At 41.2% G+C, this 57,671-nt stretch carries 49 protein-coding genes and 3 tRNA genes (1 of these 52 running past the window's edge); 38 read left to right on the plus strand and 14 right to left on the minus strand.

The features are described from left to right. Positions 1 to 166 precede the first annotated feature (166 nt). The 3 genes from ACSX1H_RS16275 to ACSX1H_RS16285 are packed head-to-tail and all read left to right on the plus strand — an operon-like array spanning position 167 to position 1,850. Positions 167 to 898, plus strand: a complete 732-nt coding sequence (locus ACSX1H_RS16275) for a hemerythrin domain-containing protein (RefSeq protein WP_439185294.1) — start codon at positions 167 to 169, stop codon at positions 896 to 898. Continuing rightward, positions 898 to 1,473: a response regulator transcription factor gene (locus ACSX1H_RS16280; protein WP_439185295.1), complete on the plus strand. Its 576-nt coding sequence runs from the start codon at positions 898 to 900 to the stop codon at positions 1,471 to 1,473. Before ACSX1H_RS16275 ends, ACSX1H_RS16280 begins: the two co-directional genes overlap by 1 nt. A 2-nt stretch (positions 1,474 to 1,475) precedes the next feature. Further along, the gene (locus ACSX1H_RS16285; protein WP_439185296.1) at positions 1,476 to 1,850 is read left to right on the plus strand and encodes an RDD family protein; all 375 of its coding nucleotides are present in this window, start codon (positions 1,476 to 1,478) and stop codon (positions 1,848 to 1,850) included. Here the strand turns inward: ACSX1H_RS16285 and ACSX1H_RS16290 are convergent. Together ACSX1H_RS16290 and rlmH are read right to left on the minus strand one after the other, a co-directional pair. Further along, entirely contained in the window at positions 1,847 to 5,533 is a 3,687-nt protein-coding gene (locus ACSX1H_RS16290) for a sensor histidine kinase (RefSeq protein WP_439185297.1), read from the minus strand. The two genes, ACSX1H_RS16285 and ACSX1H_RS16290, sit on opposite strands and share 4 nt — an antisense overlap. Before the next feature lie 45 nt (positions 5,534 to 5,578). Then, complete coding sequence (rlmH, locus tag ACSX1H_RS16295; RefSeq protein WP_439185298.1) at positions 5,579 to 6,052, minus strand: 23S rRNA (pseudouridine(1915)-N(3))-methyltransferase RlmH; 474 nt, start codon at positions 6,050 to 6,052, stop codon at positions 5,579 to 5,581. A gap of 211 nt (positions 6,053 to 6,263) precedes the next feature. On the opposite strand from rlmH, the gene ACSX1H_RS16300 reads away from it, so the two are divergent. Both ACSX1H_RS16300 and nadC read left to right on the plus strand, forming a co-directional pair. Then, positions 6,264 to 6,665 (plus strand): DUF4783 domain-containing protein, encoded by a 402-nt coding sequence (locus ACSX1H_RS16300; RefSeq protein WP_439185299.1) that lies wholly within the window; start codon positions 6,264 to 6,266, stop codon positions 6,663 to 6,665. Then, positions 6,662 to 7,510, plus strand: a complete 849-nt coding sequence (gene nadC / locus ACSX1H_RS16305) for a carboxylating nicotinate-nucleotide diphosphorylase (RefSeq protein WP_439185300.1) — start codon at positions 6,662 to 6,664, stop codon at positions 7,508 to 7,510. The genes ACSX1H_RS16300 and nadC overlap by 4 nt, the downstream gene beginning before the upstream one ends. A 74-nt stretch (positions 7,511 to 7,584) precedes the next feature. On the opposite strand, the gene ACSX1H_RS16310 is transcribed toward nadC, so the two are convergent. Both ACSX1H_RS16310 and ACSX1H_RS16315 read right to left on the minus strand, forming a co-directional pair. Continuing rightward, positions 7,585 to 8,775: a transglutaminase-like domain-containing protein gene (locus ACSX1H_RS16310; RefSeq protein WP_439185301.1), complete on the minus strand. Its 1,191-nt coding sequence runs from the start codon at positions 8,773 to 8,775 to the stop codon at positions 7,585 to 7,587. A 563-nt stretch (positions 8,776 to 9,338) separates the two neighbouring features. Then, a complete protein-coding gene (locus ACSX1H_RS16315; protein ID WP_439185302.1) occupies positions 9,339 to 11,966 on the minus strand; it encodes a valine--tRNA ligase in 2,628 nt (875 codons plus the stop codon). 456 nt (positions 11,967 to 12,422) lie between these two features. Between ACSX1H_RS16315 and ACSX1H_RS16320 the strand changes: the two genes are divergently transcribed. Beyond that, complete coding sequence (locus ACSX1H_RS16320; RefSeq protein ID WP_439185303.1) at positions 12,423 to 12,848, plus strand: Fur family transcriptional regulator; 426 nt, start codon at positions 12,423 to 12,425, stop codon at positions 12,846 to 12,848. A 124-nt stretch (positions 12,849 to 12,972) separates the two neighbouring features. Here ACSX1H_RS16320 and xerD read toward each other — a convergent pair whose 3' ends face one another. Continuing rightward, positions 12,973 to 13,872: a site-specific tyrosine recombinase XerD gene (gene xerD / locus ACSX1H_RS16325; RefSeq protein ID WP_439185304.1), complete on the minus strand. Its 900-nt coding sequence runs from the start codon at positions 13,870 to 13,872 to the stop codon at positions 12,973 to 12,975. Between the two features lie 186 nt (positions 13,873 to 14,058). On the opposite strand from xerD, the gene aroQ reads away from it, so the two are divergent. The 5 genes from aroQ to ACSX1H_RS16350 all read left to right on the plus strand — a co-directional run bounded on the left by aroQ (position 14,059) and on the right by ACSX1H_RS16350 (position 16,697). Then, a complete protein-coding gene (gene aroQ / locus ACSX1H_RS16330; RefSeq protein WP_439185305.1) occupies positions 14,059 to 14,481 on the plus strand; it encodes a type II 3-dehydroquinate dehydratase in 423 nt (140 codons plus the stop codon). A 102-nt stretch (positions 14,482 to 14,583) separates the two neighbouring features. Then, positions 14,584 to 16,011 carry a pyruvate kinase gene (gene pyk / locus ACSX1H_RS16335; protein WP_439185306.1) on the plus strand — a complete coding sequence of 476 codons (1,428 nt, stop codon included), beginning with the start codon at positions 14,584 to 14,586 and terminating at the stop codon, positions 16,009 to 16,011. 403 nt (positions 16,012 to 16,414) lie between these two features. Further along, a tRNA-Asp gene (locus ACSX1H_RS16340) sits at positions 16,415 to 16,488 on the plus strand. Positions 16,489 to 16,526: 38 nt separating this feature from the next. Next, positions 16,527 to 16,600 (plus strand) — tRNA-Asp (locus ACSX1H_RS16345). 23 nt (positions 16,601 to 16,623) lie between these two features. Beyond that, positions 16,624 to 16,697, plus strand: a tRNA-Asp gene (locus ACSX1H_RS16350). A 135-nt stretch (positions 16,698 to 16,832) separates the two neighbouring features. Here ACSX1H_RS16350 and ACSX1H_RS16355 read toward each other — a convergent pair. Further along, on the minus strand, positions 16,833 to 17,924 hold the full coding sequence (locus ACSX1H_RS16355) for a gamma-glutamyl-gamma-aminobutyrate hydrolase family protein (RefSeq protein WP_439185307.1): 1,092 nt from the start codon (positions 17,922 to 17,924) through the stop codon (positions 16,833 to 16,835). Positions 17,925 to 18,027: 103 nt separating this feature from the next. After that, positions 18,028 to 20,061, minus strand: a complete 2,034-nt coding sequence (locus ACSX1H_RS16360) for a methyl-accepting chemotaxis protein (RefSeq protein ID WP_439185308.1) — start codon at positions 20,059 to 20,061, stop codon at positions 18,028 to 18,030. 400 nt (positions 20,062 to 20,461) lie between these two features. Between ACSX1H_RS16360 and sucD the strand changes: the two genes are divergently transcribed. Further along, a complete protein-coding gene (gene sucD / locus ACSX1H_RS16365; protein WP_439185309.1) occupies positions 20,462 to 21,346 on the plus strand; it encodes a succinate--CoA ligase subunit alpha in 885 nt (294 codons plus the stop codon). 42 nt (positions 21,347 to 21,388) lie between these two features. Here sucD and ACSX1H_RS16370 read toward each other — a convergent pair whose 3' ends face one another. Further along, positions 21,389 to 23,269: a methyl-accepting chemotaxis protein gene (locus tag ACSX1H_RS16370; RefSeq protein ID WP_439185310.1), complete on the minus strand. Its 1,881-nt coding sequence runs from the start codon at positions 23,267 to 23,269 to the stop codon at positions 21,389 to 21,391. Between the two features lie 436 nt (positions 23,270 to 23,705). On the opposite strand from ACSX1H_RS16370, the gene ACSX1H_RS16375 reads away from it, so the two are divergent. The 7 genes from ACSX1H_RS16375 (at position 23,706) to ACSX1H_RS16405 (ending at position 28,786) form a co-directional block, all read left to right on the plus strand. Further along, positions 23,706 to 23,864 carry a winged helix-turn-helix domain-containing protein gene (locus ACSX1H_RS16375; protein ID WP_439185311.1) on the plus strand — a complete coding sequence of 53 codons (159 nt, stop codon included), beginning with the start codon at positions 23,706 to 23,708 and terminating at the stop codon, positions 23,862 to 23,864. A 73-nt stretch (positions 23,865 to 23,937) separates the two neighbouring features. Next, complete coding sequence (locus ACSX1H_RS16380) at positions 23,938 to 25,083, plus strand: hypothetical protein (RefSeq protein ID WP_439185312.1); 1,146 nt, start codon at positions 23,938 to 23,940, stop codon at positions 25,081 to 25,083. Positions 25,084 to 25,203: 120 nt separating this feature from the next. Next, a complete protein-coding gene (locus tag ACSX1H_RS16385; protein ID WP_439185313.1) occupies positions 25,204 to 25,467 on the plus strand; it encodes a hypothetical protein in 264 nt (87 codons plus the stop codon). Next, entirely contained in the window at positions 25,460 to 26,461 is a 1,002-nt protein-coding gene (locus ACSX1H_RS16390; RefSeq protein ID WP_439185314.1) for a hypothetical protein, read from the plus strand. The genes ACSX1H_RS16385 and ACSX1H_RS16390 overlap by 8 nt, the downstream gene beginning before the upstream one ends. Before the next feature lie 304 nt (positions 26,462 to 26,765). Continuing rightward, the gene (locus ACSX1H_RS16395; protein WP_439185315.1) at positions 26,766 to 26,924 is read left to right on the plus strand and encodes a hypothetical protein; all 159 of its coding nucleotides are present in this window, start codon (positions 26,766 to 26,768) and stop codon (positions 26,922 to 26,924) included. 98 nt (positions 26,925 to 27,022) lie between these two features. After that, positions 27,023 to 28,183 (plus strand): retropepsin-like aspartic protease, encoded by a 1,161-nt coding sequence (locus tag ACSX1H_RS16400; protein ID WP_439185316.1) that lies wholly within the window; start codon positions 27,023 to 27,025, stop codon positions 28,181 to 28,183. 183 nt (positions 28,184 to 28,366) lie between these two features. Then, positions 28,367 to 28,786, plus strand: a complete 420-nt coding sequence (locus ACSX1H_RS16405; protein ID WP_439185317.1) for a hypothetical protein — start codon at positions 28,367 to 28,369, stop codon at positions 28,784 to 28,786. 354 nt (positions 28,787 to 29,140) lie between these two features. Here the strand turns inward: ACSX1H_RS16405 and ACSX1H_RS16410 are convergent, their stop codons facing one another. Then, positions 29,141 to 29,308: a hypothetical protein gene (locus ACSX1H_RS16410; protein WP_439185318.1), complete on the minus strand. Its 168-nt coding sequence runs from the start codon at positions 29,306 to 29,308 to the stop codon at positions 29,141 to 29,143. Between the two features lie 313 nt (positions 29,309 to 29,621). Between ACSX1H_RS16410 and ACSX1H_RS16415 the strand changes: the two genes are divergently transcribed. The 9 genes from ACSX1H_RS16415 (at position 29,622) to ACSX1H_RS16455 (ending at position 40,205) form a co-directional block, all read left to right on the plus strand. Further along, positions 29,622 to 30,197, plus strand: coding sequence for a TetR/AcrR family transcriptional regulator (locus ACSX1H_RS16415; RefSeq protein WP_439185319.1), 576 nt, complete (start codon positions 29,622 to 29,624; stop codon positions 30,195 to 30,197). Positions 30,198 to 30,309: 112 nt separating this feature from the next. After that, positions 30,310 to 31,737, plus strand: coding sequence for a TolC family protein (locus ACSX1H_RS16420; RefSeq protein ID WP_439185320.1), 1,428 nt, complete (start codon positions 30,310 to 30,312; stop codon positions 31,735 to 31,737). Between the two features lie 217 nt (positions 31,738 to 31,954). After that, on the plus strand, positions 31,955 to 32,908 hold the full coding sequence (locus tag ACSX1H_RS16425) for an HlyD family secretion protein (RefSeq protein WP_439185321.1): 954 nt from the start codon (positions 31,955 to 31,957) through the stop codon (positions 32,906 to 32,908). 125 nt (positions 32,909 to 33,033) lie between these two features. Continuing rightward, positions 33,034 to 34,200 (plus strand): ABC transporter permease, encoded by a 1,167-nt coding sequence (locus ACSX1H_RS16430; protein ID WP_439185322.1) that lies wholly within the window; start codon positions 33,034 to 33,036, stop codon positions 34,198 to 34,200. Positions 34,201 to 34,555: 355 nt separating this feature from the next. Beyond that, positions 34,556 to 35,302, plus strand: coding sequence for a 3-oxoacyl-[acyl-carrier-protein] reductase (gene fabG, locus ACSX1H_RS16435; protein WP_439185323.1), 747 nt, complete (start codon positions 34,556 to 34,558; stop codon positions 35,300 to 35,302). 110 nt (positions 35,303 to 35,412) lie between these two features. Further along, a complete protein-coding gene (locus tag ACSX1H_RS16440) occupies positions 35,413 to 36,576 on the plus strand; it encodes an iron-containing alcohol dehydrogenase (protein WP_439185324.1) in 1,164 nt (387 codons plus the stop codon). Positions 36,577 to 36,585: 9 nt separating this feature from the next. After that, positions 36,586 to 37,626, plus strand: coding sequence for a DUF6340 family protein (locus ACSX1H_RS16445; RefSeq protein WP_439185325.1), 1,041 nt, complete (start codon positions 36,586 to 36,588; stop codon positions 37,624 to 37,626). Further along, positions 37,623 to 39,029: a D-alanyl-D-alanine carboxypeptidase/D-alanyl-D-alanine endopeptidase gene (dacB, locus tag ACSX1H_RS16450; protein ID WP_439185326.1), complete on the plus strand. Its 1,407-nt coding sequence runs from the start codon at positions 37,623 to 37,625 to the stop codon at positions 39,027 to 39,029. Before ACSX1H_RS16445 ends, dacB begins: the two co-directional genes overlap by 4 nt. A 33-nt stretch (positions 39,030 to 39,062) precedes the next feature. Then, a complete protein-coding gene (locus ACSX1H_RS16455; RefSeq protein WP_439185327.1) occupies positions 39,063 to 40,205 on the plus strand; it encodes a DUF819 family protein in 1,143 nt (380 codons plus the stop codon). Position 40,206: 1 nt separating this feature from the next. On the opposite strand, the gene omp85 is transcribed toward ACSX1H_RS16455, so the two are convergent. Both omp85 and ACSX1H_RS16465 read right to left on the minus strand, forming a co-directional pair. Beyond that, on the minus strand, positions 40,207 to 41,544 hold the full coding sequence (gene omp85, locus ACSX1H_RS16460; protein WP_439185328.1) for an Omp85 family outer membrane protein: 1,338 nt from the start codon (positions 41,542 to 41,544) through the stop codon (positions 40,207 to 40,209). A gap of 128 nt (positions 41,545 to 41,672) precedes the next feature. Further along, the gene (locus tag ACSX1H_RS16465; protein WP_439185329.1) at positions 41,673 to 42,584 is read right to left on the minus strand and encodes a YitT family protein; all 912 of its coding nucleotides are present in this window, start codon (positions 42,582 to 42,584) and stop codon (positions 41,673 to 41,675) included. 173 nt (positions 42,585 to 42,757) lie between these two features. On the opposite strand from ACSX1H_RS16465, the gene ACSX1H_RS16470 reads away from it, so the two are divergent. The 10 genes from ACSX1H_RS16470 (at position 42,758) to ACSX1H_RS16515 (ending at position 54,304) form a co-directional block, all read left to right on the plus strand. Then, a complete protein-coding gene (locus tag ACSX1H_RS16470; RefSeq protein WP_439185330.1) occupies positions 42,758 to 43,528 on the plus strand; it encodes an amidohydrolase in 771 nt (256 codons plus the stop codon). 103 nt (positions 43,529 to 43,631) lie between these two features. Then, positions 43,632 to 43,877 (plus strand): hypothetical protein, encoded by a 246-nt coding sequence (locus tag ACSX1H_RS16475; RefSeq protein WP_439185331.1) that lies wholly within the window; start codon positions 43,632 to 43,634, stop codon positions 43,875 to 43,877. A 111-nt stretch (positions 43,878 to 43,988) separates the two neighbouring features. Then, positions 43,989 to 44,618, plus strand: coding sequence for an energy transducer TonB (locus tag ACSX1H_RS16480; RefSeq protein WP_439185332.1), 630 nt, complete (start codon positions 43,989 to 43,991; stop codon positions 44,616 to 44,618). A gap of 653 nt (positions 44,619 to 45,271) precedes the next feature. After that, entirely contained in the window at positions 45,272 to 46,276 is a 1,005-nt protein-coding gene (gene pta, locus ACSX1H_RS16485) for a phosphate acetyltransferase (RefSeq protein WP_439185333.1), read from the plus strand. An 87-nt stretch (positions 46,277 to 46,363) separates the two neighbouring features. Then, positions 46,364 to 47,347: a 3-hydroxyacyl-CoA dehydrogenase family protein gene (locus ACSX1H_RS16490; RefSeq protein ID WP_439185334.1), complete on the plus strand. Its 984-nt coding sequence runs from the start codon at positions 46,364 to 46,366 to the stop codon at positions 47,345 to 47,347. Positions 47,348 to 47,411: 64 nt separating this feature from the next. Then, positions 47,412 to 48,629 carry an acetate/propionate family kinase gene (locus ACSX1H_RS16495; protein WP_439185335.1) on the plus strand — a complete coding sequence of 406 codons (1,218 nt, stop codon included), beginning with the start codon at positions 47,412 to 47,414 and terminating at the stop codon, positions 48,627 to 48,629. A 33-nt stretch (positions 48,630 to 48,662) separates the two neighbouring features. Then, positions 48,663 to 49,559, plus strand: a complete 897-nt coding sequence (locus tag ACSX1H_RS16500) for a bifunctional enoyl-CoA hydratase/phosphate acetyltransferase (protein WP_439185336.1) — start codon at positions 48,663 to 48,665, stop codon at positions 49,557 to 49,559. Positions 49,560 to 49,649: 90 nt separating this feature from the next. Further along, positions 49,650 to 50,726, plus strand: a complete 1,077-nt coding sequence (buk, locus tag ACSX1H_RS16505) for a butyrate kinase (RefSeq protein WP_439185337.1) — start codon at positions 49,650 to 49,652, stop codon at positions 50,724 to 50,726. Positions 50,727 to 50,807: 81 nt separating this feature from the next. After that, positions 50,808 to 52,097, plus strand: a complete 1,290-nt coding sequence (locus ACSX1H_RS16510; RefSeq protein ID WP_439185338.1) for a cation:proton antiporter domain-containing protein — start codon at positions 50,808 to 50,810, stop codon at positions 52,095 to 52,097. 47 nt (positions 52,098 to 52,144) lie between these two features. After that, entirely contained in the window at positions 52,145 to 54,304 is a 2,160-nt protein-coding gene (locus ACSX1H_RS16515; RefSeq protein ID WP_439185339.1) for a trypsin-like peptidase domain-containing protein, read from the plus strand. Here the strand turns inward: ACSX1H_RS16515 and ACSX1H_RS16520 are convergent, their stop codons facing one another. The 3 genes in view from ACSX1H_RS16520 to ACSX1H_RS16530 are tightly spaced (at most 21 nt apart) and all read right to left on the minus strand, a layout consistent with a single transcriptional unit that may run on beyond the window. Then, positions 54,305 to 55,264 (minus strand): DUF4465 domain-containing protein, encoded by a 960-nt coding sequence (locus tag ACSX1H_RS16520; RefSeq protein ID WP_439185340.1) that lies wholly within the window; start codon positions 55,262 to 55,264, stop codon positions 54,305 to 54,307. It lies immediately after the preceding gene. Position 55,265: 1 nt separating this feature from the next. Then, positions 55,266 to 56,675 carry a redoxin domain-containing protein gene (locus ACSX1H_RS16525; RefSeq protein WP_439185341.1) on the minus strand — a complete coding sequence of 470 codons (1,410 nt, stop codon included), beginning with the start codon at positions 56,673 to 56,675 and terminating at the stop codon, positions 55,266 to 55,268. Positions 56,676 to 56,696: 21 nt separating this feature from the next. After that, on the minus strand, positions 56,697 to 57,671 hold the 3' portion of the coding sequence (locus tag ACSX1H_RS16530; RefSeq protein WP_439185342.1) for a hypothetical protein. The gene runs 129 nt beyond the window's last position; 975 of the gene's 1,104 nt are visible here — the last part of the coding sequence; its start codon lies beyond the right edge, outside the window; it ends in the stop codon at positions 56,697 to 56,699.

Below are 57,671 nucleotides of genomic sequence, written 5' to 3' on the forward strand. Positions count from 1 at the left end.
CCGATGGTACTGCGTAGAAGTGGGAGAGTAGGTCGCCGCCTTTTTTTAGAGAAACCTCTTATTCAGAAATGAGTAAGAGGTTTTTTGCGTTTAAACAGATTATCTGCCATTTCTTATTTTTAATTATTCCAAATAAAAGATACTTTTGTAAGCAAATTGTTTCATTATGCATATAACAGGAGATATGAAAATGGTGGATGTTGTGCAACACGACATTCAATTATTAGCGGTAATTCAGCGTTTTGAAATCCCCCTTGGTTTCAGAGAAAAGACCGTTAAAGAAGTTTGCGTTTTGCACGAGGTAAATGTTGATTTTTTCCTACACATTGCCAACTCCTTCCACGATAAAGAATTTCTAGATTGGCAAAGGTTTAAGAGTTTTCCTATCGAGTGGATTATTCGCTACCTTAAAAATGCTCACCGCTGTTATATCGATTACCGAATTCCTGAAATTGAACGGCAGATTCAGAATTTTGAGAAGCAAGTTGATATCAATGAAAAGAATATTGATTTACTCTTGAATTTCTTTCGCAAGTACATACACGAGTTTAATCTCCACATTGAGCAGGAAGAAAAGAATGTATTTCCTTATATCTTGAAGTTAGATGAACTTTTACATTCAAAAGATAAGAAAGGGTTTGATAACACGGATGAAACATTTATTAGGCAGTATCAGGAGGAACATAATAATATTGAGGAGACACTGTTCGATCTCAAAAGTATTTTATTGAAGTACTTACCTCCGCCCGTCAATAATTGTCTTTATAATAACTTAATATACGATATTTTTAGATTGGAAAGAGATCTACTGGATCATGCAGAATTGGAAGAAAATGTTTTGTATCCTTTGGTGAGAGAAATGGAAGAATTATTAACGTCTAATCCAAATGGTATATAATGGCAAAGGTACTAATTGCTGAACAGTCGCACGTTATTGGATTAGGCCTCCATAGCCTTGTAAAGAACTTTCAAGAGGTTGAGAGTATTAAGATTGTAGCGCACGATAAAGAATGCTGCAGTGTACTTAAGCATTTCGAGCCTGATGTGTTGTTGGTCAACACTGCCTTTCTAGGTGTAGAAGCAATGCGCGAATTGATGGAGCTTAAAAAGCCTGAGTCGATCGTGATTCATGTATTCAATACGGCCTTGCCATATGATGCCCCGATGAACCAGATATCTATTTTGGACTCTAAGACATCTTTACATAGCAAAATAGAGGAAGCCTTATCGAAAGTGAGACTGGTGCAGGAGGATATGGATAACGAGGAACTGAGCCCCCGTGAGCGAGCTATTTTAAAAGAAGTCGCTTTGGGCTTGACCAATAAAGAAATTGCAGAAAAAACGTATATTAGCACGCATACAGTTATTTCTCACCGGAAGAACATTACCCGTAAGTTAGGGATTAAGACTGTTTCGGGCTTAACTGTGTATGCTATTTTGAATAATATCATTCAGATGGAAGATATCTCCTGAATATGACAGAAACACGCTTAAATAGGGCTCAGACCAGCTTGTTTACAGAACGGCTTTTAGCCGCTCTGGTTGATATATCAATATGTCTTGGCCTTTCGCTTTTCCCGCGGATAGGTTGGATATTTGGATTGATCTATTTTTTATTTAAAGACAGTTTACCCTTGTTAAATGGGCAAAGTTTCGGAAGGCGTTTATTCAAAATAAAAGTTATTTCCAAAGCGGATAACAAGAGTCTGTCAGGCGCGCCGGATAAGGCCCTTATCAGGCAAATTATATTTTTTGTGCCCTTGCTAAATTTGCTTGAGTTGTATTATTTTCTGAGAAAAGAAGAACGATTGGGTGATATTTGGACCGACACAAAGGTTGTAAGCTGCTAATTTTTGTCATAGGTCGGAAGTTCGATATAGAATGTTGTTCCTATATTTTCTGTTGTTTCAAACCAGATATTTCCGCCACTGTTTTTTACAATGTTTTTTACAATGGCCAGTCCAAGGCCCATACCGCTTGATTTGGTAGTAAAATTGGGCATAAAAATCTTACTCATCACTTCAGTTCCAATTCCTTTTCCATTATCCGAAACACTGATGATAATTTTTGATTCAGTGGTTTGTGTTGCTATTTTAATAAGCCCTTCCCGGGCAGTTGGGATGGCTTGAACGGCATTCTTAATTACATTATTAAACACACTCACCAGTTGATCGGGATCGGCAAAAACAAATCTTTGGGATTCATTGATGTCGAACTGAAAATGAATGGTTGGCTCTGAGCGCTCGAAAAGAGCGGCCGTATTGGTAAGTTTTTCTATAATGTCAACCTTCGTGCGTTTGGCCTGCGGCATCTTGGCAAAGTCAGAAAATTCATTGGCTATGGCGTGTAATTGGTCAATTTGTTCAATTAAAGTTTTCGATACTCGGGTGAGGTAGTTGTGAAAATCCTCTGGTTGATTTTCCCAGGCTTTTGTCAAATACTGAACGCTCAGTTTCATGGGTGTTAGTGGATTCTTTATTTCGTGAGCGATTTGCTTCGCCATCTCGCGCCAGGCGGTTTCCCGCTCTGATTTGGCTAGTTTTTCGGCACTTTCCGAAATCTCATCAACCATGCGGTTGTATTCTTTTACCAGTCTGCCAATCTCATCATTCCCTCTATAGCCAATTTTCTGATTTAACTTATCGATGCGAATTTGAGCCAGTCGATCTTGTATAAGCGATAGGGGGCGTGTAATTGGTCGAGAAATCAGTATGGCAACACCAATGGCAAAAAGTACAAATAATAAATAGGCATTTACCACGGCTACAATGAGCGAATATATTTCTGATTTAAGCTCGTTGTTACCCACAAAATATGGGAGGTTCAGGTAGGCCAGAACATCCCTCTTATAGTTGTAGATTGGAACATAAGCCGATGTAAAGTGTAAATTGCCGATGGATTCTTCATGGATATATTCTGCTTTTTGCAGGTTCACCAATTGGTAGTAGGCATTGGTATTCATCATTTGACCCGACAGGCCCATTTGATAAACTTCGGGACGGGAAGTAGCCAGTAGTTGACCTTCTGTGCTGTATAGGTTAATGTCAGAATAAAAAACATTGGAAAATTTCTGCAACAAATATTGGAGATAGTCGTGCATGCTCTCATCAAGCGCCGGCTCGTTAACTATTTTTTGTTCCATTTCCTGCAGCACCGATTTTATGCGCTGCGAAAGCATTTGGTTATTTTTCTGCTTAAACTGGTGAATAGAATAAAAGACTGAACTTACCCCTATTACCAATAAGATTATGACCATCAGGCTTACAAAAGCAATTTGTATTTTTTCCTGTATCGAAAAATTAACCGCTGCATTTTTATGGGTTCGTGTGATGAAGAAGATGAAGGCGGTTATGATAAAAAAGAGTAAAGCAAAGGTAGAGAAAGACATTAGCAGGTAGATCAAGCCGACAGTAGGGCGACTCAATATAAGCAGCGTATTTTCATTCACTTGATACATCAAATGAATCATCTCTTCATCTTTGAAGGTCGATTTATGGCCAGGTTCTGGAGCTGTGAGTGTATTGTTGATGGTGTAGCGATAGGGACCGAGTTGTTTTACCAGCTTACCGTGGATGTACTTGGCAAACGAATAGTTCTTGTAAATCGCATTGTTAACCTGTTCAGATTGGTTTTGCAAAAGCTCCGGATAGCCAAGCCCTGAAAAAATGGGCGAGTAATTGATTTCGCAAAATAAGGTTGTTTCTTTGTTCGGGTCGTCCTCCATAAAAGGAATCCTTCCAAAATAGCTTACTTGCCCATTGTCATTATTTAGGTAATAGAAATGATCGCACGATGGTAACTTGCGCCCCTGTGAAGTAATGAGGTCCTCAAAATAGTTGTAGCAATTGGTGGTAATGTTTTCAGATTCTAGATATAATGGAGCACTTTGCCAGCAAACTACCGACTCCACATTGTACCGTTTCCAATAGCCGTAGAAGTAATTTTTCTCCAGATAATCGTTGATGGTATTTTCATTGTTTTCATTCTGCAGTAATAAAGCAATCAGCTTGTCATCGCTGGCCAGTCGTTCTTCTATATCAGCCAGGTACATTTCCGCCACGGGATCAGACTCCCTTGTAAGCTGGAACGAATGATTTTCAATAAGCAGATTGCGTTCATCCTCCTCTTTAGCGAGGTTGTAGCGATACAGGAGGGCGACTAAGTAAAATGAAGTAATAAAAATCACCCATATAAATGAACTGTAAGTAATGCCGTTAGAACTGTTTCGCCTAGCTGATAATAGAATAAGGCCAATGCTTATTAATACTAGTGGATGAACTAGAATGAGCGAGCTTTTTAGCACTAATGCAGCGATTACGAAAAGAATAAAAATTGCTCCGCCTATTATCAAAAAGCCCTTTTTACTGATGTATGGCTTAATTGTAACAACGACTCGTTCAAACGTAATAATGATCGAAATGTACAGCAGGCAAATAATGAACAGCTTATACAGGGCAATAATATTTAAATCGGAAATAAAGAAATAGACCGATGCCTGTGAAGAGTTATTCACGATGATGTGAAGAAGGCTGTCCACTGCTACAAAAAATAAAACGATAAGCATTAATTGCACCACAATAAAGCTGTAGCGATTAACCTTGCCCACCTCATTGTTTTGAAGCAGAAGCGGTGTTTTGTAATACCGGTAAAAGCAGTAGGCAAAAACTAACAGGAATATCCCTAACAGCAGCAGACTGCCCAGCGATGGCAACCATTTTGAAAAGGCAAAAACAATAGGCGAAAAAAGCGGATGGTAATTGAAGTCCTTAGGAATGGCATAGGAAATAAAGAGAAGCCAAAGGATAAAATAATAGACACAAACCAGCAGTAAGATTTGATTACTCCACGTTTTATTTTTCAGTAAATCCAATACTTTTATCCCAATAAACAAGAGTATTGAAAAGCAGAGCAGATATAAGCCAAATGCAGCGACGCTTGTAGGTGAAACAATTTGGTGATGCGTGTAGTTGAGCGACAACAGGTAGTTGTTATTGATGTCATAGATGGCATCTGTACCTGTAGATTCCTCAACCGATATTGATGGGTTATGGCTAATTGTAAAGCCTTTTGCAAAGCGGTTGTTTAAAAATTTGTTTTGATATTCATACTGCTCCTTAATCAAACAGATAGCCAATATGCGGTATTTACCTGCTGTGATGCTATGCTGCAGGTACCAGCCATTCGCCAGCTGAATAATGGAGGGCTTTTGCGTAATGACTTTATTAATTGGCACAATGTGGGTTGACCAGGCAATTAAGCTGGTGTCCTCATACAGGTAAAAGTGCTTGTTTGGCTGCGCCAGCGAGTCCATTGTTGCCCATCGCGAATCGGCTTGCCAAAGGCTGGTGTCCTGCAGTTGTAATAGCGTATGGATTAGGTTACTTTGCTTGTCCTTAATGGTTTGTTGAATAGAATAGGTGTCCGCATCATGGGCATAATCATGATCGAATTGTATTTCAACAGTTTTCCCCAGTGCAAATAATGCTAAGGCAACAATGGCTGATGTGATGATTTTTTGCAGTTGGCGCGACATATATTTGGTTTACCCATTAAAGATATAAAAAAACAGTAACGCAGCTTACTCATGGTGGTAAGGCTCATTTTTTAAGATGGTCATGGCCCTGTAGATTTGTTCGGCAAATATGAGACGAACCATTTGGTGGGAGTAGGTCATCTTCGAGAGGCTTATTTTCCCATTAGCTTTGGCATACACTTCATCCGAAAAACCATAGGGGCCTCCAATCACGAATACCAGGCGTTTTAAACCGGCAATCATTTGTTTTTCCAACATTCCTGCAAAATCAACCGAGCCGTACTCTTTGCCTTTTTCATCAAGCAATAGAATGTGATCACCTGGTTTAAATGCCTGCAGCAGCAGCTGCCCTTCCATTTTTTTTTGCTGATTAGCCGACAGGTTTTTAGTCTTTTTCAGGTCTGGAATCACCTGCATTTCATAAGGTATATAATGTTTTAAACGTTTTTCAAACTTTTCAATGCCCGTAAGAAGATAGGGTTCGTCTGTCTTTCCGATCACAACTAAAACAATTTTCATGCGTATACTCCGGTTTTTAACAATATTAAATATAAAAGCAAAAAGTGTAGTAAAATTAAGCTAAACCTCTATTTTTGTTGTAAAAGTAATGAGTGATTGTTGAAATTAAGAGGAATAGTGAACGGAATAATGTGTTGAGCAGTTATTTATACTTCATTTTGATAAAATAGGCTTGATATTTGTTTATGATTAGGCTGACAAACGATAAGTAATGATTAATTTCAAATACATTTTTACCCTTTTGCTGGTTATGGTAATAACGTTGGCAACAAGTAAGGCCCAGCAAACAGCAGCTTTGCCTGATGGTGTTATTATGGCCGTTAAAAGGAGTGATGCGCAAAAGCTATCTGTGACTTTTAATGAGCAGATTGAAATTATTTTGCCACACAAAACAGCTGTTTACAGTCGTAAGCAAGCCGAAATGGTGCTGAAGGATTTTTTCGATCAAAATCAGGTTACTGAATTTAAACTGATTCATCAGGGTAAAAAAGACAAAGCATCTTATGCCATTGCTAACTACTATACCTCTAATGGGCAATTTCGTTTTACATTTCTGACCAAGCCCAAAAATGGAAAAATTTATATTCATCAGATAAGAATTGAAAGGCAATGATTAATGAGTTAATCGATCAGTTTATTGATCTTACAATACGCGAAGATATTGGAGATGGCGATCATTCTTCACAATCTTGTATTCCGGCCGTGGCGCAGGGTAAAATGTATTTGCTAGTGAAGGAAGATGGAGTTTTGGCAGGTGTTGATATCGCTCAAAAGATATTTGCCAAAATAGATTCAACCATCGAAACCGAAGTCTTAATCGAGGATGGGGCAGCCGTTAAAGTGGGGGATATCGTGATGTATGTAAGCGGTAAAGTCTGGTCCTTGTTGCAAGCAGAACGTTTGGTGTTGAACGTGATGCAGCGCATGAGCGGCATAGCGACGCGTACGGCCGAATATGTGGCTCGCCTTGACGGCACCAATACGCGCGTGCTTGATACTCGTAAAACCACTCCTGGAATGCGTTTGCTCGAGAAAGAAGCTGTTCGCTTGGGGGGCGGTGTGAACCACCGTATGGGTTTGTACGACATGGTGATGCTTAAAGATAATCACATCGACTTTGCCGGGGGAATAGAAAAAGCTGTTCAGCAAGTAAGAAGCTACCTGGATGATAAGGGGAAAGACCTGAAGATAGAAGTGGAAGTGCGCAATTGGAAGGAACTGGAAGAAGTAATGCGTGTGGGGGGGATTCACCGGATTATGCTGGATAATTTCTCGGTTGAAGAAACCAAAAAAGCGGTTGAGTTCATCGGTGGGAAGTTCGAAACAGAATCATCAGGCGGAATCACTATTGATACGTTGAGGGATTATGCCGAGTGTGGCGTCGATTACATTTCGGTGGGCGCACTCACACACCATATTAAAAGTCTTGATTTAAGCCTTAAGGCTATGGAGCAGTAACTGAAAATATAGTTAATAAAACAAAAGGCCCTTGTCAAACAGACAAGGGCCTTTTCATTGTGAAGTTATTTGAACTACTTGTAGTACAGTTTCAATGTTTGAGGTTCATTACCTACCTTAAGCTTCATTGATTTCAACTGACCAGCTTCGCCGATATAATTAAAGCTGTAAACCTTATTCTTTTCCAATACAAATTCCAGCACATCATTCATATCTTGAGTAGGGCCTGCAGTGCGGCCACCACCTACCTGATCGGCACCGCAAAATACATCCACATTAACAGCTACGCGGTCATCGCCCTGAAAAGTACACACATCGTCTTTAAACATCATTACTTCAACACTAACATGTGTTTCTGCAATTTTTTTAGCGGCTTCAGCAGCTTCATACAATTGAATGTAACGTTCTGAGACATTGACGGCCGGTACATATTTGATATCAAAATCCCATACAAGCGGGAAGTGTGTATCAGCAGGTTTCCACGAGCTGGCGTAAATAGCATGTTCCGGGTTATCGGGAATCGCTTTGCCGGCGTCGGCCAGGAACCAGCTTTTGTTTAAGCCACTTGGATAGTACTCCGTAAAATACCACTCGCCATCCATCCACACCTCGTTCCAGTTGTGGTTACCTCTTTTGTCGTGCCAGTTAGGCGTTCCGCCAATGCGCGAAGGGATTCCAACCGCCCTGAATGCATCGGTTAAAAGGATAGACAGGCCGCTGCACGACGCCATGTTTTGCTCCATGGATTCATAAGGGCTTTGGTCGGGCTTTTCGCGTTTGGTATTGTAGTCGACCATTACTTCATCTCTAATGTTTTTATTAATAGAGTCGATGGCCGAACGGATATCTTTACAATCCTTCACGTACTTTGAGAAGCGCTCATAAAAATCTTTGCGCCAATTGTCGCGTCGTTCGTTTAAGCTTGCATATGGCAACACATCGTTGAAGAACACAGAGTCGGGAATTGCCTGCGCCCATGGAAATTGCTCACGTGCCATAAATGCATAATCGGTATTTTCAAGGATGAAATCGGCAGTTAAAGATTTCAGGTCGCGCTCGGGCATGTAGGCGATCAAAAAGGCCACTGCTTCTTTTTGGTGGGCAGGTGCCGCATTCAGTGCTTTTTTTAGCTCCTCAGCGTTGGGCCCGGCAGTTGCCAGAGCGGTGTCGAGCAGCTGATGGTATTGTTTGGGAACATTAGAGTATTTTGTGCAGGCACCTAAACTCAACATTACCAGCAGCGCTATCATCGAATTTTTTAGCATGATAATTTCAATTTGTTTAAAGCAAAACTATAAAAAGATGTCCAGAAGCATGTCAAAGTATGTTCAGAATGGTGAAAATCCAGGCGATTCAACCTCTTGTCGAACCATAGAAGGGCTGTTCTAAACCGGCATATAGAAGTACAAAGCGAAATGATAGATTCGGGCGTTGTAGCTATTTCCGCGTCTGTTGCGTTGTCTTTCGCCTGCGGTCTTGCGTTTTTCGCACATTTGAGGATGCCTTTGCCGATGTGTACAGACTATTGGGCTATGGAACCATTGGCTACGCTGCTAACTGTTGTTATTTAGGAGTTGGGCAGATACTTTTCGTATATGACAGAGGTTCTTCACTGCTGTTTAAAAAACTTTCCCTGTATTTGGTTCTGATTGCAGCGCAATGTGGCTAAAAGTCGCGGTTGGTTGCTGAGAGGAAGTGATATGTTGGCAGTGCTAAGAGAAAGGGTACCGGGGGAATAAAACAACACTGACAGGTGCGGGGAAGGCAACCTGTCAGTGGGTTTTGTATTAAAACTTTATTAAGTCTTATATATTGACTTAATTCTTGCCTATTTTTTTAATCGGGCAATGCTTTCAGTTAATGTTTTAATTTTTGCTTCCGCATCGGCTTGCTTCTGGCGCTCTTTAGCAACAACAGTTTCGGGCGCGCTGCTTACAAAACGCTCGTTACTTAGCTTTTTCATCACACCTTTTAAGAAGCCTTCCTGGTGAGCCAAATCTTTTTCAAGTTTCTCCAATTCCGCTTCAACGTCAATGAGTCCATCCATTGGCACGAAATATTCACTGGTACGAACCATAAAAGAAACAGCTCCTTCTACTTTTTCATTCACCATGTTGAGTTCACTCAAGTTGGCTAGTTTAGTCAATACGGCGTTGAAATCAGCAGAGAAGCCATCGCCCGCTAAAATGCTCAATGAAAGAGCATCTTTCATAGGAATGTTCTTTTCTTTGCGAATGGTACGAACGCCACCAACACCCTCTTTCAGCATCTCGAACTTATCAATAACAGATAAATCCAAACCTTTTACAGTTGGCATATCCGATACCATAATACTTTCGCCTTCTGTGCGCTCTTCCAGTGCCTGCCACAATTCTTCAGACAGGAATGGCATAAATGGATGAAGCAGACGCAACAGCTTGTCGAAAAATTCGCTGGTAGCTTTGTAGGTTGCGGCATCCAAAGGTTTTTGATAAGCTGGCTTAACTGCTTCTAAATACCACGATGAGAACTCTTGCCAGAACACGGTATACACAGTCATCAAGGCATCAGAAATGCGATACTTGTCAAAGTGATCGTTCATAATGGCAATGGTCTGGTCCAATTTGGCATCAAACCATGCAATGGCTTGTTTAGCCGACTCAGGTTGTTCGATGGTCTCATCAATTTCCCAGCCCTTCACCAGGCGGAAAGCGTTCCATATTTTGTTGGCAAAGTTACGGCCTTGTTCCGGTAAGTTCTCGTCAAACAATAAGTCACCACCGGCCGGTGAGCATAATAGCATACCAACCCGCACACCATCAGCACCATACTTTGCAATTAAATCTAATGGGTCAGGTGAGTTACCTAACGATTTAGACATTTTGCGGCGCTGCTTGTCACGCACCATGCCAGTAAAGTACACATTCTTGAATGGGAAAGTGCCTTTGTATTCGTATCCGGCAATAATCATACGGGCTACCCAGAAGAAAATAATATCGTGACCAGTTACCAAGTCATTGGTAGGGTAGTAGTAATCAATTTCAGTGCTGTCCTCACCATAACCATCGAATACCGAGAGTGGCCATAACCATGACGAAGCCCAAGTGTCCAACACATCTTCATCCTGCTTGATGTCAGCCACTGTAAGTGCGTTGTTGCCTGTTTTTTCTTTGGCTAGTTCAAGGGCTTTTTCATCATTTTCAGCCACAACGTATGAACCATCATTCAGGTAGTAAACCGGGATGCGATGTCCCCACCACAGCTGACGTGAGATACACCAGTCCTTCACATTCTCCATCCAATGACGGTAAACATTCTTGAATTTCTTAGGGTGAAATTCTACTTCATCACTCATCACCGCTTCCAAAGCTGGTTTGGCCAGATCTTCCATTTTCAGGAACCACTGAGCCGATAGTTTGGGCTCTATCACCACATCGGTACGCTCCGAGTAGCCTACTTTATTGGTATAGTCTTCTATTTTTGCCAGGCTACCAGCTTCCTTCAAGGCGGGGATGATTTTGTCGCGTACTTCAAAGCGATCCTCGCCAATATATAATTCGGCTGCTTCACTTAATGTACCATTATCATTGAAAATGTTGATGCTTTCCAAATTATGGCGCATACCAATTTCATAGTCATTGATATCGTGAGCAGGGGTGATTTTCAAACAACCGGTACCAAACTCCATGTCCACATATTCATCTTCAATAATTGGAATAGAGCGGTTAATAAGTGGCACCAATACGCGTTTACCTTTCAGATGTGTAAATCGCTCATCATTCGGGTTGATACAAACAGCCGTATCACCTAGAATTGTTTCAGGACGAGTTGTTGCAATGGTCACAAACTCGTTTTCGCTACCTTCTATTTTATAGTTCAAGTAGTACAGCTTCGATTGTACCTCTTTATAAATAACTTCCTCATCGGAAACAGCCGTCAGCGCTTTACAATCCCAGTTCACCATGCGTACACCCCGGTAGATGTAGCCTTTATTAAACAGGTCTACAAATACCTTGATCACTGCTTCGCTTCGGATTTCATCCATGGTGAAGCTTTCGCGATCCCAGTCGCACGATGCACCTAATTTCTTTAGCTGCTGAAGAATAATGCCGCCATGCTCTTTCGTCCAGCTCCAGGCATGGTCTAAAAACTCATCACGAGTCAACTGCTTTTTATCAATTCCCTGATCTTTCAGTCTGTTTACCACTTTTGCTTCGGTGGCAATCGACGCATGGTCTGTACCAGGCACCCAACAAGCATTTTTGCCCATCATACGGGCACGACGAATTAATATATCCTGAATGGTATTGTTAAGCATGTGTCCCATGTGCAGGACGCCGGTGACGTTGGGTGGCGGAATGACGATAGTATATGGCTCACGTTCGTCAGGAACCGACTTGAAAAATTCATTATCCATCCAATACTTATACCACTTGTCCTCTGTAGCAGACGGGTTGTACTTGCTTGCAATTTCCATAATTGTAATTGTCTTTCTTCGTTTCTATTGTTGCCAATGGGCATAGCCATCGGGAAATTTAATAAGGTTGCAAAAATAAGAAAAAAAACAGTGTTAGGGTATTGTTTTAGCGATAAGTAAAGGCATGTTAGGGAGAAATAGAAGCCAATATTTTGATGAACCAACCTTGATTTATGCCCTGCTGTTTGTCAACGCTTCCTTTCCAAAAATATTTGAGGCCCTCCCAGATAGTTGGGAGCTGTTAAATTACACAGGCTTTATCCATGGTTATAATATATAGTAAGCACCTTTTTACGAAGGTGGATTATTTAATACGTGTAGTTGGACGCGACGGCATTAAGTAAAAACGGTTTATTACTGTTAGGAAGGTTGGAAGTCATGAAGCGGACTTCTTTGTTTCTTTTTTGATGGAGAGTTTGTTTTTGGCAGCGTATTAAAAACATTACTTTTGTAAACATGAAAACCGATGAGAGTATCAAAGATTATTTAAGGCAACGTTCGTTAAAGGCAACGCCTATAAGAGTTGAACTGTTAAGACTCTTATCGCAAAATGAAGCGGCCCTTCCATATTCCGGGATACAGAGTCATCTCAAAAAATTCGATCGGGTTACGCTGTATAGAACAATTAATGCCCTGATAGATAACGGCATTGTGCATAAGGCGTCAACATCGGGCGACGAAACTTATTATGCCTTGTGCAACCGGCAATGCTCCCGCCATTGTCACAACCATGAGCACATTCACTTTATTTGCACGCATTGTCAGGAAGTATCATGTATTCACATAGAGCAATCTATAAATATTTCTTTGCCCGAGTTTCAGATAGAAGAAGTGTCGGTGGAAGTTAGCGGCATTTGTAAAAAGTGTTTGCAGGGCGAATGATTTTTTTAGAAACTGCAATGTATTTATTCATTTGTATGAATAAGATTGCGACTAGTCATTTCGTCAGGCAATTAAAAAAGCGCAACCATTACTGATTGCGCTTATTCATTTCAACTATTTTTTATTACGACCTTGGGTGAAATTGAATAAGGGTATTTTTTAAATACTCCTTGTCAAGGTGCGTATAAATTTCTGTTGTAATAATCGACTCGTGGCCTAGCATTTCCTGCACAGCTCTTAAGTTAGCGCCCCCATCAATCAGGTGAGTGGCAAACGAGTGACGGAAGGTATGCGGGCTGATATTTTTCTCAAAACCAAGCTTCTTAGTCAGGTTCTTGATAATAGTAAATATCATTACACGCGACAGCTTACGCCCGCGTCGATTTAAGAATAGAATATCTTCGTCTTCCTTATGTATTTTAAGAGTACGACGATACTCACTCAGGTACAAGTTAATTTCCTTAATGGCTTTTGAGCTAATAGGCACTAAACGCTCTTTATTGCCCTTTCCTTCGATTTTAATAAAACCCGACTCGAAGAAGAGGTTCGAGATTTTTAGATCGATTAGCTCCGATACACGCAGACCACAGCTATACAATGTTTCCAAAATAGCTTTGTTGCGCTGTCCTTCAGACTTTTTAAGGTCCACTGAATTGATAATGGTATCAATTTCTTCGACCGATAAGATATCAGGAAGCTTACGTCCAATTTTTGGCGACTCTAGCAGTGCGGTCGGATCTTTCTCCACTTTTTCTTCAATAAGTAAAAACTTATAGAACGATTTAATACCACTGATCACACGTGCCTGAGTTCTTGGACTGATGCCTCTTTCCCCTATCCATTGCATCATTTCCTTTAAATCTGCCAGAATAACATCCTCAGGTCCCTTTTTTTTCCCTCTTTCGTCTAAGAATGTTACTAATTTTGTCAGATCGGTAATGTACGCATGGATTGAATTTTCAGATAACCCCTTTTCGATATTCAGGTAGTTTCTAAATTCTTTAATTTCTGATTCCCAATTCATAATTAAACATTTTATAGTATTTCCCGATTTATTATCAGTAAAAATAAGAATTGCACTGATAATGAGCAATAGATCAAGGCAAAAATTTAAAATAATTTTTATTTTTCCTACAAAATTTTATTAATATTCATGCTTTTTTATTCCAACAAACTATCGTAATTTTGCGGCTAGAAACTGAAGGACTACATGAACTTGTTAATTATTAATGGACCTAACTTAAACTTGTTAGGGAAACGAGAAACTTCCATTTATGGAACAGAAGCTTTTGAAGATTATCTTAACAAGCTCATTGCGAGGTATCCTACGGATAATATCACCTATTACCAGTCCAACAGTGAAGGAGAAATTATAGATAGGATACACGCTGATGGCTATACGGTGGATGGTATTATTATTAACGCAGGTGCTTATACCCACACATCATTAGCCATTGCCGATGCAGTTTCAGCCATCCAAAGCCCGGTTATCGAAGTTCATATTAGCAATGTGCACAAGCGCGAAGTTGTGCGTCACCGATCATTCCTGTCTCCTGTTTGTAAAGGAGTAATTGGCGGGTTTGGTTTAGACTCCTACCGTTTGGCCATCGAAGCACTTAAAGAATCAATGTAAAAGACATTAAAGATAGAAATTTAAAACGTTGAATAAGAGTTGGGGAAGGACTTTGATTCAGCATAATATTAATTGTTGCATACCATCAAGAAAAATTTAGTTATGAAGAAGTTTACCAAAATTGTTGCTACAATTTCGGATCGTGATTGTGAGGTTGATTTTCTTAAAAAGCTTTACAAGGCGGGAATGAATGTTGTCCGTCTGAACACAGCTCATCAGGATTTTGAAGGCGTATTAAAAGTAATTACCAACACGCGTGCCGTATCGGATAAGATTGCTATTTTGATCGATACTAAAGGCCCAGAAATCAGAACTACCAAGTGCGAAGGTACTCTGGAGATGACTACCGGCGATGTTGTGAAAGTAAAAGGAGATATCGATGGTATCTCAACTAAAGACTTCATCTGTGTGAGCTATGGCGAGTTTGTTAATGACGTACCTGTAGGTAGTCAGATCCTTATCGACGATGGTGAAGTAGCCATGGAGGTAATGTCAAAAGAAGATGATCACCTGGTTTGTAAAGTACAGAATGATGGTTCTGTGGGTAGCCGTAAGAGTGTGAACGTACCAGGTGTGCGTATCAACTTGCCATCGGTAACTGAAAAAGACCGTAACTTCATCAAATTCGCCGCTCAAAACAATATCGATTTTGTTGCTCACTCTTTTGTTCGTAACAAAGAGGACGTGATGGAAGTGCAGCAGATACTTGATGAAATGGAAAGCCCAATGAAAATTGTGGCCAAAATTGAGAATGCTGAAGGTGTAGAAAATCTGGATGAGATTTTGGAGCATGTTCACGGTATTATGGTAGCACGTGGCGACCTGGGTATTGAAGTACCACAAGAGAAGATCCCTGGTATTCAGCGTCAGATGATTCGCAAGTGTGTGGAAGCTAAGAAGCCTGTTATTGTGGCAACACAAATGCTTCACACCATGATTAAGAACCCACGCCCAACGCGTGCAGAGGTAACGGATGTGGCAAATGCTATTTATTATCGTACTGATGCCATCATGTTAAGTGGTGAAACAGCCTACGGTAACTACCCTGTTGAAGCAGTGAAGACCATGTCTAAGATTGCCAAAGAGGTAGAAGCAGCTAAGGATAGCCGTAATGATATTCCTGTAGTGCCAGAATCAGCTGACATTACTGCTTATTTGGCCGATACAGCTGTTAAAGCGAGTCGTTCATTGGAGGTTAAAGCGGTATTGACAGATAGTTTGACTGGTAAAACAGCTCGTTACCTGGCGGCTTTCCGCGGAACATGTCCTGTGTATGCCCTATGTTATAATGCCAATGTAGGACGTCAATTGGCGCTTTCTTATGGTGTATTCCCTCGTTTGATGGAAGATGGTAGCTCGAAGAAGGAGATTCTTAAGAAGACCCTTAAAAAGCTACTGAAGAAAGATCGTCTTGCTGAGGATGATTTGGTGGCCTACCTTGGCGGAAGCTTTGGTATTGGTGGCGGTACTTCTTACCTGGAGATAATTACCGTGAAAGCGTTATTGGAAAAAGTTGAGAAAGGTCAATAGTTGACTTTTTAAAGATATAGAGAAGGTGCTATCCTATGGGTGGCACCTTTTTTGTTTTTAGGCTGGGCTTGGATGCAAACATTGTCTGTAAATGGTCTCACCAAGAAATGTAGGTCAGCATTTGTCACTAGTAATGTCAGGTGATGGCTTGTCAGCCTTAGGGATTAAAAAAAAAATCATCTTTTTTTAGGAGCTTAAATGATTGATTGCAAATGATGAAGCAAAAGGGGATGAATAAAAGTTTTGTTTCAAGGGGAAAAAAGTATTGCATAATAGAAAAGAGTGCTTATCTTTGCATCGCTTTCAGAAACAGGGATACCACTTAAGACGGTATAAACAAAGGAAAGCAGGCGGTTTTAAAAGTAAAATTGCTTAATCAAAAAGACTGAAAAGAATCTAAACTGGTCTGGTAGTTCAGCTGGTTAGAATGCCGGCCTGTCACGCCGGAGGTCGCGGGTTCGAGTCCCGTCCAGACCGCTTGTTTAGTTTTCTTAAAGATATTGAAGTGTAAAACTGGTCTGGTAGTTCAGCTGGTTAGAATGCCGGCCTGTCACGCCGGAGGTCGCGGGTTCGAGTCCCGTCCAGACCGCTTGTTTTAAACTTCATCGTATTGGTCTGGTAGTTCAGCTGGTTAGAATGCCGGCCTGTCACGCCGGAGGTCGCGGGTTCGAGTCCCGTCCAGACCGCACAAAAGCTCATCATTTGATGGGCTTTTGTTGTTTATAGGCGTGTGTGATTCTTAATCCCGAATTTGTCAGCCCACCGGCGTCAATTCAATTTGTCCACAAATTAACGCCATTCTCAGGACTTCTTTAGCGCGTTTATAGAGTTGAAAGAATGGTGTTAAATGCCTGCCAAAATCGTGTGTGAAAAAGCCTGCTTTCTTCATCTAAATGCTCCCAAAGATATTTTGCTGTTGAATGCGGCTGAAATTTATAGGTAAGGGTGTTGAGAAAAAATTGAGAACGTTCGGGGTGGAACTGTACGCCAAATACATTTGGGTAGTGGGCATGGAAGATGGCTTCAGGGATTTTACCGTCCATCGAAGAGGCGCCAATGATAAAGCCTTTCCCGAGCTTTTTAATGGCTTGATGGTGGTAGCTGTTAACCCACGGGCTTATCTCACCATCTAAATTAACCAGGTTAGGGAAAAAGTAATCTTTAAAAGCGATTTGGTGAAAATGTGAGCCAGCCAATTGTTCTTTTGTATGCGCGGGCATATGCACAAAGAAATTACGATGAATGGCATTTGTTTGCAAGTGTGCTAAGCCCTTGCATTCGTCGCTGTTGTATACTTCTGATGGGATATCCTGTATAAGGGTGCCGCCGGTGGCTACATTCATCGATTGCATGCCCAGGCAGATGCCAAAAATGAGGTAGTTGGGGTTATGTTCCAGCAACGGAAGGTAATCGTTATTCTGATAGCCGCCCAAAAGGTGGTAAATGAATGACGTTTCAAAATAGTGCCGGTAAGGATCTGTTATTACTGTTCGGGGATGTATTTCCTCCTGGTAAATGGCGGGTGGAATATCAGGGCCACCAAAGAATATGATGCCGTCACTATCTTCAAAAAGCTGTTTAAAGGTTTGGGAGCAGGCATTCTTACAAAATAGGCTATCAACTAAAAGTGTATCGGTAAGCTCATATAGTTGAATCGGTAATTGAGACAAAGTGTCGAGCATTTGTTGCGTTTGTGAGTAATCATAGGCTTCATCCTTGTGATAGATGCCCAATAGCTCGACCGATGCAAGATTCAGTAACCCTTTTTGCGATAAAGTGGCGATCACCTCAATAGTACTGGTGGTGGGGTGTGCTAAAAGCAGGCGTTTTTCTTGTTGATGGTTTATGGGTGGCGGTAATTGAGCGCTTGAGCTAATTGCAGCCAATAGGAGGATGAATGTTAGGCTTTTCATACTTATACATTTGGTGTACTCAAATGTATAAAAAAAGCGACTGCTTTTCGTTATGAATAACAGTCGCCTAAAAGGATGTTTTTATGTGTAGGAAAAGAAATTATCAAATGGACTCATACTCGTCATTAAGCGATTTGTGGTCATCGATACTAATTTCAATGCCTTTTGTCTGTTTAGGCTGAATGTTTTCGATGGGATGAGAATAGCTTACTGCCTTGCTCTCTGTTTTAGTCGCCTTGCTGTTTTTTATCTTGAAGAAGGAAATTGTTTCTTTCATTTGTGCAGCCTGTGAGGAGAGTTCTTCGGCCGTAGAAGCCAGTTCTTCCGACGAGGCGGCATTTTCCTGTGTTACTTTGGCCAATTCCTGCACGCCGGTATTAATTTGTGTTACTCCGGTACTTTGCTCCTTGCTCGATATGTTGATTTCTTCAACCAGGTTGGCTGTCTTTTGTATCTCAGGAACCAAGGTTTCCAGCATGTTGCCAGATTTTTCGGCGATATTGACACTTTTTGCAGCTAGTTCTGTTATCTCCTGAGCCGCCCGTTGCGTTTGTTCAGCCAGTTTTCTTACTTCGGCAGCCACCACAGCAAAACCCTTACCATTTTCGCCTGCGCGGGCAGCCTCTACAGCTGCATTGATGGCCAGTAAGTCCGTTTTGTGAGAAATGTCGTTGATGATAAATATTTTTTCCGCTATTTGTTTGATGGAGTTATTCGATTCCTCAACCGCTAATTTGCCAGCCTGCATTTCATGAGCGGTTTTATTGGCAATTTGTTCGGTGCGGCGCGCATTATCTGCATTTTGTGCAATGCTGCTGGTCATTTCTTCTATGGAAGAAGATATTTCCTCGCTTGAGGCAGCTTGTTCGGTTGAACCGGCTGATAGCTGCTCGGAAGAGATACTCAGCTGGTTACTCACCGTTGCAAAATTCTCTGAAGCCATGGTGATTTCCTCAATAATCACTTTAATGCGCTTGACCATTTCGGTTAAAGCCTCATCCAGCTCCCCTTCGAAATCCTCTTCTTTCATGGAGTCGAGTACCAAAAGATTACCTTGTGATACTTCTTTAGCCACATTCACGCTCTTGCGCAGCTTGATAATCATCAGTTGAACATCCTTGAGGAGTTGTCCAAGCTCATCGTTGGAGTGGATTTCAATAGTTTGAGAGAAGTCGCCATGAGCTACGGCATTAACAGCCTCCTTAGCCGAAAATAAGCCCTTTTGGATGGTTGAAAGAATAAACAGAAGTAAGGCGATGGTAATCACGATAAAAGCAGCAATAACGATGATAATGCTGCTTATAGTAGCATTGATTGATTCTTCGCTTACTTTTTTGATAGTAGAAACGATGACATTAATTTCGGGCTCTGTTTTGTGTATGGTTGAGCGTAGTTTGCCTTTTATACCATCACTCTCTGTTAACCCAATGCGCTCATCCATGTTAACGATGTCGTTGAAGGCTTGCTGGTAATCCTTGAGGCGCATTGTTAAAATGTCTTTTTTGCTGGTTGAAAGCTGATGACTTTTTTTGATTTGCTGGATAAAGTTCTCAGTTGTTTCATTCAACAAGTTTTGGTATTTAACATCTCTCCTCAGCAGATAATCTTTTTCGTGCTTTCGCAGTAGTAATTGTTGTTCGGCAATAAAAGGGGCATCATTGTAATTTTCTTCCAGAGACTTAACTGCTGAACGCATATCACCAATAAGGCCATGATCCCTAAAGCCTCTCTGGGTTAAAAGTCGTACTAAATTGTCAAAGTGTTTGTCGTACTCATCAAAATCGGTGTTAAGTACGTGCATGTTTTCAATAAGACCATACTCTTTGATGTAACTGCTGTTTGTTAACTCTTCAATAATTTTTTGATTGTAACTTTTTACCTCATGGTAGGCATCAAGGTACTTGCTTTGTTCAGTTTCAAAATAATCATCGCTGGTTAGCTCTCTCAGCAGAAAGTCTTTCTCAGCTTTTCTCAGGCTGAGCATGTTTTCTTCTACCTGCTTTCCTTTTTCATATAATTCATGCAGGGTCTCTATCTTATTAAAAGACAAATACGTCATTGTGCCAATGATTAATAGCACCAAAGTAATCGCAGCAATAAGCCCTATAAGCTTTTGCCTGATAGTTATGTTCTTCATTTTCCAAGTTGTTTACAGGCGGGGAGCCTGATTGTTTTCCCAATGTATCTTTCACCTTTAGACGTATTAATCAATTTGTGGGTTTCATCAATTTTGCATTTGTTAAACATCTATTTATTTACATTTGTGTAGATGAATGATTAATCAATTGATAATAAGTAGTTCGTATTGTTTATTTTGGGATGGTGATTTTTATGTGACGAACAAAATAAAAACTAAGTAGTGTTGATCAATATGATTATCTGGTATAACGCGTACGTAATAATGCAACGAATTTTTTTTGTTGGTGCTTATCTGATTAAAAATCTGGGCAATTGAAAACAAATGGTCGAGCAATCGGTTATTTACAATAAGTTTTAAAAACTCTTAATGCATGTGCTAATTAAAATCTGTATACCCTATGAGCGTATTAGTTAATAAAAATTCAAAAGTTATAGTTCAAGGATTCACCGGCAGTGAGGGAACCTTTCATGCCACACAAATGATAGATTATGGAACGAATGTGGTTGGTGGTGTAACCCCCGGAAAAGGAGGAACTAAACACCTTGATCGGCCTGTTTTTAATACCGTTGCAGATGCTGTTGCTATTGCCAAGGCAGATGTATCGGTCATTTTTGTTCCACCAGCCTTTGCTGCCGATGCCATTATGGAGGCGGCCGATGCAGGCATTAAAGTGGTGATTACCATTACTGAAGGTATTCCAACCAATGATATGGTGAGGGCAAAGGACTATTTGAAGGATAAGCCAACTATTTTGGTTGGCCCTAATTGTCCGGGTGTTATCACAGCAGAGGAGTGTAAGGTAGGGATCATGCCAGGGTTTATCTTCAAGAAGGGCCGAATTGGCGTGGTGTCAAAGTCAGGTACGCTCACTTATGAGGCCGCCGATCAGATTGTCAAAGCCGGTTTGGGCATTTCAACCGCCATTGGCATTGGCGGCGACCCGGTAATTGGCACGACGACCAAAGAGGCTGTTGAATTGTTTATGAATGACCCGGAAACAGATGCTATTATTATGATTGGTGAAATTGGAGGTACAATGGAAGCCGATGCAGCCCGCTGGATAAAAAAGTATGGCACAAAGCCGGTAGTTGGTTTTATTGCCGGGCAAACTGCACCTAAAGGACGACGAATGGGACATGCAGGGGCAATTATTGGAGGTAAAGATGACACCGCTGCTGCGAAGATGGCCATTATGCGCGAGTGTGGTTTGCACGTAGTGGAATCGCCTGCCGACCTGGGAGCCTCGGTACTTGAGGCATTGCAACTGGTTAAATCAATATAGTGAGTGCGGGCCCTGACAAAAAATATCTGTCAGGGCCTTTTTTTAATTATCTGCTACTTTAAAATAAGCTACTTGGCGCTCCAGCTCGTTGGCAAATGCATTTAGCGCATCTGCGTTATGTGTTAATGCGTCCGCCAGACTTGCGTTTTGTTGTGTGTCGGTATTTAACTGCTGTAAGGCGCCAGCGATTTGTTGGATGCCCATGTTTTGCTCCAGGTTAGCTGCAGCTATTTCATCCACCAAAGTGGAGGTTTTTTCAATTTCGGGAACCAACTCTTCCATTTCATTGCCCGCTTTTTCTGAGATCATTAAGGCCCGACGCGATAATTTCTCAATTTCTTTGGCCGCTTGCTGACTGCGCTCTGCCAACTTCTTCACCTCAGAGGCAACGACGGAGAAACCGCGGCCGGCTTCACCAGCTCGGGCAGCTTCAACGGCTGCATTGAGCGATAAAATATTTGTTTGTGCCGCAATGTCCTGAATGACGGAAATCCGCTCGGCCACCGATCCCATTGCTTGTCGCATTTGCTGTGTTGATGCGTTACTGTTTTTCACACTTTTTAATGCGGTATGAGAAAGTGCAGCTGTTTGCTGCGCATTCTTTGTGTTTTGCTCAATATTGGCAGTCATTTCTTCAATGGCTGACGACACTTCTTCGGATGAGGTCGCCATGGAAGCTGTGGCATTTGATAAAGAGTCAGAATCGGTTTCCAGTCTGTTCGACGTATTTTGAATCTGTTGTGAATTCTGGCGTATCATTTTAATCACTACCGATAATTTTTCCTGCATATCGAGCAATGAGTTATTAAGAATATCCAGCTCGTCGTTCTCTTTCTTGTAGGTGAAGTTACTGGTTAAGTCGCCCGAAGATATGGAGGAAGTGATGTGGCTGGATCGGACGATAGGGGCTGTGATTTTTTTTGCTACCAGATACACTGAAAGTGCAATGAGGAGAATGGCCAGGATGCCGATTACTAACAGAATGATTACAATGCGATTGGCCTCAGCTACAAGTTCTTTTTTAGGCGTTTTTATCAAAACAAACCAGGGAGTTTGGCTTTTCCCAGGGTAGATGGCTGCCAGCGTTATGATGTACTGCTCACCATTGGCCGACCACGCCATGGTTTTACCTGCCTCATCGCTTATATGCTTCAATTGACCCGTATCCAGCCCTTCGAAGTAATGGGTTAATGGCTGCCCTAACTTGCTGTTATCCATGCTGGCGATAATGGTGCCCAATCCCGATAGCAGATAGGTCTCTGAGGTTTCAAACGGTTTTATATTGGCGATGTAGGCCGGAAACGCATCCAGGGCCAAATCAATGCCAATAACGCCAATGCCTTTTCCTTGCGCCTGCATGGGAATCACAATGGATGTTTCCAGTATTTTTTGCTCTTGGTCCTCGCCAAAGTAGTACCAGTAAGGTTCAACAATTGTTTCGGTCAGCGTGCCAATTACTTCGTAGTAGGGCGAGGGTTTGATACCATCAACATCGCGCTCTATCTCTTTAAGTTTTAAGGCCCCTTGCTCTCTCGACCAACTGGCGGTGAGGCGTCCTGGTTGATCACCCCAATCCGGGCGGATGGCAGAATACTGAAAGCAATTCCATACAGCCAGATAATCAGGCTCACTCTCGGCAACCCGCTTTAGTGAGGTCTTAAAGTAGGGATCCATTTGTTCCCAGCCAGCCAGATAGCTCACCTCGAAAGCGTGAGCCAGCCCGCGGGCAATACCCATGTGCGATGAGAGCTGTTTGTTAATTGTTTGCGCCGCTTTTTGTGTTTCCTCGTTGAGCAATCGCTGATGGGACTCTAAAAGGGAGCGCTTAATGAAAACCAGACTAACAATTAGAAAGATGCAAAATACACTCCCTACGGTAAGTATTGTAAAGCCCGAAAGCTTCGTTTTAAGGGTAAACTTCATCGGTTAGCAGTAATTTTTTTTATAGATACAGATTCCGCTACAAAAATAGAATTTAACACCATTTATCATTGTCCAATTCTCCATTTATTGATGGGAGGGTGTTTTTTGTTGATGATTAATTTATCAGGAACTTCAAAGGAGTTATCTGTTTAGTGTTAATGATGTTAGAATGATTCTGAATAGGAGTGAATACTTGCCGGTTAAATAATCATAATTATTTTTGTAAACACTACTATCGGGATTAAGTGATAATATAATGTGAGCAGCCACTCTGTGTGCTTAGTAGTATTGTATTAAAAAAGACAAACGAAGTAAAGGTGAGGCTCTCAGCAATCGTGCGATGGCTTTTTAAGAGCGCAGCAATGAACTATCCGTTGCAGCAGCCTTATCACCTCTGCTAGTATAGCGGTCTTTTTTTTAAAAAACTTAAACCTGAATGATGAAATTTCTTACCCAAATGGAGCGCTATGAGCGCATCCTCAAGCTAATTAAGCGCAAAGCGACCGGTACACCGCAGGAGCTGGCTAATCGCTTGGACATATCGGAGAGTACCTTGTATGAATATATCAGAGTGCTGAAACACAGTGGTGCATAGGGTAATCTAGCAGAACAAAGAAGCTTAAATTATGGCAATATGCACGATAGTGTTACACCTTAAATTATTTAAAATGACAAATTACTTAGTTCTGTTTGTTTATTTGTTGTTTTCTATGTCTTGCAATGGCAAAGACTACATAGCATTTTTTCATAAGATAAATCAGGCAGAAGAGTATATTAAAGTTCAGGATCTCGAAAAAGCATTGAGTATTTATGATAATGTTTTGAAGGTATATTCAAATGTATCTTATCAGAATATTCATAACGCTTGTATTTGTGCTATAAAAGTTGGGGATTATTTGGCTGCTTTTGAGTATGCCGAACAACTGTTGTTAAAAGGTTATTCGATGAATGACTTTGACAAAGAAGAGTTTGCTCCTCTAAAGAAGCAGACCAATAGCTGGAAGTATTTTGTGAAGAAATCTGATGGAATTATTAAGGCCTATCAAGCGATGCTTGATAAGGATGAACGCGATTTCTACTACAGCAATTCCTTAATTGACCAAAGCACTCAGTCGTGCAATAGTATTGCCGAACAAGACACCCTATTCTTTAGGCTGGCAGATCAAGTGTCTAATTATATTGAAAGGAATGGTTTTCCGATATTCTTTTTATGCAAGGATACTTTAGCATTCAAGGTTCAAACAATGTTAAGGCACTACTATGGATTGTATAACCGAATAAAGAATGATAAGGATTTACAAGCCGATAGTTCTTATTCAAACCGGGCTGAAAATCGGTTTAAAGAAATTATTTATAAGGCTTTGCACGCAGGTTTAATCACTCCTGAAATTTACGTTAGTATTGTTGAGTACCATGATGGAAATCCTTATGGAGAGCTGGCTGTCAAAGTAGATTATGATAATGAAGTTGTTTATCCAATGTTAAGGGCGCGTCCTGAAGAAATCGATAGCATTAATGCCAGAAGAAACCAAATTGGTTTGCAACCTATTACCATGGATTCAAATTACCTTGAAGGCACATGGTATGCTGAATTTCCTTTTAGGGAAATAAAAAATGCTGTAGAAAACTGCGACACATGTTACACATTTATGGATTATAGCAGTGTAAAAAGGAAGACTGAGAATGAATATAGGAATAAGTATATAGAAAAGCAGGGCAATGCCTTGCAGGGATTTATACTTGATAACCGCAATTTTATGACCCAATACACCCACTATGCTTTTATGAAAAACAAAATGAAGAATAAAGAGTAATTGAATGAGTCGTTACTAACAGAAAGGTAAATTAATGAATTTCACATTTTAACCATTGAATAGTTGGTTTGAAGACAATTATTGTAATTGGTAGTATATACCTCATTATAAACTAGCAATATGCCAAAGTATAAAAACTACTTGCTTTCATTATCTTTTATTTTTTTGAGTTGCCTCCTACCGGCTCAGCAACCAACGGAACGGCTGCATCAAATCATTAGCTGGATTGATAGTAATCAATCAGCACTTATTGATATCTGGCAGCGTGCACTGGGGAAATATATCGTTTATGTCAATCGACAAACGCGAGAAGTATATAGTACATGGCAGGTCGATTCAGCTTACGTGCCTTTAGTTACAGGTTTTTACAAGGGTGTTGGCTGATAGTGTTATTATAGCTAATACAGATATTGTTTTGAATGGAATGCCGGCTGCATTGGTGGCTTTGCCAGTGCCTGATGATTTTGAAAGAGCATTGTTGCTTGTGTTGCATGAATCATTCCATAGCATTCAGGATTCTATTTTCAAAACCAGGGGATGTAATAATAGTCATCTGGACGAACCGGAAGCTTATGCGCTATTAAAAACAGAATGCCATTACCTGGCAAATGCCCTGGCAAGCACAAATAATCAGCGCGATTCGTTGTTAAGTCAGGCTCTGGCTTGTCGCTTACACCTGATGAACCTATATGGTGATTATACCGACGATGAAGCTGCTTTTGAATTAGCAGAAGGACTAGCTGAATATACTGCAGTAAAGGCTGTTTATAATTTAAAATCACATTGTATGGCATATATACATGAAAAGAGTGATGCATTGCTTGATGCAAAATCGATACATCGTCGATTTGGATACGTAACCGGTTTGATTTATGCGTTGTTACTCGATAGCTATGTTCCAGGGTGGAAGCTCTGTTTAAATTCAGATAGCAACATGGCCATCATGCTTAAAGAGGCTGTTTGTGTTGATAACCAATTAACGATTGGCGTCTACAGTGATTCGGTTTTTACTCATTATTATAACCAGGAATTATTAAGGCAGCAACAAATACAACATTTTAACGATTCGGTTAAAACTGTTTTTGCAAATACGCCGTCGTACATTGTACGGCTGTCGTCAAACAGGCAGTTTGGCTTTAGTCCCAATCACATGTTTAATATTCCCGATTTCGGTATATTCTTTCCTTTTATGGAGTTGACTGACCAATGGGGCAAAATAGTTGTTAAGCCAGGAGGAGGTGTTTTACTAATTGAGGGCAATGAAAAAGCTAAAATTCTGATGAGAGATGATTATATTGAGATGAAGATTGATGGTGATTGGGAATGGCAAAAGATATTAGCTGGTATGCAGTTACTTAAGGTGCATAAGTGCAAATAAATGAAGCTGTAACTTTATTAATGGATGTTTTGAAGTGTCCAAACAGGTTCTAACTATGGCAGGCTACTACCTTTTAAGCAGAATATGCAGGGTGTGGCCGAAATAATTACCGATGACCTGACCCTGGCCCAACGAATGATTTATCCGCTAAGAGCGATTTTGGAAGAACATGTGAAATGATTTTTCGCACTCCGGAAAAATCGGAGTGGGCATTTTTATACTTGTGGTACATTAATGTTCTGGCCAGAAGAATGCCCCAATTTTACTCAGGGCTATTGAGTAAATCATTTAAAATTTTGAAAAGATGAAAAAGATTGAAAGCTTATCAATGCAGCAAATGCAGAAAGTTTTAGGAGGAAGAGATGTTGAAAAAATTGACCAAAATGGTGACGGAAAGTGGGATGTTAAAATCGTGCGTAATAAGAACGGCACGATTACTAAAAAGAAGTATAGAAATGTATAGTTCTGGCTTTAGTTCATTGGAGGTCTGGTAGGATGATACTTTTTTTCGAAGAGAGAGCAATAAGCTCTCTCATTTTGTGTATAACAAAGAATATTATAATGGTGAAAAACGTAACGTTAATCTTAATTGTTTTTTGTAGCTCAGTAGCTTTTGGTCAAAAAATAACTACCTATTCTCCAAAAGAATATTATAAAAAGGTAGCATTAAATCCTAATTATAGGTCATTAGTTGTTTCTGGAGTAATAATTAATGGCTCTTCAAAACAATATAATTTCATCTTAGATACCGGAAGCAGTTACTCCGTCATTTCAGAGCAAATTAAGCAAGATCTTAACCTTAAATCCACAGGTGTTGACTCAGTTAGTGACGGCATTGATACAAATTTATTTCCTTTCGTTGAGACAGATATTTCGATTTCAGGGGTTGAATTTTCACATGTTAAATGTATGGTAATGGATTTAACATTTGTGCAAAGCAGAGAGTGTGGAATTGATGGAATACTTGGGATTAATTTAATAAAGAATGGGATTTGGAAATTAAGTAAAGATAGTATTGAAATCGCGTCAGATTTTAAGCACATAAGTAAGAAAGGATACCATAAACCAAAGTTATCGTTTGCAACCGTTCCTTATATTCAGGTTGAACTTGAGCGGAATTTTCAGTTTTATCCATTGTTTGATACAGGTGATAATACGTTCCTAGCAATAAGTTCCAGTGTAGTCCCTATGATGAGAAAACTACAACTCAAAAGGGGGTGGGGGCATTATTACAGCACTGCTTTTGGAAATTCTATTGTTGATACAGTTGCTGTATTTATGCCTGAAACAAACTTTCTTATTGGGGAAACAAGCTTAACAGGTATTGTGTCAGATATCAATTATGAAGATGATCATAGTTTGGGAGTAGACTTTCTGGATTACTATAGTGTTATTTTAGATTTGACGCATAAAAGGTTGTTTATAAAACAAATAGTTCAGGAATTTAGTATCAGAAAAACGTTTGGTTTTGATATGACCTACTCCTGTGGGGAGCTAGCCATTTCCTTTGTATGGGAAGGAACTCCGGCATTTTATGCTGGGCTTGATGTTGGACAAAAGATATTACGCATTAATGGAAATGATTTAAAAGACCTAGAAGACTTAGATGCGTGTGTGGTTAATTCGAGGTTAAAATCCTGTTTGGAACAGGAAGTAATTTCAGTAAAAATAAATGGTATTGATGAGGTAATTAACTTAAAAAAAGAACCCATATTTGATTGATAATCCTTTCTCCATTACACTTCTATCTGCTAATAATTTTTGGTTAAATCTTTCCCACTCCGAAAAAATCGGAGTGACTTTTCCTATACTCGTCTTGCTAATCAATTTTTTTAATCATAAAAACCTAATGCTATGCAAGAAAATAGACTTGAATTTATCTTTACCGAAGAAGAATAAGTCCAAGTGAATGAAGCTATTAAGGTGCTTGAGCAAGTGTTAATGCCAAAGCTGTTTGTATTGGAAAAGAGCGAAAAGGCCGATTTATTGCGTATGGGTGATAAGTCGGTGGCTTTTGTTGATAAAAGTTTGGAAATCGCCAAGCAGGATACGGCTCTGCTCAACGCCTTTGTGGATGTGTCAGCGCTTGAAAAAGATGTGGATGCTATTACACGCCTGAGAGGCTTAAGCTTTAAGCTTGATCGCATTGCGTCAGCTATTGAAGATTCTAAAGCTCTGGCCGGGCATGAAGCCTATAATGCTTCGCTGATGGTGTATAGCTTAATGAAAAATGCTGCTAAAATGGGGCATCCGGGGGCTAAAGAAAAAGTGGCCGAACTGAAACAGCGTTTCCCACGTGCACGCACTAAGAAAACTTCTGAATAGCAATCGTTATTCTCAAGGTCAATAGTTAATCCCGATACTGTTGGCCTTTCTTTTTTACGGTGTTGATGTATTTACCTGCCTTTTTTGCTCAATCGTTGATAAAATTCAGACCTGCGTTTAGCTTTTGGTCAGAATTTTCTCCGAAAATCAGTCTCCTTTCAGTAAAATTTCATGATGAATGTAGAAAAATGTGGGCCGCTTGTGTCAAAATGAGAGCGTGTCCCGGGTAAGAGCCAGAAAAATCTCTTTCAAAGCCAGGCCGTTTTATAAAAAAGGGAGACGACCTTCTTAAAATCACACAAAAGTGAGTAAATAATGTACATGAGCGAGTGCTTGAGCCAGAACAGTTAGCCATCAAACACGAACGGCGATCACCTCTTCCATAGCGGCTTTATAGGTTCGGCTGTTCTCGAGGTATTGTTTTAGCTTATCGAGGTTCGATGACTGAATACTTTCAATATCGAACGTTTTGTGTTTTAATTGTGCCAGGTTTTGTATGCCGGCCTTTGTAAAAAGTTGCATCAGTCTGGGATATTTTTCCTCATCCAGGTTTACAAAAGTGCTCAGTCGTTCAATTTACTAATAGCTGATGTCGCTTATGACCAGCCCGCTTAGCTTCTAAATCTTATCACCTTCGGGGGTGCAGCTGTGAGTATCAAAGAAGTATACTTAATAATTACTTTGATACAAGTATTGTTTATGATTAGCAGTGGTAGTTTACTTCAATATCTGATAATTAACCATTTTTAATAAATGAATGTTCGTTCATTAAATAAAAACCCATAATTTTGCCAAATTAATGAACGCTCATTCATTAAGGTTTAAATAGAAGAACATGCAGGTTAGAGGAAAAGTAAAAGACAAAAGAGCTGCCATACTTGATGCAGCCCTCACGCTGGTAACTCAGTATGGGTTGCATGGCATCAGCATGAAGATGATTGCAGAAAAAGCAAACATTGCTGCCGGAACAATTTACGTGCATTTCAAGAATAAGGAGGAGATGCTGGCTTCGGTTTATGAAATGATTACCAGTGAAATTAATCAGTTGGTGCAGGCCCGCTACACGGAGCAGGAATCGTTTAAGAACAATTTTATCAGAATATGGCGCGAGGTCTTAGTGGCTTATATTGAAGATAAGCGGGTGCCCGACTTTATCAACCAGTATGCTTTTGTGATTGACAACCAAAAGTCCGACGCAGAGCGCCTGTTGGGCCCTGTATATACCCTATTGGAGCAAGCACAAAAAGAAGGCATTGTCAAGGCCATTCCCATTGCGGGCTTAATTGCGCTGATCCATGGCCCATTGACTGCCCTCGTGCGAATGTCGCGCAATACCACACTTTTGTCGGGCGAATTTGACGTGCAGGTGTATGCCGAAGCCTGTTGGGATGCCATACGGGTGAATGGATAAGAGGTGATTATTAAATAAATGTCGTACATTAACAGGTTGCCTGACAGCCAGGTTTATAGGTTGAAGGTTAGTGGCCATGGTTAATAGCGAAAAATTTAAACGAGTTACGGTAATGAAGAAACGGTTGTTCATTTTAATGGTTATATGTTGGGCGCTTACAGTGCAGGCCCAGGAGCATGGAAAAGATGAGGCTTATGAGTTGCCAGATATGATTGAGGCAGCCCTGGAGCATAATAAAGCACTAAAAAATCAGCAGCTCGAACTTAAAAGGATGGGCGTTACTCAGAAGCAGATATACCATACCTATATTCCAACGATCGAGCTGGGAGGCCGCTATGCCTATTCAAAAGGGCAATTGAATATCGATACTGAGCCAATTCCCTTTACAACGCCCGAGCTCACTTTGCCCATTCAAATACCTGGTATGCCGCCGCTAACCATGCCTCCAATGGAGCTGGCTGTGCCAGCTATCAACCAGGAGTTGGATTACAGTGGTAACTTATGGATGGGTGGTCTCACCGCTAAATGGACGCTTTTTACTGGCCTTAAAGTACCTTATTTGGGCAAGGCTGTGAAACATAAAATGCAGGCAGCCGAATATTTATTGGAACAAAGTGAAGCGGATTTAATAGCGGAGGTTTCTGGTTATTTCGATAGAGTGGCGCTGATTATGCAGGCAGAGCGGGTGCTTTCTGAGAGTGAGCGCCGGCTGGACAGGGAAGCTCAGGTAGCTCAAAAAGCACTGTCTGAAGGCCTAATTACTCAGCACGATTACCAGAAGATAGAAATCGCTCGTCTGGATTTATCTTCCCGTCAAATTGAGCTTCGCGGCAAGAAACAGCTCTTGCACCTTAAGCTCCATCAGTTAACCGGCTTGCCTCTGGATAGTCTCATTGGCCTGAAGGTGGAGTTAAGCCCTTTCGAAGGAGCGGTTGGTTCCGGCAGCTATTTAGAGCGTCCCGAAATTAAAGCATTGGATGAGGCGGTGCTGGCGTCTGAGTATAAGCTCAAAAGTGAGTCGAGTGGTTATTTACCCAAAGTGCAGGCTTTTGCAGCCCACCAATATGCAGGCTTTACCAACGGTGAAGTTGGCCCACTGGCTTTTAATGAAATGAGTGCGTATCCACTAAATATGGTGGGAGTGGGTTTTAAATGGGAGCTCTTTGATGGTTTACATACCCGCCACGAACGGCAAAAAGCTAAAATCAGCATTCAGCAGACAGAAAACAAGCGTGCTGAGGCCGCTGAAATGCTGATGCTTAATTATAACAACGCGCTTAATAATTATCAGGTGACAACAGCCCAGGAAGTGCTTAGGGCTAAACAAAAGGAGGTATCCTGGCGCAGTATGGACATATCCTATAGAGAGTATCAGAACGGATTGATAAAAGTCAGTGAGTTTTTGGAGGCGCAGGCCGATTACGAAAAGTCGGTGCTCGACTACTACCAAACGGTATACATGCAGCGGCAGAGTGCCATTCAGCTCTTAAATGCCAGTGGCCAGTTAAACCTGACTACTGTGAGGACTTTAGGTAAGTAATCAAGCTTAAAACTTGCATAACCTACCGAAAACACGAAGCAACACGAGCAGTATTTTGCACATGAGCACCACGCTGCAGAGTAAGTTTCTAAACTGGATGAAAGAAAATGTAAGCATATGAATCGACCATACAAATTTGATTATCCAATTTGACATACAGGCGGATGAGCAAATTTATTTGGGAGTTACAGCTGACTAATGAAATAAATTTAAACAGATGAAAGCACTTTTTAAATGGCAAATTGGATTAATCGCATTAATGGCAATTGCCTGTCAGAATAAAACAATAGACGGGCCACAAGGAAAAGTTAAACGCGATGCACTGATGGTGGTATCCAAATATCCGGGGCGCATCCTTACCATTTATGCTCAGGAGGGGCAAAGGGTAAATAAAGGCGATACGCTAATGCTTTTGGATATGCCCGAAGTGGAAGCTAAACTTAATCAGGCGGAAGGAGCGGTGAGTGCTGCTAAAGCCCAGTATGAAATGGCATTGCGGGGAGCTACCAACGAACAGTTGGAGCAGGTGATGGCTAAACTGGATGCCGTGAGTGAACAGTATCGCTTTGCTGAAAAGTCGTACAACCGGATTCATAACATGTTTAAAGACAGTATGGTATCGGTGCAGCAGTACGATGAGGTTTATATGAAATACCAGGCCGCCAAAGCCCAGTACAATGGCGTAAAGGCCAAATACGAAGAGGTGAAAAAAGGCGTGCGTAATGAAAAGGTGCAAATGGCTTTAGGTGATTATGAACGGGCAAAAGGTGCCCGCCAAGAGGCATTGGTGGCCTTCGCCGAACGCTACATTGTGGCGCCTCAGGCTATGACCATTGAAACCATTGCCTTGCACGAAGGTGAGCTGGTTTTACCGGGTTATGGCATTGCCACGGGTTACCAGCTGGATAAAGCCTTTTTCCGCTTTACCATTGCCGAAGGTCAAATTCATAACTACAAAGTGGGGAAAACTATTGATATTCTTTCACCTTTTGATGGTAAAAACTATCGGGCCACAATAGTAGCGATTAAACAGCTGACGCGTTATGCCGATGTTACCTCTGCGTTTCCCGAGTATCAATTGGGAGAGTCAATTTATGAGCTAAAAGCGGTGCCTGAAAAGGGAGCAGATGTTAGTGAGCTATTGACCAATATTTCTGTAATTATTAAGTGACAGGCTGTGGTAATGAGGCGGTCATTCATCAAGGAGTTTTGGGCAGATAGATTTGTCTGCAGTTGGGTTAAAGGTGGAGATACGATGGGCGTACCATTCATCAGAAAACAATAAATTTTACACAGATGCATAATTTCATTGAGTTGTTAAAAAGGGAGTTCAGGCTATTTGCCAGTAATTCGGTGGTGATGGCTATTTTTATTGGAGCTCCTTTGCTATATGGGCTATTGCTTGGCGCAGTTTACAGCAAGGGCAAGGTCGATAATCTGCCGGTTTTAGTGATAGATATGGATGATTCACCAATGAGTCACCGAGCAATTGATATGCTGGATGAAAGCGATGTGTTAGCCGTTACGGTCAGGTTCGATAATCAGGACATTAACCAGGCTATTATAGATGAGGGCTATGAGGCCGTGGTTACAATTCCTTATCGTTTTGAAGCTGATATCATCCAGAAACGACATCCGGAGATACAAGTGGAGGTCAATACAGCCAATATTCTTCCGGCCAACTATGCGGCCAAAGCTATTCAGGTGGCCCTGGGAACATTCAATGCCGGCATCGAAATACAGAGCTTAACCAAAACTGGCATGCCACTCTCTACCGCTAAAGCCAGTTACGAAGCTTTTAGCGTTAATTATGCCCGCTTTTTCAACAAGGCAGCCAATTACATGACCTTTCTTTGGCCCGGCGTATTAGGGGTAATTATACAGCAGGTGTTTATGTTGGCCATGGCGCTTAGTTTTGCACGCGAACAGGAGGAGAATACTTTTGTCACTGAGTTTTACCCGCGGGTGAAAAATCCGTGGTATGCCATGCTTATAAAATCATTGCCATTTTGGTTGATGGGGATGGGCGTTATTGCAGCTTTGTGGGCCATGTTTCCGTTGTTTAAGGTACCCTTGCAGGTGCATGCCTGGGGCATGATAGCGCTATTGGCTGCCCTGATTCTCTCGGTTACCATGATGGGAATTACAGTAAGCCTGGCCATACCAAGTCAGCTAAAAGCCACGGAGGTGCTTATGGTGATTGCAACACCCAGTTTTATTTTAAGCGGGTTTACCTGGCCCTTGTCGCAAATGCCCGATTGGGTGGTTGTATTGGCCGAAACGATTCCGCTGACGCACTTTTTAGAGGGCTTAAGAAAGCTCATGTTTTATGGAGCCAATCTGGTTGATATCTTACCACAGCTTCATGGTTTACTCTATATTACACTCTTCTTTACGGTGATTAATTTAGTGTTGTTTAAAACCTTACCTCGGCTAAAAAAGGCGAAGCCTGCTTCCAGGTAGTGGGGCTATTTGTGTTGGGAGTGAGAACATAGTTCGTATCAGGAGCCTATCAAGACGACTTACATGTTTTTAATTTAAGTAGAAAGAAAATGAAATTTAGAGGCTTGATTACTAGGGGGTCTGTATTTAATGTGCTCCCAAATCAGGAGTAATCGAGAGCTAATGCCATGGCCCTTAGTTTGTGTATTTCAGCCAAAAAACTAGTGAAAAGCTAAGAATTGTTCTATTTTTGTCGGGTTAAGTTTTAAACAGTTAGCCTTTGTGCTTACTGAGGTATAGATTTAACGCATTAGTTTATTGTAATGATGGACCGGTCATTGAAAATATGTCCATTTGAACTTATAAATAAAACAATATGAAGTTACTAGAAGGAAAAACCGCTATTGTAACCGGTGCTGCTCGTGGCATTGGTAAAGCAATAGCAATCCGTTTTGCACAAGAAGGCTGTAATGTAGCGTTTACTGACTTAGTAATTAACGAAGCTGCTGAAGAAACTCAAAAGGAACTGGAAGCACTGGGAGTAAAAGCTAAAGGTTATGCTTCTGATGCAAGTAATTTTGAAGATACACAGAAGGTAGTTGCTGAAATCGTTAAGGATTTTGGTCAGGTTGACGTTTTGGTGAACAACGCCGGTATCACAAAAGACACCTTATTGATGCGTATGACTGAAGAGCAGTGGGATGCAGTTATAAACGTCAATCTTAAATCTGTTTTCAACTTCACGAAGGCTGTACAGCCAACTATGTTACGTCAGCGCTCAGGCTCTATTGTTAACATGAGCTCAGTAGTGGGTGTAAGCGGTAATGCTGGTCAGGCCAACTATTCAGCTTCAAAAGCAGGAATGATTGGTTTTACCAAGTCTGTTGCTAAAGAGCTGGGTTCACGCGGTATCCGTAGTAACGCTATTGCTCCTGGTTTCATTATTACTGAAATGACAGGCAAATTACCTGAGGATGTAAAGAAAGACTGGGAAGCAAAGATTCCTTTAAAGCGTGGTGGTACCCCAGAAGATGTTGCCAACATCTGTGTGTTCTTAGGTTCAGACCTTTCGGCCTATGTGAGTGGCCAAACGATTCACGTGTGTGGTGGAATGAATATGTAAGTTTTACACTGATATATGATGAAAAGGGTGGTTTTTTAACTGCCCTTTTTTATTTTTATAGGATAGATGCATTGGCATTGTTTTTGTTAACTAAAGTTAAAATCTGAATTATGAAAAATTTTACATACGAAGTGCCAACCAAAATTCTTTTTGGAAAAAACAGAGTGACCGAAATTAGCAGCGAAATTCTTCGCTACGGCAATAAAGTGTTACTGGCTTATGGAGGTGGCTCAATCAAGCAGTCAGGCCTTTATGATACAGTGGTTAAAGTGCTGGAGGATGGCGGTATTCAGTTTGTTGAACTATCAGGTATTCAACCTAATCCGCGTATCGAAAGCGTGAGGGAAGGCATCCGTTTGTGCCGGGAAAACGATGTGCAGTTTATTCTTGGTGTTGGCGGCGGTAGTGTCATTGACTGCATTAAAGCTATTTCTATGGGTGTGGATTATAAGGGAGATGTATGGGATTTCTACATTCGCAAAGCAAAAATTGACAAAGTACTTCCCATAGGTACGGTGCTTACTTTGGCTGCTACCGGTAGTGAAATGAATGGAGGCTCTGTTATTTCCAACGACGAAACGCAAGAAAAAAGAGCTGCCGGAGACGATAGTTTACGACCTCGTTTTTCTGTGCTGGATCCAAGCTATACCTTTACTGTTAACAAGTGGCAAACCGCTGCAGGCGTGGTCGATGTAATGAGCCATATTTTTGAACAGTACTTTACTCAGGATAAAGGAACTTTTGTGCAGGATGCCATTGCCGAAGGGATACTAAAAACCTGTATTCACTATGGGCCAGTTTTATTGGAAGAACCTGATAATTATGAAGCCAGAGCCAATATGATGTGGGCATCTAGTTTGGCGCTGAATGGTTTAACGGGTACTGGTAAACTTTTTGGCGATTGGGCAACCCATATGATGGAGCATGAGGTGAGTGCCATCTACGACCTGACTCATGGTGCCGGTTTGGCTATCCTGTTCCCTGTATGGATGGAGTATGTGCTGGATGAAACTACAGCACCCAAATTAGCACAATACAGCCGCAATGTGTGGGGCATTACCGCAACAGATGATAGGCAGGCGGCACAAGAAGGAATTGCCCAAACCAGGAAGTTTTTTACCTCTTTAAATATGCCGGCTAGTCTTGGAGAGGTTGATATAGATGGTGCACACATTTCTACCATGAGTGAAGGAGCCTGCAAATTTGGTCCTTTAGGAATGTTTAAGAAATTAGGTAAAGAAGATGTTAGTGCCATTTTGACCAAAGCCTTGTAATAAAAGTGTATGAAAAGTCGCCACTCACTATATGTCTTATTAGTACTTCTGTTGTTTTCCTGTAAGTCTTACGAGGAAATGTATTACGATGTATTGCGTCCGGCCGCCTATTCGGTGCCGCCTGCAATCAAATCGGTTGTTATCGTCGATAATGCGTTCCCTTTTAATCCTGATAATGCGCACATAGCGCATGTGTTGGGCGATGAGGTGAGGCTTGATACCGTTCGGGTTGATACATTCGTATCGGTTATTATTTCTCAGTTGAAAAAGGAGTTGGATTATCGGCGGTTTTTTGATACTGTTTATATTGATACATTGCAGTACAACACCGTGTCAGATAGAAAACCTTACCGTTCGCTTACCTGGCAGCAGGTGGCTGCTATTTGTGAGCGGCATAATGCCGATGCCGTATTGTCATTGGATGGCGCCGAGTATGGGACTTCCGTTTCTGTACAAGATATGGAGGTGGAGTATTATGCCACAATGGACGTAAGGGGCTTAGTCTACTGGCGATTATTCGATAAGTTTTCACGAGATATACTCTATGCCTACCCGCAGCGCGACACCTTGTACTGGGATGGGGTGGGCCAGGATGTGACAACATCGGTAGTTAGCTTTCCATCTCTTAAAGAGGCGACTATCGAGTTGGGAAACTACCTTGGAGCGACTTTTGCAGATCAATTGGTGCCCTTTTGGGAGCCAGTCAAGAGGCGCGTTTACTTAACAGGCAATAGCCACTTTGTGAATGCTGCAGAGTGGTTAAGCAAGGATAACCGATATGAGGCCGAGAAGTTATGGGGCTTTATTTATGAGCATGGCAATTCAAGAGAAAAAGGCAAGGCAGCCAATAATATTGCCATCTCCTTGGAGGCGCGGGGTGAAATGAAATTGGCCGTTGAGTGGGCTTACAAAAGTTATGAGGCTTTTGAAATGAAAGGGGTCACCGGAACTGCCGATGAGCGGCAGGTGGCTAAAAAATTATACGTTGACATGGTTCGACGCTATCGTGATATTAAAAAGCTGGAAGAGCAAATAGGAGGTTTACAATGAGGTATTTGTTAATTCTTTCAGTGCTGACACTATGTGCTTGCACGGGCATTTCTCAGCAAAACAAACCTAAAGGAGAAGAGTCTATACCTACTATATCGAAACAAGGTGCTGTATCGGTATTGGCCGTTGAGGTAACAAGTGGCGAGGTAGTGGCTGCTTATCACCCTGACATGCGCATGACGCCGGCTTCGTTAACAAAAATTCTGAGTACTGCAGCTGCCTTGGAAGTGCTGGGACCCGAGTTTAAATTCGAAACAAACTTTTATGTCCAAAAGCAGGGTGGACATTATAACTTGCATGTAGTTGGTGGTGCCGATCCGACCATAGGCTCCAGGAGGTTTGAAGAGAGCCGCACGGAAGTCGTGTTCAAAAATGTGTTGACCACTCTAAAGGCCAGAGGGATTAGTTCGATTGAAAGTCTGGCAGTGGATAATTCCTGTCTTAATGGAATACCTTACCCCTCTAAGCGTCTATGGGAGGATATGGGCAACTATTATGGTGCCGTGCCCAATGGTTTAACTTATAAGGAGAACACATTTGCCCTTACGATGCGTTCGCCCAATGGAGTGGGAAGACCCGTTGATATTGTCCGGACAGATCCAGTTATCGATGTTGGAATTGACTGTGAGGTGAGAACTGCGGCTAACAATAAAGATAGTGCGTATATTTATGGAAATAGATATATGAAAGAGTGGTATGTTAGCGGAAGCATTCCACAGGGCAGGAGTGAGTTTGTTATAAAGGGGGCGCTGCCTCATCCGGAGCTGACATTGGCTCGTGAACTTAAAGCTTTTTTAATACGCAACGGTATTGCTGTAAATGCTATTGAAAGAAAGCATCTTGAGGAATCGACGGAAACTGCTTTGTTATTGTGTCATTCTTCACCCCCTTTAAGAGAAATTATAAAAGTGATTAACAAAACCAGCCACAACCTGTTTGCTGATCACCTCTTGCTGGCTTTGGTCAATGAGCCAAATGAAGTAAGTTGGGATGAAGGCGTGAGAGCTCTCAGTAACTATTGGGCCAACAATCTTTCCGGGTTTTCTGCTTCCCTCTATGATGGCAGCGGTCTGTCACCTTTTAACGCTTTTTGCGCGACTGATATGGTAAGTGTTTTAAGGCAAATGCATCAAAGCGATTTACGAAGCGATTTTCTCCATTCACTGTCTCTGGCCGGAACCGATGGAACCCTGAAACGTATATTGAAAGAACCTGAGTTTAAGGGGAAAGTACAAGGGAAGAGTGGCTCTATGAATGGGGTGCTTGGATACTGTGGATACCTGACCACCAATGGAGGAAAAACGCTTGCATTTTGCATAATGGCCAATCACTTTACCGAGCCTTACAGCGAAATTAGGTCAAATATGGAAGCTCTGATGAAGCAAATAATTGTTCAGAATTAAAAACTGGATATTTTTGTGTAAAATTTTGACTGAATGATTCAGGTACTCGTTGTAATGCTCTACACCGCGCTGCCCGCGTTGGTGCTTTTTTTATGTGATAAATACCAGTTTCTAAATAAAATAGGCTCTGTTATTCTGGCTTATCTGTTCGGTTTGCTTCTGGGCTTATCGGGGCTCATAGATGAGCGTTTCGAAATGGTTCAGGAGGTGCTGATGGCTGTTACTGTGCCTTTGGCCATTCCGCTCTTGCTGTTCTCCTCAAATGTTCGTGCCTGGAAAAAACTGGCCGCCCAACCGTTTTACTCTTTGCTCTTTGCTCTTGTTGCTGTATTCATATCGGTAGGTATTGGCTATGCGTTGTTTCATGGCAATGAAATAGATGATTTTCATAAGGTTGGCGGCTTGCTGGTTGGGATTTATAGTGGTGGTACACCTAATTTGGCTTCTCTCAAAATGATTCTGGATGTGAACGAGGAAATTTACCTGGCTGTTCATTCCTACGACATGGCCATTGGTGCTGTTTATTTGTTCTTTTTAATGAGTGTAGGGCAGCGCCTTTTTAGTCTGTTTCTGCCTCGAAGTAAGGAGAGCAACGCTGCAGCAGAAATAGGCAGTGGTGAGGAACGTTTATGGGATTACCTGAAGCGCAAACACCGTTGCCTGAAACTACTAAGAATGCTGCTTATTACCATACTAATGGTGGCCTTTGCCGGCGGAGTTATGCTTTTGATGCCCGAAAGTTTAAAGATGGTAGTATTTATCTTCCTCATCACAGCAATGGGTATTGGCGGCTCCTCTATCAAGAAAATTAATTCAACACCGGGCACATTTAGCTTGGGGATGTATCTGATCTTAATTTTTAGCATTGTGGTGGCATCCAAAGTGCGATTGGGCAATCTAAGCGATATTAATCCGGTGATATTTGCCTACATAACTTTTGTGGTGTTTGTGAGCCTGGTGTTACATGTGCTCTTAGCCCGAACGCGGAAAATTGATGCCGATACGGTGATTATCACATCGGCAGCGCTTATTTGTAGTCCGCCTTTTGTTCCCGTGGTTGCAGGTTCGTTGCGCAATCATTCGGTGCTGGTACCCGGCCTTACAATTGGTCTTATCGGCTATGCAATTGGTAATTATCTGGGTTTTCTGATGGCGGTTGTGCTAAGTTATTTCTGATTTAAAACAAGTAGTTGAGGGTAATGTAAAGTCCTGAAGTTCCGTCTTGTTCACTGGTGGCCATTCCATAGTCAGCGGAGACTACAAAGTTCTCATTAAGTGCCCCTTTGATGCCTAGGCCGTAGCTGAAATGTGCTTTGTCTCGAACGTTGTTGAAATAGTGGCTGTATTCGCCTTCGGGCACCCTGGATTTATCTATTTTATATTCTTGAGTGATTAATCCCATGTCAATAAAATAGTTCGTCCCCAGGTAAAAATCCTGGCGGAAGAGCTTACTTTTCCATATTTTCCAGCGCAACTCAACATTGGTGAGCACACCGCCATCACCAACAATTCTGTTGCGGTTAATGCCACGTAATGTTTTGGCACCGCCCAGGCCCTGGGAAGTAGCCGAAGTTAATGTACTGGTAGTCATGTGGGGGAGCAGGTAAAAAGGAATGGTTCCATGAAGTTTGTGCTGATAGCCAATGCGGTAGGCAGCTATTAGGTTTTTTTGCCGGGTGAGGCTAAAATATTGGCGGTGAAAAATACTAATGCGGCTATAACTTCCTTTTTGAGTCGATAAAAATGACGGCATGTGGGATATAAATAGTTCTGTCCATGTACCACTGGCCGGGTTCGCAATAATATCTCGAGTATCGTATGAGATGCCAGCTTTAAGGTAGGCATGCTGACCGCCAGTAGCTTCTTCAGGGGCAATGATTCCCCATTGTAAATACTTGTCGTACAAGCCATCAATTTGTGGCAATTGATCTTCCGTATCTTTTTTGCGGTTCAGGCGATCGACATCGACCGGGCCAATATCAAAATTGAAGTATACCACGCCTGCCATCCAGTTCCATTCATCCTTACTGTCAACAATTTTCCCTTTCAGGTTTGTCATTATTCGAAACATGCCTCTGTGATGGCGGTAAAAAACTCTTGATTTGTAATGAATAGAGCCATCATCTTCCCAATCACTGTTGTAGACGGCATCCCGACCATTAAATCCATAAAAATCCAAGGCCAAATCTCTGAACCAGGTTATATCAGCGGTCGTTCTTATGCCGCGAAGTAGTTTAGGTGAGTCGTAGTATAAGCGGGCCAGAGTGGAGCCAGCCGTGTATTTCGAGAATTCGAGATAAAGGGAGTGCTCATAATCCGGATAGTTGGAACCATCGCCATACCAGTAAAAGTTCGACAGGCCACCATACTGAAAGCCTAAATCGGCATCAAAAGAGATGGCGGGCAGTAGTCCGAAAGTAAAGCCCTTCTTAAGGTAGGTGGAGTCATTTGGTGCCGCGCTTGCACAAATTACTGTTATGGATAGCAAGCAAGTAAAAAAAATGGATTTGAGCATCGTCTTAGTTTTAGGATGCTCAAAGGTAATACCATTCGATGGAAAAATTCTGTGATCATTTAAAATACAGAAAGGCCAGGCAAAAATGATAAAGCCTGGCCTGTAGATGAAACATTTTTGTCTGTCACTTACTCGCTTTTGTCTTCCAGTGATTTAAAGCCTTCACCGATAATCTCGGATGTCTCCATTACTGCTATAAAGGCTTTGGGGTCAATGTGTTTGATCATATCCTGGAGGGCCGATACTTCGCGACGTGTAACCACGGTGAATATGGCACGTTTGCTATTGCCGCTAAATAGGCCTTCTCCATTAAAATAGGTGCCTCCTCGTTCTAGAGTGTATAGAATTTTTTCTTTGATCAATTCATGCTTGTCCGAGACAATCACAAGTGCCCGTTCATAGTTTAATCCATCAATCGTGATGTCGATTACTTTGCCGGTAATGAAAATCACAATCCATGAATACAACGGAATTTTCCAGTCTTTGAAAACAAGTAAACCCACCAAAACAATGATCGAATCGACAATTATTAAAAGCTGTCCAACTGATATTCGGCTGTATTTGGCGAGTATCATTGCCACAATGTCTGAACCGCCCGATGTAGCTTTTGCTTTGAAGATGAGTCCCAGACCAAATCCAATTACTATACCTCCAAACACGCACGAAAGTAGAAGGTCATCAGCTAACCCCAAAGGATCGTTTTCGCCAATAAAGTAGGTAAGGCCATCCATAAAAGCAGTTGTTAACACCATGCCGACAATTGTTTTTAAGCCAAATCGAGCCCCTAATATTTTAATACCCAATAGGGTTAAGGGTATGTTCAGTACTAAGCCAAAAGTACCAACAGGAATGGCAGGTACCAGGTGGTGAACTACAATGCCAATTCCATAAACACCTCCGGGCACAATGTTGTAGGGGTTGATGAAAAAGACAAACCCGGCAGCCAAAATAAATGCACCTAGTGATATGAGGGCATAATCCAGTATATTTCTTTTTAAACTCTCTCCGTACAGTTGGGAGGCAATTTTTATTTTTTCCATTTTTTGTAGGTTTTTATGATTAGTTGTGTTTTTTGGAGGTGCAAAAGTAAACATCATCCGCTAAAATGAAAGAAAAAATAACACTAAGCTTAAAAAGTGTTTAAAAATAAACAATTGACCGATTTGAATTATTGCAGTTGAAAGATTATAATTGTCCCTTAAAACAAGTGCGTATGGAATTGAAAGTAGGTGTTTTTCAGTATGATATTGTGTGGGAAGATACAGAAGCAAACCTTTCTTATTTGACCGACAACCTTCGCCATATAGATAAAGATACAGATGTATTGATACTCCCTGAAATGTTTCATTGTGGATTTACCATGTCGCCGGCTCTAAATGCGCAGCACGAAGGAGGGCGGGTGCTGAAGTGGATGCAGCAAGCGGCTGGCGAATACAATCTGGCTGTTATGGGCAGTGTTGTGGTGGAGAGTGCAAACCAGTTTTATAATCGCTTTTACGTGGTGACTAAAGAGGATGTAAAATGGTACGATAAACGCCATCTCTTTACCATGAGTGATGAACATCTTCATTATCAGAGTGGGAATGAGCGGTTAATTGTTGACATTAAAGGGTGGCGTTTCTGTCCGCTAATTTGTTACGATTTAAGGTTTCCTGTATGGAGCAGAAATAAAAGTAAGGCATATGATGTATTAGTATACGTTGCCAATTGGCCGGCCACACGAAATCATGTGTGGGATACTTTACTAAAAGCCAGAGCGATTGAAAACCAATCATATGTGATAGGTGTTAATAGAATAGGAACTGGTCAGAATTTAAACTATATCGGCAATAGTCAGGTAGTGAACGCCAAAGGGCAGGTTGTATTGAATTTGTCAAATAAATGTGGTATATTTTATGTTAGTTTGAAAAGGACGGAATTAGAGGCTTTCAGGGAGAAGTTTCCGGTGTTGGATGATGCTGATGAGTTTGAGTTATTGGATTGATGATAAAGTTAATGCGATTGGTTGGTAAGTAGGGGTTGAAACATTTTATTTTTAGTGTTAACTTTAATTATCTATTAAAAATAATTATTAAACAGATGGTTGTATGAAGACGCTTAATGTACATGTACCGGATGATAAATTGAAATTTGTCCGAGAGCTATTAAATAATTTAGGTTTTGAGTGGAGTTTACGTTCAACCGGTCACGATAAAGTGACTGAAGCGGCTACTGATGATAGCAATAAAGCTTACGAGCTTGATGAAGATGCCCGTAAAAAAGCTGCTAAAATGCGAGAGGAAAGTCTTAAGGATGTCATTAGTAAGATTGAGGAGTTGAGGAAAAAGCGCTGAATAAAATAACACTTAATTGATGTGTTGTGGTATGGTTATTGCTTTATGATCAATGCTGCAATTCTGTAAAGAATTGCTACAAGATTAAACTCTAACCATAAATTTTGAGGCATGAAAAACAGCATTAAAATAATGGCACTGTGCGCCTTTTTTATCCTTGGTCTTGGGGCACATGCACAGCAAACCGTGGCAGACCTGAATATATACGACACAGTTGATAAGATGCCGCGTCTTAAAGGTGCCGGTAATAACATTAGTCGTTACATCCGAAAGCAAATTGATTATAATGACAGCTACAAGCTCAAAGGTGTTGAAGGAGATGTGTGGGTGAGTTTTATCGTAACAGCAGCAGGTGAGGTGGCTAATGTAGAGCTCGAAAAAGGTATAGACAAAGAATTGGATGCTGAAGTACTGCGTGCTGTTAAAGCAACATCAGGTTGGAAGCCCGGGGTTGTAAATAAAGAAAAGGTACATACCCAAATGCGACTCCCCGTGCGCTTTGTGTTGTCTCCTGCTGAGAGAAACCTTTCATTACAGGTTAAGTCGCTGGATGAAATGGGCAAGCGTCCTTTGTTTGTGCTGGACAACAAGGAGGTTGAAGGTATATTGCGAATTGAAGACTACAACGTAGAGTCCATCCGGGTGATAAAAGGAGAAAAAGCCAGGAAACTTTATGGGGAAAAAGGAGCCGACGGTGTGGTTGTTATCACCTCCAAACGCGGCACACCGCCAATCTATTAAAATAATCTGGCAGTGGTATAGCTTCATATTTATGGTTGCTGCCACATCAGCTGAGGCCGATGAAAGTTATCAGGCAGAAAGGAATAAAGGAGCCTGAATCAAGTTTTGCTCAAAATTATTGCGAATAATCTCAAGCCAGATTTTGATGATCTGGCTTTTTGCGTTCTGATTATGTTTTGTAGTTACTTTTTTTCAATTTTAAATTAAAAGCCGTTACTTTGTAAGTACCCTCAAAGAAGCAATACAACTAATTCGTCTGGATTAAAAACCTATCCATTATTGTGTGTTGGGAAAGTCGGGCGCAGTAATGAGAGGAAATGGCAGTTTGTCATTTCAGTATTGCTATCAGTAAATTATGAATGATTTTAAGGTGGATGTTTTTTAAACAATGAAATGAAATGTTGTAAATGAAGACTTGCTTATGAATTGTAAGTGATGATGTATTTTAGTAGTTTATTAGCTGAGTTATTGCCTGATTCTGAGTCGAAAAAAAATGATGAGGTGATAATGTGAAAGTTGGCCTTGTAGAGTGGGCATTAGAGCTGCTATTTTCTGTTTTTAAACATCTTAAATAAATGATAAAAGACATGTAAATAATGCGAATTTCACCGTAGATTTGCATAAAATTGATAATTATAACAATTAACAACGAAATGGAATTTATTGAACAACTTAAGCAGAAGGCAAGCGAGAATAAAAAACGAATTGTTTTGCCTGAAGGTTTAGAAGAGAGAACTCTTCGAGCTGCTGACACTATTTTAACCGAAGGTTTTGCAGATGTTATCCTGATTGGTAATACGGAAAAAGTGAATGAAGCTGCTGCTGGTTTTGGTTTAAAAAATATAAGTAAAGCTACAGTTGTTGACCCCGAAAATCACGAAAAAATTGATGCTTATGCAGATATGATGGTGGAGATTCGCAAGAACAAAGGGTTAACAAAGGAGCAGGCGCTTGAGTTAATTAAAAATCCATTGTACTTGGCTGTTATGATGATTAAGGCTGGTGATGCTGATGGTGAAGTTGCCGGAGCAGATAATGCTACAGGCGATGTACTTCGTCCAGCTTTTCAGTATGTGAAAACAGCTCCTGGTATCAGTGTTGTTTCAGGTGCTTTTATCATGATTCTTAAGGATAAGGAGTTTGGTGAGGATGGCATGATGGTGTTTGCCGACTGTGCCGTACACCCTAACCCAACAGCCGAGGAGCTGGCCGAAATTGCTGTTGCAACAGGTCGCACCACTAAAGCGATTGCTGGTTTTGAGCCCAAAATTGCCATGTTAAGCTTCTCCACCAAAGGATCGGCTAAACACGAAATGGTTGATAAAGTTGCCACAGCCACAGAACTGGCTAAGAAAATGGCGCCAGATTTGAAGATTGAAGGTGAGATTCAGTCCGATGCGGCTATTATCCCAGAGATTGGACAAAAGAAAGCGCCCGGGTCAGAAATTGCGGGTCATGCCAATGTGTTGGTATTCCCAACATTAGAAACTGGTAACATTGCTTACAAGCTGGTGCAGCGTATGGCGCACGCTGAAGCCATAGGACCGGTATTGCAAGGGATGGCCGCGCCAATTAACGATTTATCGCGAGGCTGTTCGGTAAGTGATATTGTCAACCTGGTGGCTATTACAGCAAATCAGGCTGGAGGAAATATGTAAATTGAAGGCCGGTTTTTACCGGCTTTTTGTTTTTAGAATGCAATTACATAAGTATAAAAACCATTAGGAAATAAAAAAAGGGAATAAATGGCTGAAATTCTTGTAGAACCTATTGAACAATATGCTTTAGGTCAGAAGAAAAAAGGGAAAACATTGTTTTCAAAAGTTGGCGTTGTTGGATGTGGAAAAGAAGGGCAGAATATTGCTCGCATCGCCAGCTGGCATGGAATGGAAGTTGTTTTCATTGAGCTGAATGAAGAGAAGATTGCCTCGGCTCTTGATAACATTGGTAAGGAGTTGGATAGTCGAATTGAAAGCTGGGGTTTGACTGAAAGTGAGAAGCGAGCTATCATGAGCCGTATCAAAGGCTCTACCGACTTTAATGATTTGGCCGACTGTGATTTTGTGATAGAAGCCATCAGAGCTGATGAAAAAACTGGTGTACGCAGTATCGATGCCCGTAAAGAGGTATTCAGAAAAGTAGAAGCTGTAGTTGCCCGTGATGCCATTATTGCAACCAATGCCACCACCATTGTTGTTACAGAATTGGCTTCAGAACTGCAATTTCGTGAGCGCTGCGTCAGCCTCCATTTTTTCGTGACTTCGCCCGAAGCCCGAATTATTGAGGTCGTTAAAGGTTTGTATACTTCAGATGAGGTTTATGAGCGTGTTTGCACTTTTGTGAAGTTAATTAATCGTGATGTTATACCAGTTGAAGAGTCGGCAGGCATCGTGAGTGTACGCTTATATGTTACTTTACTTAATGAAGCGTGCGCAGCTTTGATGGAAGGTGTTGCTACGATGCGAGACATTGATAAGACCATGGAAATTGGTTTAGGCATGCGTCTGGGACCTTTTAAATCAGCCGATGTTATTGGTTTGGATAAAGTCGTTCGTTGGATGGAGAACTTGTATGAGGAGTTTGGTAATCAGAAATTTGCGCCATCTCCTTTAGTGCGTCGTTTAGTGCGCGCCAAACGCTTGGGTAGTCATGTTGGTGTTGGTTTTTATCGTTACGATCAGGATGGTAATATTCTGGATGACGAACCAATTTTGGGAAAAAAAGCCTAAGTGAGCAATTAAAGTAACATTAACGAACAAGATGGCTAAAGCCATTAAAAAGACGATAAGCAAGATGAAGATTTTAGTATTGAACTGCGGTAGTTCATCTATAAAATATCAACTGTTCAACATGGCCGATAATGACTGGTTCGTGTTGGCAGCCGGTGGTGTAGAAAAGATTGGTTTAAAAGGTTCTTTTTTAAAGCACCAGAAAGAAGGTAACGAAAAAGTACTGTTGGAAGGTGAGATACTCGATCATCAAACAGGTATCGACTATATATTGGGGGTTTTGGTAAGTGAGCGTCACGGTTGTATCAAATCTCTCGAAGAAATTGATGCTGTTGGTCACCGTGTGGTGCATGGTGGTGAGGAGTTTAACTCAAGTGTGTTTATTACCAACGATGTGGTTCGTAAAATGGAAGAGTGTATTGAACTCGCACCGCTTCACAATCCACCAAACCTGAAAGGAATTGAAGCAATTACACAATTGTTGCCAAGTGTTCCTCAATGCGGGGTGTTTGACACTGCTTTTCATCAAACAATGCCCAAAGAAGCCTATATGTATGCCATTCCGCAGTCCCTCTACAAAAAGTATGGTATCCGTCGATATGGATTCCACGGTACCAGTCACCGCTATGTTTCAAAGCGTGCCTGCGATATCTTGGGAGTAGATTATTCGACGCAGAAAATTATTTCTTGTCACTTGGGTAACGGAGCATCTATCTGTGCCATCAAAGATGGAAAGTCGGTTGATACATCAATGGGCTTCACACCATTAGAAGGTCTGGTAATGGGTACGCGCGCAGGAGATCTTGACTTGGGCGCCGTAACTTACATCATGGACAAAGAATTGATTGGTACGCGCTCTGCCAGTGTGCTGTTTAATAAGCACAGTGGATTGCTCGGTTTGACCGGTATTTCTTCCGACATGAGAGAGGTGTATGGTGCTTCCAATGATGGAAATGATGCTGCTCAGCTGGGGCTTAAAATCTATGATTACCGCATTAGAAAGTACATTGGTTCGTATGCTGCCGCTATGGGTGGTGTCGACATTGTTGTTTTCACTGGTGGTATTGGCGAAAATGCTTTCTATGTAAGAGAAGGTGTTTGTGAAGAACTTAAGTTTTTAGGTATTGAAATCGATAGCGCTAAAAACAATGAGACGTTTGGTAAAGAGCAGGTAATCAGCTCCGACGAAAGCAAAGTAAAAGTAATGGTAGTGCCAACTAATGAAGAATTAGTGATTGCTCAGGATACTAAAGAAATTGTTGAGGAATTGGCTAACCGCTAATAGAACAGACTAAATCCAAAGATCCAATATAAAATGTTTAAATCCTTATCTGATCTTCAAGAACTTATTAAAAAAAATAAGGTTAAGAAGAGGCTAGCTCTTGCTGTTTCGCAAGATACACACTCCTTAGAGGCAGTGCATACTGCCTTTAAGGCAGGTATTATAGAACCCATTTTAATTGGTTCCCGTCCGGATACAGAACGTATCATTGAGGAGAAAGGGTTCGATTTTGATGGGGCAACTTTTATTCATGAACCCAATGATGTAAAGTCGGTGGAACTGGCTGTGCGCATGGTGCACGACAATAAAGCAGACATATTGATGAAAGGTAAAGTAGCAACACCCGTGTTATTAAAGGGTGTGCTTAACAAAGAGTGGGGATTGCGCACAGGTAGTTTGTTGTCGCACTTTGCATTGTTTGAGGTAGATACCTATCATAAATTAATTGCTGTGACCGATGTGGCAATGAATATTGCTCCCAACTTACAAGACAAGATTGCCATTGTGAATAATTCGGTAGGTTACATGAATAAGATGGGTATTGCCAAACCCAAAGTTGCCGTGTTGGGCGCCATTGAAATGGTCAATGAAAGCATGCAGGCAACACTTGATGCAGCGCTGTTGTCCAAAATGAATCAACGCGATCAAATAAAAAACTGCATCATTGATGGGCCCTTAGCTTTTGATAATGCTGTAAGTTTTGAAAGTGCCAAACACAAAGGCATCAAAAGTGAAGTTGCGGGTGATACCGACCTTTTGTTAATGCCTGATATAGAGGTGGGGAATGTTCTTTACAAAACCTTGGTTTTCTTTGCTAAAGCAAAGGTAGCTTCGGTTATTTTAGGTGCTTCGGCCCCCATTGTTCTCACCTCTCGAAGCGATTCAGAAGAGTCAAAATACAATAGTATTTTATTAGCCACAATGGGTTAATGTTATATCCCCCAATTTGTTCGTCAGGTTGGGGGACTTTTCTATTAATCAGATAATTTTCGTGAAAAATCCCTTAAATTAGATCAAACTATGGACAAGAAGAAAATCCTTGTTATCAATCCAGGTTCAACATCTACAAAAATTGCAGTGTACTGCGGAGATAAATCCGTTTTTTTAAAAACTCTGCGTCATTCTACAGAAGAGATTAGCCAGTTTCCGAACATCGCCTCTCAATTTGAATTCAGAAAAGAAACCATCATAAAGGAGCTTTTAGAAGCCGATATTGAAATAGATGATTTTGATGCAATTGTTGGGCGTGGCGGAATGGTTAAGCCAATTGCCTCTGGCGTATATGAGGTAAACGAAGCCTTGAAAGCAGACCTGAGAAAGGGTGTACTTGGTGAGCATGCCAGTAACCTGGGAGGCCTCATTGCTGATGATATGGCTAAAAATATCGAAGGAGCGCGTGCTTTTATAGCTGATCCGGTGGTTGTGGATGAGTTGCAGGATGTGGCACGTATCACGGGGCATCCGGAAATGCCACGCCGTTCAATCTTTCATGCCTTAAACCAAAAAGCGGTGGCCAAACGATTTGCCCACGAGATTGAAAAGAAATACGAAGAGATTAATGTGATTGTAGCTCACTTAGGCGGAGGAATTTCTGTGGGAGCTCACCTCAAAGGTAAAGTGGTAGACGTAAATAATGCGCTGGATGGCTACGGCCCCTTCTCACCTGAAAGGGCTGGTACACTTCCTACTGGTGCGCTGATAGATGCATGCTATAGTGGCAAGTATAGCTATGAAGAGATGCGTAAGATTGTAAACGGTAAAGGCGGTTTGGTAGCTCACCTTGGCACCAACCAGGCCCATGAAGTGGAAAAGAAAGCCGCCGAAGGTGAGCCGCATTATAAGCTGATCCATTCAGCCATGTCATATCAAATTGGAAAAACCATTGGTGGCTGTGCTGCCGTATTAAAAGGTCAGGTAGACGGTATAATTGTTACCGGAGGTATTGCTTACGATAAGCTGGTTATTGAGTACCTTAAAGATATGGTGGGTTGGATTGCGCCAGTAAAGGTTTACCCTGGCGAAGATGAAATGAAAGCTTTAGCCGAAAATGGATTGGCCGTGCTCAATGGCGAAGTAGAGTGCCAAACGTATGAATAGCGTGCCCTATTTATAAGGAACTGTACAATCCCGTTCATGAAGAACGGGATTTTTTTTATCTTACCGCCTTTAATAAAATTTATGGAAGAAGTAAGCGCATATTACCTGGTAATTGGAGCCGCAATTATCATTATTATCTCCTATTTATATAATATTGTGGCACATAAAACCAATGTTCCAAGTGTTATACTTTTAATCGTTACTGGTTATTTGGCAAAGGAGTTTTTTGGAGTTAAGTTTAATGAAGATGATTGGTTTTTACCCCTGGAGATATTAGGTATAGTTGGTTTGATTCTGATTGTTTTGGAGGCGGCTCTCGACCTGGAGCTACGTAAGAATAAACTTAATCTTATACGGCTATCAACCATTGTTGCCTTTTTGTCTTTATTCTTTAATACCTTTTTTCTGGCCATTGGTATTCGTTACTTTATTGGTAACCTCGATATGCTGACGGCCGTTATTTATGCCATTCCCTTATCTATAACCAGCAGTGCCATAGTTATACCAAGTGTAAGTCGCTTGGAGCGCCCCAAAAGGGAGTTTCTAATTTACGAAAGCACTATTTCCGATATTTTGGGGATCATGTTTTTCTACCTGCTCGTAGAAAATTTGGATACCAATGGGGCTACCAAAGTTGGCCTCAATGTGATCATTAATATTGGGGGAACACTATTGCTCAGTATTGCTCTCTCGTACGCTATGATTATGGCTTTTCAGAGAATAAAGTCAGACGTGAAGCTCTTTTTGTTTTTCGCTGTACTCATTTTGTTTTACGCCATAGGAAAGCTATTTCACTTATCTTCTTTGTTGATGATATTGGTTTTTGGAATTGTGCTTGAAAACCGAACGCTTTTCTTTAGTGGCTTCCTACGTAAATACCTCCATGAGGAAAATGTCAGCCGGGTTCTGTCCGACTTTAAGCTGCTTACCCGCGAGAGTTCATTTGTGGTGCGAACTTTTTTCTTTTTCATACTTGGTATGTCCATCACTTTGGCAGGTGTTTTTGTGCCAGATATTTTACTGTTGACTCTATATTTTATTGTGGGGCTTTTTGCCTTTAGGTGGATTGTTTTTAAGATTATTTTTAAGCGAAATTATTTCCCACAATTCTTAATTGCTCCGCGCGGATTAATTTCGATCTTACTATTTTTTGCTATCCCAAAAGAATTTCGAATTAATGATTTTGAATTGGGCATTCTGCTGTTGTCGATTGTAGTAACCAGCTTGCTAATGGCCTGGGCATTGGTTTTTGATGGTTTTGGCAAAGTTGGCAGGATTAAGCGATACATTTCATTTTTACGGGCAGTCGATAGAGGGAAGTCGCTGATGAAGCGGAAGAGAACGCATAAGGAGGATAGCCGTGTAAATTAATAAGAAGATTATTGTAACTTTTACAAGCGATAAATGTAAGGATAGCTATGGTTAAGCAACTAATTATACTGGTATTTGTACTGCTTGGATTTAATGGGCTAGCGCAAATAACACATGGCGGACAACCTGTCTCAACTGCGAGTCCGCTGGCAGTGATGGAACTGTTACCTCTAGCCGCACCTGTAGCGGCTGTTCAAAGTACATTAACCAGTGAGCAAGGAAAGTTGCCCTTACGTTTTGCAGAGCCCATTTATACCAGTTTCACACCTCAAAATTCAGGGGTGTGGGAGCAGCAAGGAAAAATGTATGTATGGCGTTTGGCCTTGCGGTCAGAAGGTGCCAAGAGTTTAAATGTGATATTTGACCGCTTTTATCTCGAACACGGCGATCGGTTATTTGCTTATAATCCTTCAAAAACGCATGTTTTGGGAGGGTTTACCAATGAGAATAATAATCCATCAAAGTTGTTTGCCATAGCACCCATAATAGGAGACGAAATAATTCTGGAGTTGCAAACACCCCGACCACCGGACGCCAGTCATGAACTGTTAGTTAGTGCTGTGAATCACGATTACCTTGGTGTTGTTGAATATATAAAGGGAACAGCGGCTTTTGGAGATTCTGACGATTGCCATGTAAATGCGATTTGCGGACCTTTAAATAGTTCCGAGATTAACCGATCGGTGTGCAAAGTAATCATTGATGGGAGCGCGCTTTGTAGCGGCACCTTAATGAACAATACTTCACAAAATGGGAAACCTTATTTTTTAACGGCAGCACACTGTTTTGATCAATTCGATATTAGCTCGGGAAGTATAACAGCCCAAAACATTATTTTCTATTTTAATTTTGATTCGCCCAACTGTGAAACAACTGCTCCGGGGCGCGTCGATCAAACTATCTCAGGTGCTGATGTAAAGGCCTTTGTTAAGAATGTTGATTTGGCTTTATTGGAGATGAATAAGATGCCTCCGACTGATTATCAGCCTTATTGGGCAGGATGGTCCAGGGAAACAGTCATTGCAGATAAAGTTTTTAGTGTGCATCATCCACAGGGTGATGTTAAAAAAGTATCGGTCTCTGCCAGTGCCCCAGTTGCTACTACCTTCAGCTTTTTTGGGCGTTTTATCGATGATGCGCATTGGCATGTAGCTGAGTGGGAGAGTGGCACTACGGAAGGCGGCTCGTCGGGCAGCGGACTGTTTACGCAGGAGCAATTACTGATTGGAAGTTTATCAGGTGGTTATGCCACCTGCGGAAATCCGGTAGATGACTATTACATGCGTCTAAATAAGGCCTGGGATGTAAATGCAGCGACTGATAAGCAATTGGTTTTTTGGCTTGATAATGTGGGGGAGGATGTGCTGAAATTGGAAGGGATTGATTTTTATACCAATAAAAAGGTTCTGACGCATTACCACGTGAGCGATGAGAAAGTCGTGAAGTATGACAATGCGTTTAAAGGCAGTTGGTCGGGGCACAATAGCAGGGGCGACGATGCTTTTGCTGAACTCTATGATGATATACCGGCCAGTAAAATTGCCGGAGTATTTCTTTCTCCTGCCAAAGTAACGAACAATTATCCCGGACAAACCTTCAACATTAAAATATGGAATGCGCTCAACGGTTTACCAAACGAAGAGATTGGTTCAATTGATGGAGTATCGTTAAGTAGCATGTCTGGTGCCAGGCAGCTATTTACTTTAGAAACTCCTTTAGAAGTAAATGAGCCAATATTTGTTGGTGTAGAGCTTAATTATTCCCCTGTGCCTATTGATACGCTGGCCATTTATCAATTTCAACCAGCAGATGGCCTCCCTGCCCGCAATAAGGCTTATATTCGAAACTCAGGCCTTTGGCAGCCTTACAGTGCTCTTCATCCTGATGGAGCCAATGGCGCCTACCTGATAGAGTTATTGGTTGATAGTAATTATTTGCCGACAGATTCTGGGGATCTCGAAAGAAAAGATAAAGTCCGACTGCACAATAACCCGGTACGTAACAGTCGGGTTGCTTTTAGTTCAGATATACCTGATCTGACTACCGTTAAAATGTATGGCCTTAACGGACGGCTGGTAAAAACCTATGCCGTCCAAAACGCCTCCGAGGATAACTTTTCTGTTGCAGAATTTCCCGCAGGTATTTATTTGCTAAAATTTAGTTCGCCAACAGAAAGTGTGGTAAAAAAACTGATGCTTCTGGATTGATTACTGACTTATTTTCAGGTTATCCAAACAAAAGTACATCGGCATTTCAAAAGTGGTGTCGTCATCACGCGAAGAACTCAAGTTAAAAGTCAACTGATGAACCGCACCCAATTGTGAAAGATTGATTTCTTCCCAGTCTGTAACGATGTATTTGCTGGCAGTGAGCTCAGGCCTGTAATCGGCTAAAAGAAATTCAACAGGTTGCGAGACGGGAGTTCCCGTGGCATCAAGTCCGTTAATGGTGAGCAGGAAATAGTCTTTACCTTCCTTCTTGTTGAAATTGTTGTTCATAGCCAAGTAACTGCGGGTAGCGTTGTTAACTTCAATACTTTCCACCACGTGAGCGTTGCCATCGTTAAAACTGATTGAAAAGTTGGTGTCTGCCAGCTGCTTGTAAACCATAAATATTTCCGAATCCTCAGCACCCGAATTGGCATACACGCTGAACTCATTATCCGTGGAAGCATCACTTTTGTTTGTATTGTTGCTCAAGGCAAAACCGCCCCAGTTAGCAGGATTAGCTGCCTCAAAATGGCAGGTATAGCGGACGTATTTGAATTGATGAAATCCAGATTCCGGGCTATTGTAAAAGCCGTCATCATTGAGTTGCTTAAACTCCTCAAAACTATTTATATCCATCGAATGGGCGGTAAACGAAAGGGTGTCGTCACCAGTGGGAGTTAACACCGTAAAGAGGAACTTGTATTTCCCCAAGCTGCGATTTTCAAAAGTAAGGATCTTTTCATTCTGAATCAGTGTGCCGTTCTCGTACCAGGCATATTCAGCGTTGATGTCATAGGTGATTTTGGGTTCAATAACTTCAACACTGTCTGTGTCAAAATCAAAACCACCTTCGGGAACTTGCAGGTAGATAGTAGGGGCCGGCACCACCTTTTCTTCATTTTGGCAGGCTGCGGTGAGCAGTGCAGCACAAAGTATTATATAAATATGTTTAAGCATACTATTTAAGTTTAAAATGGTGATCCAGGAAACCTGGAATCTGTTCCGCTCCAATGCGTTTGGCCAGTATCTTTTTATCCTTGTCTAAAATATAAATAACAGGCGTGCTGTAAATATCGTAGTTGTTTCTGAAATTACTTCGATTGTAAGGGTCATACAAGTGAATCCATTCGACCAGCTGATGGTCGTTAATGAATTTCACCCAAGGTTCTTTTTCCCATTGCGTATAAACGGCAACAATTTTTATATTCTGATTTGAATATTTTTTCCAAACTTCTTCATATAGCCTGGGTATTTCCTTTTCGCAATGGCCACACTCGGGCTCCCAAAAAATAAGGATTGTAATTTCAGCACGGACCTCACTCAAGCGATAAAACTCCTCGGTATATGATTGCATTTTGAAATCGGGTGCCGTATTCCCAAGTATGTTGGGTTTAATTTTAGAAACACGCTCTTGTAGGTTCTTTAAAAACTCCTCATCGACCCAATCGGCCCGTCCGCTCAGGTAGTAGGTTTCCCCCAGAGCCACCAATACGGCATCCATGCCCATAATTTTGCTTTCGTTGGCCCGGTTAAACAGGTGCTGAATCAAGTACTTTTCCATCTCATAGTTGCCATTGGCCATGGCTATTACCCGGTGCGATTCCTTGATAATGGTATCTGGCACCTGAAGCAATACATTGGAGAAGTAATTGTCGAGCTTAGCTGTGAAAAATGGCGTGCGAAGGATGCGTGGGTCATCCATTTGCAGGTTGTCGAAATAATGAGCTTTATAATAGTCGTAGCGCAGGCGTTGAACGACTGAATCCGGATTAGTACTGCCTGCAGGTGCTTGCATATTGGGCACCGAAATTTCTTGAGTCGCTTTTAAAAAGACATTGAGAAAGTTGTTAGTGTGCTTCCGCGTCAGGGTTTCGTATTTTGACTTGACAGCCGACGATAACTCTGCAATTTGTTGTTCCAGCTTTTGCTTAGTTGCAAGGTCTGTGGTGTTTTTTAATTTTTCCTGTAGGGGTGCTGCTTCCTTTTGCTTGTTAATCAAATACCTTTGATAGGCTAAAAAATCAGCACTTTCAGCACTGCCTTCAATCGACATGCTTTGCAGTAAATCTCCTTTTGATGTGGTTACGTTAAATTGCTGGTCATTGCCAATCAGCAGGTCAAAATAGGACTGGTCCTCCAGGTAAACAATGTAAAGGCCTTCATCAAGCTTTTCCTTACCTTTAAAAGTGTATTCGCCCCCTGCACTCACAAATGCAGTATCTTTTACGAGCATTTTCTTGTTAAAATAGTAGCCCAGTATTAAAGTGGATTCACTATAATCTTTAATGTTGATAGTTATGTTATGCGCCTGTGAAAATAAGCCGCAAGTAATCAGGTTAAGTAATAGCAGTAATGTGACATTCTTCATAACTGTAATTCCATTTGGGTGTTAAATATATAGAAGTTTAGCTATTCTTTTAGCATTCTCTTGGTTGTTATAATACTTATCCAGAAGCATCTTACGTTTTTTTAACTCAACTTCTGAAACATCTTTATCCATTAGCTGATTGATTAAACTTATCCAGTCATTTGGGGTTGACGCAATATTAACTAATTCTTCCAAATTAGAATATTTAACCATCAGATCATTGCAAATAATATGTCTGCCAGTATACAAAGAGTTTATTAATTTAAGCTTAATGCCGGTTGCCTGAAAGGTATGCAAAAGAATCATCTGTGACTGTCTGATTAATGATTTCATTTTCTTCTCGGAAGGAGAAGCTATCAGTTCGATATGAGGAAACTTTGCGCAGGCTTTACTAATACTCTTGTGAGGATTCAGTCCTGCCAAAATGACTGGTTGAGTTGTTTTACATAGAACATTATTAATGAGAAATAAAACAGATTTAATATTTTCATCGACCGCTAGGTTGCCATGAATTAGTATGTAGCTGCCTTTCCCACTTTTACTTGAAATATCACTATGCTCATGAAAAGCAGGCACTAAAAAGGTGCTTTTCTGAATTTGTGAGAAAAAGTCGCAATCATTTGAGGAAATTGACATAATTCCTTCAACTTGCTTTAAATTCTGTTCAAATAACTTAAGTTTTAGATGTTCAATTGCATAAAACACTTTTTTAAGGGGCTCACGGCATGCCTTCCTGAGTTCTTTGTAGTATTGCTGTTCAATATTATGTGTTCTTACAAAAATACGGTTGTGGTCTACTTTGTTTAGGATTCCCAGTCCATGAATACCTTCAACTATAATTTTAGAGTTATCCTCATTTAATTTATCTATCAGTCGTTTGCTGGTCCTTGATTTTACGATAAACGGCTTCAATGAAAGATGATCAATAAGTCTGATTGGACGCTTGTAGTAACTTACCTTTGAGCATATCTTTTCTAGTTCGGGCGCTCTCTCTTT

The sequence above is a fragment of the Carboxylicivirga taeanensis genome, from assembly GCF_051851475.1.
Classification (GTDB): domain Bacteria; phylum Bacteroidota; class Bacteroidia; order Bacteroidales; family Marinilabiliaceae; genus Carboxylicivirga; species Carboxylicivirga taeanensis.

Coding starts and splice junctions, on each gene's coding strand:
- ACSX1H_RS16380 (WP_439185312.1), top strand. CDS start 23,938: ATGACAAATTACTTAGTTCTGTTTGTTTATTTGTTGTTTTCTATGTCT.
- ACSX1H_RS16465 (WP_439185329.1), bottom strand. CDS start 42,584: ATGGAAAAAATAAAAATTGCCTCCCAACTGTACGGAGAGAGTTTAAAA.
- ACSX1H_RS16400 (WP_439185316.1), top strand. CDS start 27,023: ATGGTGAAAAACGTAACGTTAATCTTAATTGTTTTTTGTAGCTCAGTA.
- ACSX1H_RS16525 (WP_439185341.1), bottom strand. CDS start 56,675: ATGAAGAATGTCACATTACTGCTATTACTTAACCTGATTACTTGCGGC.
- ACSX1H_RS16445 (WP_439185325.1), top strand. CDS start 36,586: ATGAAAAGTCGCCACTCACTATATGTCTTATTAGTACTTCTGTTGTTT.
- ACSX1H_RS16495 (WP_439185335.1), top strand. CDS start 47,412: ATGAAGATTTTAGTATTGAACTGCGGTAGTTCATCTATAAAATATCAA.
- aroQ (WP_439185305.1), top strand. CDS start 14,059: ATGAACTTGTTAATTATTAATGGACCTAACTTAAACTTGTTAGGGAAA.
- nadC (WP_439185300.1), top strand. CDS start 6,662: ATGATTAATGAGTTAATCGATCAGTTTATTGATCTTACAATACGCGAA.
- ACSX1H_RS16430 (WP_439185322.1), top strand. CDS start 33,034: ATGCATAATTTCATTGAGTTGTTAAAAAGGGAGTTCAGGCTATTTGCC.
- ACSX1H_RS16280 (WP_439185295.1), top strand. CDS start 898: ATGGCAAAGGTACTAATTGCTGAACAGTCGCACGTTATTGGATTAGGC.
- rlmH (WP_439185298.1), bottom strand. CDS start 6,052: ATGAAAATTGTTTTAGTTGTGATCGGAAAGACAGACGAACCCTATCTT.
- ACSX1H_RS16375 (WP_439185311.1), top strand. CDS start 23,706: ATGATGAAATTTCTTACCCAAATGGAGCGCTATGAGCGCATCCTCAAG.
- ACSX1H_RS16320 (WP_439185303.1), top strand. CDS start 12,423: ATGAAAACCGATGAGAGTATCAAAGATTATTTAAGGCAACGTTCGTTA.
- ACSX1H_RS16455 (WP_439185327.1), top strand. CDS start 39,063: ATGATTCAGGTACTCGTTGTAATGCTCTACACCGCGCTGCCCGCGTTG.
- ACSX1H_RS16370 (WP_439185310.1), bottom strand. CDS start 23,269: ATGAAGTTTACCCTTAAAACGAAGCTTTCGGGCTTTACAATACTTACC.
- ACSX1H_RS16420 (WP_439185320.1), top strand. CDS start 30,310: ATGAAGAAACGGTTGTTCATTTTAATGGTTATATGTTGGGCGCTTACA.
- ACSX1H_RS16290 (WP_439185297.1), bottom strand. CDS start 5,533: ATGTCGCGCCAACTGCAAAAAATCATCACATCAGCCATTGTTGCCTTA.
- fabG (WP_439185323.1), top strand. CDS start 34,556: ATGAAGTTACTAGAAGGAAAAACCGCTATTGTAACCGGTGCTGCTCGT.
- omp85 (WP_439185328.1), bottom strand. CDS start 41,544: ATGCTCAAATCCATTTTTTTTACTTGCTTGCTATCCATAACAGTAATT.
- pyk (WP_439185306.1), top strand. CDS start 14,584: ATGAAGAAGTTTACCAAAATTGTTGCTACAATTTCGGATCGTGATTGT.
- ACSX1H_RS16355 (WP_439185307.1), bottom strand. CDS start 17,924: ATGAAAAGCCTAACATTCATCCTCCTATTGGCTGCAATTAGCTCAAGC.
- ACSX1H_RS16500 (WP_439185336.1), top strand. CDS start 48,663: ATGTTTAAATCCTTATCTGATCTTCAAGAACTTATTAAAAAAAATAAG.
- ACSX1H_RS16275 (WP_439185294.1), top strand. CDS start 167: ATGCATATAACAGGAGATATGAAAATGGTGGATGTTGTGCAACACGAC.
- ACSX1H_RS16360 (WP_439185308.1), bottom strand. CDS start 20,061: ATGAAGAACATAACTATCAGGCAAAAGCTTATAGGGCTTATTGCTGCG.
- ACSX1H_RS16395 (WP_439185315.1), top strand. CDS start 26,766: ATGAAAAAGATTGAAAGCTTATCAATGCAGCAAATGCAGAAAGTTTTA.
- ACSX1H_RS16300 (WP_439185299.1), top strand. CDS start 6,264: ATGATTAATTTCAAATACATTTTTACCCTTTTGCTGGTTATGGTAATA.
- ACSX1H_RS16385 (WP_439185313.1), top strand. CDS start 25,204: ATGCCAAAGTATAAAAACTACTTGCTTTCATTATCTTTTATTTTTTTG.
- xerD (WP_439185304.1), bottom strand. CDS start 13,872: ATGAATTGGGAATCAGAAATTAAAGAATTTAGAAACTACCTGAATATC.
- ACSX1H_RS16515 (WP_439185339.1), top strand. CDS start 52,145: ATGGTTAAGCAACTAATTATACTGGTATTTGTACTGCTTGGATTTAAT.
- ACSX1H_RS16425 (WP_439185321.1), top strand. CDS start 31,955: ATGAAAGCACTTTTTAAATGGCAAATTGGATTAATCGCATTAATGGCA.
- ACSX1H_RS16315 (WP_439185302.1), bottom strand. CDS start 11,966: ATGGAAATTGCAAGCAAGTACAACCCGTCTGCTACAGAGGACAAGTGG.
- dacB (WP_439185326.1), top strand. CDS start 37,623: ATGAGGTATTTGTTAATTCTTTCAGTGCTGACACTATGTGCTTGCACG.
- sucD (WP_439185309.1), top strand. CDS start 20,462: ATGAGCGTATTAGTTAATAAAAATTCAAAAGTTATAGTTCAAGGATTC.
- ACSX1H_RS16490 (WP_439185334.1), top strand. CDS start 46,364: ATGGCTGAAATTCTTGTAGAACCTATTGAACAATATGCTTTAGGTCAG.
- ACSX1H_RS16285 (WP_439185296.1), top strand. CDS start 1,476: ATGACAGAAACACGCTTAAATAGGGCTCAGACCAGCTTGTTTACAGAA.
- ACSX1H_RS16520 (WP_439185340.1), bottom strand. CDS start 55,264: ATGCTTAAACATATTTATATAATACTTTGTGCTGCACTGCTCACCGCA.
- ACSX1H_RS16475 (WP_439185331.1), top strand. CDS start 43,632: ATGAAGACGCTTAATGTACATGTACCGGATGATAAATTGAAATTTGTC.
- ACSX1H_RS16440 (WP_439185324.1), top strand. CDS start 35,413: ATGAAAAATTTTACATACGAAGTGCCAACCAAAATTCTTTTTGGAAAA.
- ACSX1H_RS16480 (WP_439185332.1), top strand. CDS start 43,989: ATGAAAAACAGCATTAAAATAATGGCACTGTGCGCCTTTTTTATCCTT.
- ACSX1H_RS16410 (WP_439185318.1), bottom strand. CDS start 29,308: ATGCAACTTTTTACAAAGGCCGGCATACAAAACCTGGCACAATTAAAA.
- ACSX1H_RS16310 (WP_439185301.1), bottom strand. CDS start 8,775: ATGCTAAAAAATTCGATGATAGCGCTGCTGGTAATGTTGAGTTTAGGT.
- ACSX1H_RS16470 (WP_439185330.1), top strand. CDS start 42,758: ATGGAATTGAAAGTAGGTGTTTTTCAGTATGATATTGTGTGGGAAGAT.
- pta (WP_439185333.1), top strand. CDS start 45,272: ATGGAATTTATTGAACAACTTAAGCAGAAGGCAAGCGAGAATAAAAAA.
- ACSX1H_RS16415 (WP_439185319.1), top strand. CDS start 29,622: ATGCAGGTTAGAGGAAAAGTAAAAGACAAAAGAGCTGCCATACTTGAT.
- buk (WP_439185337.1), top strand. CDS start 49,650: ATGGACAAGAAGAAAATCCTTGTTATCAATCCAGGTTCAACATCTACA.
- ACSX1H_RS16510 (WP_439185338.1), top strand. CDS start 50,808: ATGGAAGAAGTAAGCGCATATTACCTGGTAATTGGAGCCGCAATTATC.